Here is a 55,562-nt window from a genome sequence, read left to right as displayed (position 1 = left end):
GCGATCAGCAGGTCGACCTTGCCGGCCTGCAGGAACTGCACCCGGGTCGAGGCATGCACCGGCACGGTCTCGAGTTCCACGCCGAGGCGTCTGGCGATGTCGCGCGCCAGGTCCGTCTGGAAGCCGCCTACCTTGCCGGTGGCGGTGTCGAGCAGGCCGAACGGCGGCTCGGGTGCATCGACCCCGACGGAGAGTTTGCCGCGTTGCTTGATCTTGTCCAGCGTGGCGTCGGCATGGGCGGTGCTGGCCATTGCACCGAGGAGGGCGAGCAACAAAGCGGTCTTTGAGATGAGAGTGAGTTTCATGAAGAAGAAGTCTTAGGTCCGTGCGGATAAGGACGCCCCTGCCCGTTCGCACTGAGCTTGTCGAAGTGCCTGGTTGTCGTCGCCAAGGGCTTCGACAGGCTCAGCCCGAACGGAGGTCTTGCGTGTCTCGAAGCCTGGAAGCCTGGAAGCCTCAATACGGCGCGGCCTTGTACTTGGCCTGCAGCTCAGGCAGCAGCGGCTGCGGCGGCTCGATGCCCAGGCGTTTCTCGGTGGCGATCAGCCAGCCCGTGCGATGCCAGTCCTGGATCACCTTGTCGACGGCGGCGATCGTGTCCTGCTCGCCCTTGCGTGTCCACACCACGGATGGTGCGGCCAGCAGTTCGGTGGGAATCGGCGCGGCGTAGGCCGTCCATTCGGCGTTGTTGCGCAGCGTCGGGTGGATCAGCGTCGAGTCGTGCACGGCCGCCACGCAGTTGCCGCCGCGCAGCGCGAGCAGCGAGTCGGAGGACGACTTGTAGCCATGCACTACCGCGCCGTAGTCGCTGGCCAGCGGCTTGGCGAAGCTGCTGCCCTGCGACACGCAGACCGGTTTGCCGCGCAGGTCTTCCCACTTGGTGATGCCGCTGGTCTTGAGCACGGCCGCGGTGCCGCCCACGCGGTAGAACGGTGTGGGGGCATAGCCCAGGATCTCGGCGCGGTCGGGGTTCAACTCCATCGAGGCGATCAGCAGGTCGACCTTGCCGCCCTGCAGGAACTGCACGCGGTTCGGCGTCTGCACCTGCACCAGGTCCGCCTCGACGCCCAGCCCCTTGGCCAGCGCACGTGCGAGCTCGGGGTTCCAGCCGATGAGCTGCTGGGTGGCCGGATCGATCGAGCCGAACGGCCCGCCGTTGACCAGCACGCCGATGCTGACCTTGCCGCGCTGCTTGATCTTGTCCAGGGTGGCGTCGGCATGGGCCAGACCGGCGGACCATGCGAGCACGCCGGCTGCAAGTGAAATGGCGGTGATTGTGTTGGAAGAACGTCGCGAAAGGTGGCGCATGGAATCAGACCCGTTTGGCAAAAGCAGAAGGGTCGATCTTTGGCCAGGCCGGCTACCCAGGCAACGAAGTTTTCCAGATATCGATATGCGGCCGGCCCGCTTGGCCAGCCCAGGCGGCGCGGTTGCCCGTCAGTGCGCTTCGGCAGGCTCGGCCAGGATCACTTGGTTGCGCCCGGCCTGCTTGGCCCGGTACATGGCTGTGTCGGCCTGTGCCAGCAGCCGATCGAGCGCCGGGCCGTGGGTGTCCGAGGCCGCGACGCCGAGGCTGGCCGTCACGCGCACCGGCGCTTCGGTGCCGCAGTCGAAAGGTGTGGCGCCGATCAGCTCGCGCAGGCGCTCGGCCAGGCGCATGCCCTGTGCGCTGTCGCAATGGCTCAGCAGGACGACGAACTCCTCGCCGCCGAAGCGCGCCGCGAGATCGCCCAGCCGCAGCGCGGACCGCACGGCATTCGCCACCGCGATCAGGGCCTGGTCGCCGCAGGCGTGGCCCAGGGTGTCGTTGAGCTGCTTGAAGTTGTCGACATCGAGCATGACCAGCACCACGTCGAAGCCCAGCCGCTTGGCCTGGGCGAGCACGCCCTCGGCGGCGGCCAGGAACGCGCGGCGGTTCGGCAGGTGGGTGAGGAAGTCGGTGTTCGACTGTTCGCGCAATTGGGCGATCAGGCCGTCGCGTTCGCGCTCCAGCGCCTCGCGCTGCCGGGTCTGGACCTGCAGCGCGCGGGCCGCACCGATCACCGCCGCCATTTCCTCATGGGTCGACTGCAACGGCAGCGGCGCTTCGGTTCGGCTGTCGGCCAGCGCACGCAGGGCGTTGGTGGTCTGCACCAAGGGGCGCAGGATGCGCCGGTGCACCACCAGCAGCGCGAAGCCCAGCACCGCCAGCAAGGCGCCCGATGCGGTCAGCACGAGGACCAGCACCCGCATGGCGCGCCGGTGTTCGGTCTGGGCGTCCTCCCTGGCCTGCGCGAGCAGCACGTCGCGCAAACCGAGGATGGTGTTCATCTCGGGCACATACAAAGCAGCGAAGCCGGCGGGATCGAGGCCGTAGCGCCCATCGCCTTCGCCGGCGGCGATCACGCGCTCCAGCAATTGCGTCATGTTCTGGAAATAGCGCAATTCCACCGTCTGCCAGGCGTGTTGCACCGCCTGCGGCTGGCCGGATGCGCCCAGGCGGATGCCCATCAGGAAGCGCAGTTCGTCGATGCGGCCGCGGGTCTGCTCGATCAGGCGGCGCTCCAGGGGCGAGAACGGCTGCTGCCGTGCGAGCGCGGCGGTGAAATGCGAGCCCAGCAGCCCGGTGTTTTCGCGCAGTTCGCTGCACAGCCGCGCGAGCTGCACCGTATCGCCCAGCGCGGGATAGGCCTGCTGCGCCTCGGCGGCGGCCAGGCTGGTGACGGCGGACAGCCGGGGTACCACGGCCACCATGCCATAAACGGCGTCGCGAATGGCCTGCGGCGCGCGTTCGTCCCTGGTCCGTGCGACGATGCGGTCCACCTCGGCGCGTGCGCTGGCCAGTGCCGTGCCGGCGGCAGCCACGCGCGCTGCCGCGTCGCGTCTGGCGGGCGGGCCGGCATCCACGGGCAGCGCCGCCTGCAGATTCGCCAGCGCCTGGTCGGTGCGGGCCCGCGCCGCCGAGAGCGCCTGCCGCAACGCCGGGTCGTCTGCAGGCCCCCCGAGCGCGCCATTGGCGGGCCCGCGCTCGCGCGAGATCATCTCGGCGGCCACCAAGGCCAGCCGCAATTGGTCCACGGCCTGCAGACTGGCGTTCGAGGCGCCGAGCGACGACCACTCGGTGCCGACCACCCGTCCCACCAGCGCCAGGGTGGCCACCACCAACAAGGCGGCCAGGCAACCGAGCAGGCGGCTCAGCGACATGTTTCACCAGGCTGACTGGCTGGGGGTTCTTTCGAGTGCGGTTGACGGTTTCTGGTCTGGCGGATCATGGTGACGACGGCATGCACCCATTTGGCGATGCCGTCGATTGTCGGCCCTTTCCAGGGGCGCGCCGGACGTCGTTAGAGGTCAATATTGCCCACGGCATCCCGCCAGCCATTGACATTCCCCTATTGCGCGACAACCCCGCCCGTTCGCACTGAGCTTGTTGAAGTGCCTGCTTGCCGCCGCCGATGACTCCGACTGGCTCAGCCCGAACGGAGGTTTCGCACGTCTGGGGTTGGAAGCCTCAAACGGCGCGGTCATCCGGCGCCGGCAGCCGGAAACCGGCCAGTTCGTCCGGCGCGCACTGCGCGATCAGCCCGGTCTCCCAGGCCAGGTAGCGCCGTGCCGCATCGAGGTTGCCGTCGTGACGGTCGTGCACGAAGAACAGGTAGTCGATGGCATCGGCATCGCTCGGCAGGTCCGGTGTCGCCACCACGGGCAGGCCGGCGGCCAGCCACGTCGAGGGTGACACCCAGCGCACGTCGCGCCAGCCGGCTTCATGCAGGTCGATGGCGGCCAGGCGGGCGACGGCCGCCGTGGGTGCGATCAGCAGCACCGGCTGGGCCGGCTTGCCGGCCGCCTGCGCATCGGCCACGAGGCGCGGGCGCACGGACCACACTGCGCCTTGCGCATGCTGGCGCCGGTAGGCCATGGACGGCTGCAGGTCGAGCAGCAGCGGCGCCTGTCGCGCGACCCAGGCAGCGAGGGCGTCGCGATTGACCTCGGGCACGGCCGCGGCAACCGGGTGGCTTGGTGCTTCGGACAGGCGCAGCGCTGCACCGATGCCGCCTTCGACCACCGCCGTCTCGAAGCCGAGCCGGTGCAGCCAGGCCGCGACCACGGGGGCCCGCACGGCCTCGTCGTCGAGCAGCAACACCCGGCTCTGGCGCACGCCGATGGTCTGGTCGGTGGCCTGCAGCAGCTGTCCGCCTGGCGCGTGACGTGCACCGGCCAGGCTACCGGCCGCGAACTCCTCGGCGCTGCGGATGTCGAGCACATAGGTGGTGCGATCCGGCGCGTCGACCCAGGCCTGCGCCTGGGCCGCGGACAACGTGGGCACGCCGGCCTCGGCCGCCACGCGGGCTGCGGCGGCGCGGTCCTGTGCGGCGGCGCCGACCGGGCCCGTGTCGCGCCGGGTGCTGCCATGTTCCAGCTGCAGCCCCGCGAGCGCCCAGCCCTGGGTGCCGTTCTCCAGGGCCAGCACCGGGTTGGGAACGCCGAGGCTGCGCAGGATCTGCGCGCCGATGATGCTGCGCGTGCGGCCCGCGCAGTGGATCACGATCTCGGTCGTCGCGTCGGGCACCAGGGCGCGCCAGCGCAACGCAAGTTCGCCGTTGGGCACCGAAGTGGCGCCGGGAATCGCCATCTTGTGGTGTTCCTCGAAGGTGCGGCCGTCGAGCAGCACCAGCGGGGCGCCGGCCTGCTGCCGCGCAAGGAGGTCCTGCGCCGAGATGTGCGGCGTGGCAAAGGCATGCTCGACCAGTTCGCCGAAGGTCTTGCTCGGCAGGTTCACGCCCTGGAACAGGGTGTAGCCAGCCGCCGCCCAGCCGGGCGCACCGCCGGCCAGCACGAAAACCTGGCTGTAGCCCAGGGCGGCCAGCGTTGCCGCAGCCCGTTCGGCCACGCCGTTGCCGGCGTCGAGCAGCACGGTGCGGGTGGCAGTGCGGGGCACCAGCGCGGCGATGTCGATCTCGAGCCGGCTGTAGGGCAGCGGCACGGCGAAGAAAGGATGGCCCTCGCCGAACTGGCCGGCCTCGCGCACGTCGAGCAGGGCGATTTCGGCACCGTCGCTCAGCCATTCCCGGACGGTGGTGGCTGGGATGGTGGCGGCAAGGTGGGAGGGATGGCGGTCCATGGAGGGTCGATTCTCACGCGTGTTGAAGTTGGGAGGCCCGTGCCAGAAAGCTGCCGATGCCGTCGATGTAAGCCTGCCGGTTCGCAGCACCCTTCCAGTGCGGCAATACCTCGGCATGCGGTGCCAGCGCCGCAATTTCTTCGGCGATCTCCACCGGATGGTGCACGTCGTCGCCGGGCAGGACCAGCAGCGGCGTGCCGGTGCGGCGCACGAAGTCGCGGCTCACGCAGTACACGAAGTCGCTCTGGCCGAACAGATGGTGGAACAGGGCTTGCAAGCGAGCTTCGGACAAGCCGGGCTGGCGTTGTCGCAGGCCGCGTGCCCAGACCTCGAACGACTCCAGGCGCAGCGGCGCGTTGGCCGCGGTAAGGCCGATCGGCTGCTGCAGTACGGCCGAGGCCACGCGTTCGGGTGCGAGTTCGATGAGCTTCAACGCGAACGAAGTGCCGATGCAGGCACCGAGCACGTGGAAGCGGTCGATGCCGAGGTGATCCAGCACGCCCAGGTGGTCGGCGGCATAGGTGTGCCAGCCGTCGTCCGGGCCGATGTCGGCGGTGGAGCGGCCGGCGTTGCGCTGGTCGATCGCGATCACGCGGTAGTCCTGCGCGAACACGGTGGTCGGATCGGGCCAGGGCCGTGGCAGGCCTTCATGGGTGTGGCGCCACAGGCCCACATGCGAGCGAAGACCTCCTGGCGCGAGCAACAGCAGCGGGAAGCCGTTGGCTGGTCCGTAGACCTCGTAATGGATGCGGGCGTGGCGAAGTTCGGCGATGGGCATGGTTGGTCAGATGGTCGATGCGTTGGGGGTGCCCGGGTCAATCCACCCGGGCGCCGATGCTTTTGAGCAGCGGCGGGAAGCGCGCCACGTCACTCTCCAATTGCGCGACGAAGGCCTGGGTGCTGCTGCCCACGGGGTCGAACCCTTGCTTGACCAGCATGTCGCGAAACGACGGCGTGGCCAGTGCCTCCGCCGTGGCCTTCTGCCATCGGGCGACGATGGCCGGCGGCGTGCCGGCCGGTGCCAGCAGGCCGAACCAGCCAGTGTCGATGGGAACAGGCAGGCCCGCCTCGGCGATGGTCGGCACCTGCGGCGCGGTGGCGCTGCGGCGCTCCTCAACCACGGCAAGTGCGCGCAGCTTGCCGGACAGCAGATGGGCGCTGGCCGCCGGCAGGGCCACGATGGCGGCGTCCGTCTCGCCACCGAGCAGGCCGATGACCGCCGGCCCCGCGCCCTTGTACGGGATGTGCTGCATGTCGCCACCGGCGGCAGCCTGCATCTTCACCAGCGCGATGTGGTTGCCATTCCCATGGCCCGAGGTGCCGACCGAGATGCCGCGTGTCCTCGCCTGTCGCAGCAGCGCGGCCAAGTCGGGCAGTTGCTGGTCGTTGCGCACCACGATCACGGTCGGCGAGGTGGCCACGATGGTGACCGGCGCGAAGCTGCGCAGCGCGTCGTAGCGCACCTGGCCCGCATACAGCGTGGTGTTGGCGACGAGCGAGTTGCCGGTGAGCAGCAGGGTGTTGCCGTCGGGCTTTTCGCCAGCCACGAATTCGGTGGCGATGTTGCCGCCGGCCCCGGCGCGGTTCTCGACGATGAAGCTCACGCCGAGCCGCGTCCCGAGTTGCTGCGCCAGCCCGCGGCCGAGCACGTCCATTGCGCCGCCGGGCGACAGCGGCAGGACGAGCCGTACCGGGCGGCTGTCGGCGGCAAGTGCGTTGCGGTTGACGAGGGCGGCAAATGCCACGGCAGTGCCGAGGCCCAGCACCTGGCGGCGGCTTGGCAGCAGCGTCATGCCGCCGCCACCAGCCGGATACCCACGTCGCCCTCCCGTTGCAATTGCGCCACCAGGCCGATTTCCCAATCGAGGTACTGCTTGAAGCCGGCGTCGCGCAAGGCGAGATCGCTGTGGGCATAAGGGCTGTACCAATGGTCGTCGTCGCCGGTCAACACGCCCTCGGCGCCGCTGGCCGTGGGCAGCCCGGCGGCGGCCCAGGCGTCCGTGCCTCCGACAATGGTGCGCACGTCGCGTCCGCCGCGGTGGGCGAGTTCGGCGGCCACGGTGGCGGCCAGCACACCATCCGGCGAGGTGATCAGCACGGTCTGGCCCGCGGGCAGGTCGGCGGTGAATTCACGCAGCCGGTCGGGCACGGCGAAACGTGCGCCGGCGATGTGGCGGCGCTCGAAGGCGGCGCGACGGTCCACGTCGAAGACCACGGCGCGGCCGGCGTCGATCAGGCTGGCCGCCTGGATCGGCGCGATCGCCGCGGCCGGCGTGCGCGTCTGCAGCACACGCACGGGCTCGGGGCCGGTGACGAGGGTGGGCGGCACGCTGGTGGTCGCGGGTGAAAAAACGAACACCTCGTGCTGGCCGAGCTGGGCGAGCCAGGCGCCGGTGGTCAGCGCCCGCACGCCGTCCCAGTCGGCCAGCACGATGCGCGCGCGGCGCGTGGCCGCGTATTCGTCGGTGGCCTGCACCAGCTGGCCGCCTGGCGCCCAGCGCCAGCCTTCCAGGTGGCCGGCCTCGTATTCCTCGCGCGTGCGCACGTCGAAGCGGAACAGGCTGCGCTCCCCGGCTTCGGATTCGAAGCGCGCGAGCGTGGCGGCGTCGATGCGTTGCACGCCGGCGCGCGCGGCCACGGACGCGGCACGGGCGCGTGCGGCGTCGCGGGTTGCCGCTGTCGGCTCGGGCCATGTGGCGTTGCGGCCGTAAGCCAGTTCGCGGCCGGCCAGCAGCCAGGCCATGGTGCCGTCCTTCAGCGAGGCCACTTTGTTCGGAATGCCCGCGTCGATCAGCGTCTGCGCGCCGACGATGCTGCGCGTGCGGCCGGCGCAGTTGACGACCACGAAGGTCTCGGGGTCCGGCGCGATCTCGCCGATGCGGTAGACCAGCTCGGCGCCGGGCAGGCTGTGCGCGAAGGGCAGGCTGAAGGCCTTGAACTCCTCCGGCGTGCGGCTGTCGACCACCACGATGTTGTCGCCGCGCGCGATGCGTTGCTGCAGTTCCTCGGTGTCGATCCAGGGCGTGTGTTTCTCGTGCTCGATGACTTCGCCGAAGGCCTTGCTCGGCACGTTGCTGCCGCTGAAGATTTCGTAACCCGCGGCGGCCCAGGCGTCGGTGCCGCCGGCCAGCACCGAGACGTTGTGCCAGCCGAGCTTCACCAGCTTGGCGGCGGCCTGGTGCACCAGGGCTTCATCGGCATCGACGAGGACGACGCGGGTGCTGCGGCGCGGCACCAGGCGGTCGATCAGCAACTCGAGTCGCCACAGCGGCGCCGAGGCCACGAGCAGGATGTGGCGGTGCGTGAAGACGCCGGTTTCGCGCACGTCGAGCACGGCGATCTCCTCGCCATCGGCCAGCGCGGCCTTCAGTGCCTGCGGCGTGGTCAGCGGGTGTTTGATCAGCGCCGGTGGCGAGAAGGTGCGGTAAGTGCCGCCAGCCTTGCTCTCGAACACCACGCGTTCGAGCAGGCGGTCGAGCGCCAGGCCGTAGAAATGCAGGTGCAGGCCGGCCTGGCCGTCCACGAGCTCGATGGTGTGCACGTCGTCGGGGCCGAGCGTGATCGCCGCGCCGGGCGCCACGTCCACGGTGCGCAGGTGCGCCAGGCGGTCGCGTGCCGGGTCGTCGGTCTTGTGTCGGGCATACACGTCGTTGCGTTCGTTGCCGCTGATGCCCGCGATGATGGCCCAGGTGGTGTGGTCGTGCGGCGGCTGGGCCTTGCCCGCCAGGCCGGCCGACACGTACAGCGCGTAGTGGCCGTGCACGTCTTCGGCCAGGCGGTAGACCTGGGCGGGATGGTCGGCGTCGACCGGGAAATGCGCTGGCGGGAACAGGTCGGTGCGCAGGCCCAGGTGCACGAGCGCATCGGCCACGGCGCGCAATTGTTCGGCGCTGGCATGGCGCGGATCCGGCAGCAGTCGGTGGGCGGTGTTGAGGAAAGCGCCGACGGCGCCGGCGCGGCGGCTGGCGACATCGCTGCCGCTGAAATCGAGGGGAACGACGGTCTGGGTCATGTTGGGCGGTCCGAATGGGGTGCGAAGCTGCAAAGGGCTGCCTAGCCTAGGGCGGCGCCGCGCCGATCGCAACGAAGCAAAACGAGGATGCTTATGCGCTTCGGCACAAAACGCATATCGATAGGCGCTTTCCTTCGTTCACGCGGGGTGCATGCCTGCCTAGAGTCGACCGATCCTTTGATCGCTTCTATTGCCTCCCATGCACAAACGTTTCTTCCTCCGCGCCATCGCCGCCACACTGGCGGCCATCGGCCTGCACATCCCCTTGGCCCAGGCCGGCGAGGCCGACAACTTCCCGAGCAAGACCGTGCGCATCGTCGTGCCGGTGGCCGCCGGCGGCAGTGCCGACAAACTCACCCGCACGCTGGCCGATAAGTTGAGCCAGCTCTGGGGCCAGGCCGTGGTGGTGGAGAACGTGGCCGGCGCGAGCGGCACCATCGGCGCGGCCAAGGTGGCCAAGGCGCCGGCCGACGGCTACACGCTGCTGCAGCAGGGCGAAGGCCTGACGCTCAACGCCATCCTGTTCCCCGAGCTGCCGTACGACAGCCGAGCCTTCGCGCCCGTGATCAAGGCCGTGGTGAATCCGCAGATCCTGGTCGTGAACCCAGGCACCGGCATCCGCACCTTTGCCGAATACCTCGCGCGCGCCAAGGCAAAGCCCGACAGCATCAGCCTGGGCCTGCCGGGGAACGGCGGCATCGCCCATGTGGCGCACGAGATCATCACGCAGGAGACGGGCGCCAAGGTCAACTACATCCCTTACGCCGGCGGCGGCCCGGCCACGCTCGATGTGCTCGGCGGTCATACCAATGCCACGCTGATCACGCTGGCGGCGGTGACGGAATACGTGCGCTCGGGCAAACTCGTGGCGCTGGCCGTGACCACGCCCTACCGCTCGCCCGCGCTGCCCGACGTGCCGACCATGGCCGAAGCCGGCCTGCCCGGCTTCTCGGTGGAAAGCTGGCAGGGCTACTTCACGCCGGCCGGCACGCCGCAGCCCATCGTCGACAAGATCAACCGCGACATCCAGACCGTGCTGAAGGCGCCCGACGTGCGCGCCAAGCTCGAGGACATGGGCTTCAAGGTGGCGGGTGGCCCGCCGGCCGAGCTGGCGGCGAGCCTGCAGACGGAACGGCCCAAATACGCGCTCGCGATCAAGACAGCCGGGATTTCACTGCGCTGAATCCGGCGCCGCTTCCACCGGCCGGCAGGCGCGCACGGCCGTGAGGTAGTGCTCGATGTGCGCCGTGAGCACGCCGGCCACGATCTTCACGATGGCCGGCAGCGGCTTGCTCGCGTCGATGGCGATGCTCACCGTCTGCGGCTCGGCGCCCTTGTCGCGCACGGGCAGGAAACGCAGCGAGCCATCGATGATCTCCGGCGCGGCGTCGAGTTCCGAGGTGAAGGCCAGGTAGCGCCCGCTCTTGGCCAGGCTCTTCACCAGCTGCAATGAGTTCGTCTCCACGCGGTTCTGCGTGCCGGTGAACAGCCAGCTGTAGCGCGACTCCAGGTAGCGCCGGATCGGCAGCGTCTTGCTCTGCAGCGCGATGGCGTGGTTGCTCGCTTCCTGCAGGCTGGTGGTCGTGGCCCGCGCCAGCGGATGGCTCGGCGCGACGATGCAGCCGAAGGGCAGCTCGGCGGTCCACAGCGTGTGCAACTGGCGCTGCGGCGTGAGGTTGAACACGGCGGCGAGTTGGATCGTGCCATCGAGCAACGCCGCTACGGCGTCGTCGGTGCTACCGGTGTCGATGGACAGCGAGATGCGTGGATGGTCCACCGCCACCGTTTCCACCAACCGCGGCAGGATGGTGCTCACATGGCTGTCCATGGCCATCACGCGCACATGGCCCTGGTGGATGCCCTGCATCTGGCGGATGTCGGCGGCGGCGCGGCGTTCGTCGTCGCGCCAGCGGTGGGCCAGCGTGACGATGGTGTCGCCCGACGGCGTGAGCCGCATGCCGCGCGGCATGCGCTCGAACAGCGGCACGCCGAGCTCGGCCTCCAGTTCCAGGATCTGCCGGTTGATGGCCGAGGCGGCCACGTGCAGCTCGCGCGCGGCCTTCTGGATCGAGCCGGAACGTGCGACCTGATCGACATAACGCAACACGACAGGAAGGAGAGAACCACGCATCGTTGTTCCTTGCGTACTGATTTTGCGTATGCATTGTTGCCTAAATGGTGCTAGACGGCAATGGTTGCGGCTCCTACGATTCGGCCCATGCAGCACCGTTTCATCCAGCGATGACCGGTGCCTTCCCCCGAAAAAGGACACCGGCCCATGGCAATCTCTTCCTCCGAAACGCTGGCGTTGCCGCCCTTGCAGGCGCGCCGCGGCCTGCAGGCGCCGCCCTGGCTGCCGGGCATGTGGCTGATGGCGCCCACCGTACTGTTCCTGCTGGTGTGTTTCCTCTACCCGGTGCTGCATGTCATGACGCTCAGCGTCACCGCGCAGACGGTGGACGGCGCCAACGTGGACGGCTGGACACTCGCCAACTACACGCGGCTGTTCTCGGTCGACCTGTACCTGCGCATCCTGCTGCGCACGCTACGCATCGCCGCCCTGGCCTGTGTCTGCTGTGTGGTGCTGGCCTATCCGCTGGCGCTGGGCATCGCGCGCGGCACGCCGCTGATGGCGCGGCTGGTGACGGTGGCGGTGGTGGCGCCGCTGCTGGTCAACGTGGTGGTTCGGGCCTACGGCTGGTCGGCCATCCTGAGCCGCAACGGCGCGCTCAACCAGGTCATCAAGGGTCTTGGCATCGCCGACAACCCCGGCCAGTTGCTCTACACCGAATGGGCGGTGCTGATCGCCTGCGTGCACGTCTACCTGCCGTTCATGGTGATGCCGCTGGCCCAGGCCATCAGCCGCATCGACCGCTCGGTGGAAGAGGCGGCGCGCATCGCCGGCGCCACGCGGCTGCAGACTTTCTGGCGCGTGGTGTTCCCGTTGAGCCTGCCCGGGCTGTCGGTCGGCGTGTCGCTGGTGTTCTCGCTGAGCGCCGCCGCCTATGTGATGCCGCAGATCCTCGGCGGCAATTTTTCGCCGCTGCTGGGCACGCTGATCGAGCAGCAGATCGTCTCGCTCAGCGACTGGCCCTTCGCCGCGGCCATCGCCTGCCTGCTCATCGTGGTGGTGCTGGCTTCCAACATCGTCTTTCTTCGATTCTTCAACCGGCGTTTCGCACGCTGGACGGCAGGTGCACGATGAACCACACGATCAATCCCTGGCTGCGCGGCGTGATCGTGCTGATCCTGCTGGCCAGCATGATGCCCCTGGTCGTGCCGATGATGATGGCCGTGTCGGACACGCCCAACATCGTGTTCCCGCCTCGTGGCTTCACGCTGAAGTGGTTCTCCAAGGTGCTGCACACCGAGGAGGCGCAGGCGAGTTTCCTGTTCTCGCTGAAGCTCGCGGGCGTGGTCACGCTGGTCTCGCTGGCGCTGGGCATTCCGGCCGCCGCCGGCCTGGTGCGTTTCAGGGTGCCGGGCAAGGGCGCGATCGTCGGCCTGGTGCTGTCGCCGCTGGTGGTGCCACTGATCGTCACCGGCGTGGCGTTGCTGCAGGTGTTCTCGATGCTCGGCTCGCATGCCACCTTCCTGCAACTCGTCATCGGCCATACGGTGGTCTGCCTGCCGTACGTGGTGCGGTCGGTCACGTCCAGCTTCATGCTGGTCAACGCCAGCCTGGAAGACGCGGCCTCGGTGCTCGGCGCCTCGCCGGCCGTGGTCGCACGCAAAGTGATCTGGCCGCAGGTGCGCCCCGGCGTGCTGGCCGGCGGGGTGTTCGCCTTCATCGTGTCCTTCGACGACTACCCGATCTCGATGTGGCTGGCCGATGGCAACCACTTTCCGATTCCGCTTTACCTCGACAGCCAGATCCAGTTGTCATTCGACCCTTCGATCGCGGCCATCTCGACGCTGATGATCTTTTTCGCATTGCTGCTGGTGCTGGTCATCGAGAAGGTCTTCGGCATCAGCATCGCCCGGCTTGCCACCTGACTCCCACTTTTTTCATTCTTACCCAGGAACCACCATGAACGCTCCCCAAGCCTCACGCCGCAACTTCAACAAACTCGTGCTCGGCGCCGCCGCTGGCGTGGCCGCGCCAATGGGTTTCGTGCGCAACGCATGGGCACAGAACAAGCAGATCAACGTCGGCATCTGGGGCGGCGCCCAGGGCGAGTTCGTCAAGACCAAGATCATCCCGAAGTTCGAGTCCGACTTCGGCTGCAAGGTGGTGGCCGAGGAAGGCTTCACGCTGGCCAACGTGCAGAAGATGCGCGCCACCAAGGCCAATCCGAAGTTCTCGGTGATGTTCATCGACGACGTGGCCATTCCGATCTGCCGCGCCGAAGACCTGATCGCCCAGCTGCCCAAAGCCAACATGCCCGCCATGAGCAAGCTGTATCCGCGCTTCGGCTACGACGGCTTCGGCACCGCCGTGGGCATCTCGGTGGCCAGCCTGTTCCACAACACCAGCGTGAAGCCGCCAGCCAGCTATGCCGAACTGTGGGATCCGAAGTACGCCGGCAAGATCAAGCTCGTCACGCCGAAGAACACGCCCTCGGTGTTCTTCATGATCGTGGCTGCCGCCGTGAAGACCGGCAAGCCGTTCCAGCAGGCGCAGTACGAGATCGACAACGCCTTCGACAAGATCGCCGCCCTGAAGCCCAACGTGCAGAACATCTTCGACAACGGCCCGCAGGCCGCCAATGAGATCGCCCAGGGCCAGGCCGACATCGGCTTCATGGACCTGTCCAAGTACATCTACCCGGCCACGGCCAGGGGCGTGCCGGTCACCATGTCCTTCCCCAAGGAAGGCAGCTTCGCCGGCGTGAACTGCCAGGTGCTGGTGAAGAACGGCCCGAACCAGGACGTGGCCGTGGCCTTCATGAACCGCATGCTGGAGCCGGCGGTGCAGAAGGCGCTGTCGGAATTTGCGTTCACCGCGCCGTCGGTCTCAGGCATCGAGTTCTCGGCCGAAACGCTGAAGTACCTGGCCTACCCGGTGGAAGAAATGGACAAGCGCGGCCTGTTCATTCCCGACTGGACGCACATCAATGCCAACCGTTCGCGCTGGACGGAAAAGATGAACCAGATCTTCTCGGTCTGATGCGCCGAACCCGACGAGGACCGCCCCATGACTGAAGCAAACTCAACGCTGGCCACACCTCTGGCCGTCAGCGGCGCCAGCGTGCGGCTGGACAAGGTCAGCCGCATCTACGGCGACGGCCCGCCGGCGGTCGATGCCATCGACCTGGAAGTGCATGGCGGCGAGATCCTCGCACTGCTCGGGCCTTCGGGCTGCGGCAAGACCACGACGCTGCGCATGATCGCCGGCCTGGTCACGCCGTCGATGGGCGAGATCCGCATCGACGGCCAACTGGTCAACGACGTGCCGGTGCACAAGCGCAACCTGGGCATGCTGTTCCAGAACTATGCGCTGTTCCCGCACCTGAGCGTGCGCGACAACGTGGCCTTCGGCCTGCAGATGCGCGACGTGCCCAAGACCGAAGCGCTGGCGCGCAGCATGGAGGCCCTGCGCCTGGTGCGGCTCGACGCCTATGCCGACCGGCTGCCGGCCGCGTTGTCGGGCGGCCAGCAGCAGCGCGTGGCGCTGGCGCGCGCCATCGTCTACCGGCCGCGCCTGCTGCTGCTCGACGAGCCCTTCGGCGCGCTCGACAAGAAGCTGCGCGAGGCCATGCAGATGGAGTTGCGCCAGCTGTGCAACCAGCTCGGCTTGACCACGCTGCTGGTCACGCACGACCAGGAAGAAGCCTTGATCCTGGCCGACCGCATCGCCGTGATGCGTGGCGGGCGCATCGAGCAGATCGGTGCCTCGCGCGAGATCTACGACCAGCCGCGCAGCACGTTCGTGGCCGACTTCATCGGCACCTCGAACTTCGTGCAGGCCCGGGTGCATGCGCGCGCGGGCGACGAGACCTCGCTGCAGGTGGACGGCGGCGGCGTGTGGCAATCTTCGGTGGCGCACGATTTCAAGGAGGGCCAGACCGTGACCGTGGCCGTGCGGCCGGAGAACATCCGCCTCCTGCCGACCGCCGACGCACGGCCCGCGGGCAACGGCGTGAGCGGCCTGGTGACGCAATCGGTCTTCAAGGGGCAGAACCTCGCCGTGTGGATCAAGCTGCCCGACGGCAAGGACTTCGTCTGCACCATGCCGGTCGAGGAAATCGGCGTGGCCACGCCGCGCCCCGGCGAGACCTGGCACGCCGTGTGGCCGGCCAACCGCACGCTGATCGTGCAAAGCGCATGAGTGGTCCACAGACAATGACTACGCTGGCCGAACTCAACCAGTGTGACGAGGACGCCTTCGTCGCCAGCCTGGGCAGCGTGTTCGAACATTCGCCGTGGGTGGCGCGGGCCGTGGCTGGCCAGCGGCCTTTCGCCAGTGCGCAGGCATTGCATGACGCGATGCTCGGCGTCATCCGCGCGCAACCTGCGCAGCAACTGGCGGAGTTCCTGTCGGTGCATCCGGAACTCGCCGGCAGCCAGGCCCGCGCCGGCACCATGACGGCGGACTCGATCAGCGAGCAGGGCGCCTTGGCGCTCGACAACCTCGGCAACGCCGAGAACGGCCGGTGGGATGCACTCAATACCGCGTACCGCCGCAAGTTCGGTTTCCCGTTCATCCTGTGCGTGCGGCGCCACACCCGGGCCTCGGCGCTGCGCCGCTTCGAGGCCCGGCTGCACAACGAGCCGGCGGCGGAGATGCGCGCCGCGGTCGACGAGATCGCGCTCGTCTCGCGCCTGCGGCTGGCCGCCCGCATCGCCGACCACGGGATGCCGCAGCTCCACGGGCAGTTGACGATCCAGGTGCTCGACGGCACCCGCGACCGGCCGGCGGCCGAGATGCATGTCGAACTCGCCGAGGTCGGGCCGGACGGACGCCGCAGCCTGCTGCGCTCCACCACCACCGGCCACGACGGCGGCACGCGCGAGCCCCTGCTCGGCGGCCAGCCGCTGCGGATCGGGCAGTATGAGTTGTGTTTCCACGTCGGCGACTATTTCCGCGGGCGAGGCGAAGCCGGCGCGCCGGTGCTCGACGTGGTGCCGGTCGCGTTCACGCTGCAGGAGGCGGAGCGCCATTACCACGTGCCGCTCGAGGTGAGCCCGTCGGCGTACAGGGCGAAGGTGGTGGCCGCGGATTGAAATACTTTTGGGATGTCGCGTGTCTGCGTTATCTTCGGGCCCAAGACCCATCGACCGTGACTTGCACCGTGAAAATCCTCTACGACCACCAGATCTTCGAACAACAAAAATTCGGCGGCATCTCGCGCTACTTCTGCGAGCTCTTCAACGGCCTGGAGCGCGCCGGCGACGTGGCCGTGGACCTGAGCCTGGGCTATGCCACCAACGAATACCTGAAAGCCACGCGTTTCGGCACCGGCGCCAGGCCCGACCCGGGGGCGTACGAGACCTTCATGGGGGGGCGCGAGTTCAAGGGCAAATGGCACCTGTACGCCGCGCGCAACCGCCTGTTCAAGCCGATCGATGCGCGCGAGGCGAACAAGCAGGTGTCGATCGAGGTGCTGAAGCGGCAGGACTTCGACGTCTTCCATCCCACCTACTACGACGACTACTTTCTGCCCTACCTGGGTGGCAAGAAGTTCGTGCTGACCGTGTACGACATGATCCACGAGCTGTACCCCGAGTACTTCAACCTCGCGGACCGAACGGCCGAACGCAAGCGCATCCTCGCGCAGAAGGCGCACAAGATCATCGCCATCTCCGAGTGCACCAAGCGCGACCTGATCGATTTCTACGGCATACCCGAAGAAAAGGTCGAGGTCGTGTACCTGGCCAACTCGCTGGATACCCGCGCCGCCCCGGCCTCACGTGCGCTCAAGCTGCCCGAGCGTTACGTGCTGTTCGTCGGCGCCCGTGCGGGCTACAAGAACTTCTATTTCTTCGCCAACGCGATGCGCAGCCTGCTTGATGCCGACCCCTCGCTGCACATCGTCTGCACCGGCAGCGAGTTCACCAAGAACGAGCTGGCCTTCATCCGCATCCAGGGCCTGGCCGAGCGTGTGCACCACCATTCGGTGAGCGACGTCGAGCTGCAGAAGCTGTACCAGCAGGCATTGGTCTTCGTGTTTCCTTCGTTGTACGAAGGCTTCGGCCTGCCGATCCTCGAGGCTTTCAGCAATGCCTGCCCCACCGTGCTCGGCCGCGCCGGCTCGCTGCCCGAAATCGGCGGCGACGGCGCGCTGTACTTCGAGCCCAAGGATCCGAAGTCGCTGCACGCGGCAATGGCCGAAGCGCTGTACAACCCGGCGCGGCGCGCTGAATTGGTGGAGCGGGGCAAGGCGCGCTTGGTCCAGTATGCGTGGACGCGCACCTGCGAAGAGACCGAGGCGATCTACCGCGGCCTGCTGGCCTGAAGACGATGGCTACTTGCGGTCGAACGAGCCTTTGGTGATCTCGATCGCGCGCCGCAGCTTGTGCACGAGCTTCTTCTCGCGCGTGAAGATGAAGTGGTGGTCGCGCAATCCGCGCAGCGCCTTGATCTTCGGCCACTCGGGCGGCCAGAATTCCTTGTTGTTCAAGGGCGATCCCGGCCGGAACAGGCCTTCGGCCGGCGCGATGATGGTCTTGTCGGGATAAGCGTTGAGCCATGCGCCCCACCAGCTGTAGGTGGAGGGTGAGCAGATGAAGTCGCGGCACAGCGTCTGGAGGTAAAGGTCTTCGTGCGCCGCGTTGTCCTCGATGAAGACGAGCGGGCGGCCCAGGTCCTTCAGGATCGCCCGCGCGCCGGCGATGTCGTCGGAGAACACGATGACGTTCTGTTTGTGCGGCACGCGCTCCACGGCCTTGCGGTAGTAGTCGGGCGTGGCCACATAGAAGAAATTGGCGAAGGTGGTGACGAAGTCGCCCAGGCGCAGGTGCAGGCCGACGCTGTTGGCGAAATCCAGGCTGGCGTATTTCTGCGCCACCGCGGCCACCGGCTCGGGTTTGAATCGGAACCACTGCTTCACGCTGCGTTCGTCGAAGTACTTCGGCGTCTGGAAATAGCCCTGCATCTCGGTCTCGTCGACGATCTGCAACGCATGGGGATTGAATCCGGTGTTGGCATACGGTTCGACAAACCGGTGCTTCATCGGCTCGCAGGTGGTCGCGCGTTCAGAGGCATCGTTCAGCTCGAAGATCTCATCGCCTTGCCAGGGCGGGCAATAAAACGGCACGCCCAGCCGGCGCGCCGTGGTCCGCAGGAAAGCGTACTGGAACAGTTGGTTGCCCAGGCGGCCGAGCGTTCCGAGTTTGGAGAAAGCAATCATCTGTTCGTGTCGTGCAATGCCGTAGCGGCCTGGGAGGGCGGATGCCGGGGAGAAAGCCAAAGGCAAAGTATCCGCGATGCGCAAATGCATTGTCCAGAAATTTGCCGCAGGGGCTTTCGGTGTCCATGTCCTACGGGTGCCGTCAGGCCCGGCCCACAGCCGGCCCGTGCGACAGGGCTTAGCGTGTTGTTGTCGACCACTGCATGCGAAGGAGACACCATGAACAGCCATTTTCCGCCGGCACCGCGCCTGGCGGGCTTCTTGTTGGCGTTGAGCAGCCTCACGGCTCAGGCCCAGCCGGTCCAGGATGCAGCGCCTCAGCCAGGCTTGCCCGCGCCGGTGACCGACGGCAGCTCGGGGGCGATCATCGACAAGGTCCCGCGAACGAATAGCATTGCCGACCCCATTCCGGTGCCGCCCGTGACGCGTTCACCCGTGCCGGTCGTGCCGCCGGTGGTGGTGGATCCCGCGGCCGGCGTGGTGCCAAATGCGCCAGGTGCCACCGGGCCGGTGCTGAGGCCGGAGATCGGTCGCTCAGGCATCGATGCACTGAAATCGGCGCCAGGCGCGGGAGGTGGGCGGAACCCGGCGAACCAGGCACCGGTTGCAGTTTCTCCGGCCGATGCGGCGCAACGGCAGCTGATGATCGAGCGCGAGGATCGCATGCGCGGTCTCAAGCCGCGGCAACCCTAGGCCAGGGGCCGGGTCGTGCGAGCATCGCTCGCGTCCGAATCAACGGCCGTGGAATTCCGAGCGGCCTGAGGCACGGCGGCGGTCGCCGTTGCTGAACGCTCCGCCGTGGCCGGGTAGCAGCGTATCGGGCGTGCGGCTATTGGCTTGGCGCCATGCAGCCAGCGCACGCGGTACGGCTGGCGCAGGATGGGGCAGGGAGCTCGTCGCCTGCGGATGGATGGGGCGATGGCCGGGGCGCTGCGGACTTGGATGTTCGAGCGGCGCATCGCCGTCTTTGCGGGTGTAGCCGCGCTGCTTCGGACGCTGGAACTGCTTGGTCTGGATCATGGCGTAACGCTCTGTTCGGGTTGAAAGATGGACCCGGACAACAGCGCCGGAGCCTTCTCACGAATCTAACGGCGGTACAGCGGACCGTGTGTCAGCCGAAACCGAACGCGATGTAGGAGCCGTCCGCCTTGCGCTGGCGCGCCGTCATGCCGCGCGGTTCCCTGCTCGTGCGGAGCCGAGGTTACAGCGTCATGATTCTGGTTTAAAAAGCCATGCTGCGCTGCAACATGGACCAGGCCAGCGCGAGAAGAGGGAGGGCCGGATGAGATTGGGCGTCATCGGCATCGCTGCCGGATTCTGGGTGTTGAACACCGGTGTGCCGCTGGGCGTCGTACTCGTGGTGATAGGAGCCGTCTACTGGGCCTGGCGGGTCCGGTGAGCCACATCCGCATTCGCCGTGATGTGGCGCGGCAGCGCGTGCTACCACCCGCTTTCAGGCCTCACGGTCTTCCACCCAGTAGGTATCCGGCCCGTCGGCTGTGTTGGCCGCGCTGGCCTGTGTCTCGAGGCGATGCCGCGCTTCCGGCGTGTCCGCTTCCCAATCGGTCCCCTGCACCGGCGCGCTGCCAGCCACGACGGTGATGGCCTGCGCCCAGGCCAGGCGAATTTGCTTCATGGCATTGACCTCATTCGATGACGGCTGATTCCTTCGACAGGCATCGGCACCGGCGGCCGCCCGGTTAGGCGGCCGTCTGCATCTTACTGCGGCCCGCTAGCCCTGCGGGTGAGGCCGTCCGGGCAGCTGTCGAATCTGTCCGACACTCGCCGGCGTTCGCTCGCTTTAAGCTGGTGGCCACAAACATCGGGAGGCGAGAGATGCGCAATGTCGTGATGTCCGTTCAGGTCCCTGCGAAGGTGTACGAAAGGTGGGCGCGTCGGCGCGGTTTCTCCGCGGCGGCGTTGGAGGAGGTCATTGTCAGGTTCCTGGAAAACTACCAGTTCCCGGTGCGCAGCGCGGGCGTGCTGGAGCCTACAGGGGGCAGCCGCTACGCCGCCAGGCACCGGCCACTGCACGCCGAGGTCGAGTGGAATCGCCGCTGGTACGACTGGAAGGGCGAAGTGGAGGTGCATGGCGTGGACGACGCCGCGGCGTGACGGATTCTTTGGGGCGGACGCATCCGGAGCCATGGAGGCTGCGGCGAATTCTTGCGACCGCGCATGGTGTGTAGCGTTTGTAAACCTCTGATACAGTTCCTTAGGCGCCAGCGCCCGCTGGGTAGTTGGACCATCTCCGGCAGGAACGTACAAGGAAAAAACTGATGACCAGACTGCTGCTGGCCGTGCTAGTGGTGTTCAGCTTGACTGGTTGCGAACGTGCATCCGAACTGTGGATGTCTTCCACCGAAAAAGTCACCCTTGCGTTTCCGCTGCCAGATGAATTGAAGCTAGCCGCCGATCGATTGCTGGCCGACGGAGATGCGCCTAGCGGTGGCCGTAACGCACAGTTGGTCGCGGGATGGCAGCGTCAACTGGAGCTGAGGGCGTTGAATTGCGCTCCAGTCGTTCCAGTGCGGTGGTGGCACAGTGTCGCCGCAGTGCGCCAGCAGCCCTATGACTCGGCCTGCATCCTCAAACAGGACGCTGCCCTGATTGACTGGGTCGGTGTGCGACGCGTCGGACAGGCGCTCCAACAGCCAGCTCTGGTGCCTTTGGCCTCCCTCGGTGCGCGTCGCCCGTTGACCGATGTGACGGCGCTGTCGGAACTTCATGCTGCTTCTGCTGCCAACGTGGCCGTGGTGCAGGACACTCGCAGCCGCTTCAGCTCGGTGAACCTCACCACCGGGAAGTTACTTCATGCCATCAGCATACCTGACGCCGCGTCGACTGGCGCCCAGCTTTCACCCAACGGACGTCTTTTCGCATTGCCCGTGGCCAATCGGCGTGGCATGCAGGTGTTTGACGTCGCCACCGGTAACTTGCTGTGGAAAACCGACCGTTACAACGGCGTGTTGGCGTGGCTCTCTACGGTGGACGCTGCGGTCGTTGGGCAAGGCGACGGCCGCGGTGGGTTGGCGTTGCTCGATCTGCAGAATGGGCGTGAGTATGCGTATTACGACGCCAGCCGTCGCATGACATGGGCCGTGCCGGCGGCCGACGCGGCCGATCAGCTTTGGCTGGTAGGTTCGAATAGCGTTACCCAGGTGACGCACCGTCGCACCTCCACAGGCGAGCTTGATAGCAACGGACTGGCGACCTGGCCGTTGCGGCGACAAGCGACATCTCTCCGGCCGTTATTGATGCAGTCAGGCCGCCGGATGCTTTATGTGACGAACCGAGACCTTGCCTGGATCGACCTGCAAAGCGGCGATCAAGGTGCGTATGAGTTCTCGTTGATGAACGGCCGTGGCTATAGCAAGTTGGACGAAGACCGGTTGTTGGTTGATACGGGCGGAATGAACTCGACTACCCAGGTGCTTGACGTTGTGGCACAGACCCTTGCGCCCGTGGAAAGCAATGAAGGTACAGACGGTCTGCTCCTGCCCATGTCGACGCGGACTGGCTTTATGCGGCGAGGCTTCGACTTGTCATATGTCAGTGACCAAGTAGGCCCAACCGGCCCGGCACTACCTGCCCAGCGAGCGATCGCAGACGCGCAGCTGCAGCAGCAGTTGGCTCGACTCGATGCTCGCACGGCGGCGGAAGCCGCGGCGCGCGCTGCAGTTGAGGCTGCGGACAAAGCGGCAACGGCGAGCGGCGCTCCCTTGACGATGCGAATCCCATCGGGCGCCCCTCCTTCCCCGATGCCCCTGTTGAGCCGGGTGCCAGCGCAGGCCCAGGTTGCCATCGTGGGCGTGTATGAAGGTTCCAATCATCGCGTACCGGGGGGCGCACCGGTGCGTATTTTCGTGCCACCTTCCTCCATACCGCTGGTGCTGGTCCTGAGCAGCTATGAGTCGGTTCAATGGTTGGTGCAGAACAGCGGCAGGCCAATCTCTGCGGTTCTGCTTTCAGGCTATTCGCCTTCCACGGTGCTGGGAGCTGGTGACGCGCCAGTGCTGCGCATAGGCTCCGCCTACGCCTACCAACTCAATGGCGCCAATTACGCGCAACTCAAGCAGGATGTGGCTCGGTACGTGCCCAATCGGGTGGACTCGTTCCAGGGTCTGTACCAAGGTAAAGAGTTCTCCATTCCCAACCGTTGATTGGTCCCCTCGACAGGAATCGAACCTGTATCTAGCACTTAGGAGGCACTCGTTCTATCCATTGAACTACGAAGGGGAAGCGGGATTGTAGGGCCGTCGCGGGGGCTTTTCGGCGGCTAGTCGTAGCGCAGGGTGAAGATCAGGTCGACGGCGCTTTCCTTGCCGCTCTGGCCGCGCAGCGTGAAGCGCTGCGACAGGTCGTAGAACACGAACAGCGTACCCATCGCACCTGAGAGGCTGGCCTCGTAAGCGACGTAGAAGTTGCGCGAGAGACGCTTGCCCAGCGTCAGCGCGCCGCCCTTGCTGGTGCTGGTGCCGTCGCTCGTGGCGCTGCCGCCGAGCGAGAGTTCGTCCAGGCCGAAGCGGCTGGCGATGCCGCCACCGCTCTTGCTGCCGCCGATCAGCGCCACGGCGGCCTGCTGCAGCATGGCGGCTTCGGCACCACCGGCGGCCGACGAACGGCCGAGCACCAGCCACGCGAGTTTTTCGCTGTCGGCCAGGTCCGGCGACGCGTAGAGCCGCACGTTGGGCGCGAGCGCCGTGCCGGTGATCTGCACGCCCACCCGCTGGGTCAGGTTGGGGCGGATGGCCAGCACGTCGAGCGAGGGGTTGTCGTAGGCGCCGGTGAAGCGCAGCACGCCCTGTTCGATGGTCAGCCACTGGCCGTAGGCGCGGTATTCGCCGTTGACGGTGTTGATGGTGCCGAGCAGGCGCGGCGTCTTGCCGTCGCCGGTGAGTTGCAGCTTGCCGGCGAGCCTGGTGTCGATGCCCAGACCGGTGAGGCGGAAGTCGTTGCCCAGGTCGAGCTGCACGTTGAGCTGCACGGCAATGGGCTTGGCCGCCGGTGCGGCGGGGCTGGCCGGCTGGTTGGCGGCGACCGGCCGGCGCACGAACACGTCGTCGCCGAGCTGCGGCGCGCTTTCCTCGGGCAGCATGATGCGCGCCTGGTCCACCTTGAGCTGGCCCTCGAGTTTGAGTTCGGTGTTGGCCAGGCGGGCCTTCAGGTCGCCCGAGACGGTGACGCGCCGGTCCGGCTGCGTGGTCACACGCAACTGCTGGGCCACGGCGTCGATGGTCATGCCGGGTTTGCCGTCCTGCCAGCCGACCTCGCCTTGCGCTGTGACGCTGCCGCCACCCGCCCCCTTGAGCGTGAACGACTCGATGCGCATGCGGTTGCCCTGCAGCCGCGCCAGCAGCGTGCCGTCGGACAGCGAAATGCCGTTGACCACCGAACGCAGCGCCAGGCCGCTGGCCTGCAGCGTGCCGTTGAGTTGCGGCGCGGCACGCGTGCCGGCCAGCGTGGCATCGGCCTGCAAGGTGCCGGCCACGCGCCAGCCGGGTGGTGCGAGCACCGACCAGGTGGCGATGCGCGGAAGGCTGGCCTTGAGCGTGCCGGCCAGCGGCGCATCCGCGGGCCACGACCACTGGCCAGCCTGCTGGCTCAGCCGCGTGCTGATCTGCGCGTCCGCCTGGCCGGCCTGGGCGCTGTCCCAGCGCAGCGTGGCGACCATGGCCGGGCCGTCACTGCTGAGGCTCAGCCGGGCTTCGCGCACGCCAGCGCTGATGCGGCCGGTGCTGGTGGGCTTCGCGTCTGCGCCGGGTGTGGTGACTGCGTCGTCGCCGAGCAGCGTGATGTCGCCGCTGCGGCGCTGCAGGTTGGCGCGCACGCGCAACTGATCGGCCAGGGCCACGTCCCAGTCGCCGTCGAAAATCAGGTCGCTACCCACGCCCGCATCCACCAGCCGCGTGCCGGACAGGGCTTCGGCCCAGGCCAGCGGCAGGCCTTCGAGCCGGCCTGCGCTCTGCAAACGGCCTGGGCCGCCGCGCACCGGCTGCCACACGAGCTGCACCTGTTGATGCGCCTGCGCACCCGTGCCGGCCACGCTGTCGGGCGCGGTCAAGGCGGCCTGGGCGGCGCCCACTTCCCAGCGGCTCGGCGTCCATGCCACGGCGACGGGATTTTTCGTCGCCAGTTGCCAGGCGCCGGGCCGACGCAAAGGCTCTTCCAGGTTCAGGTTCAACGCGGCCAGGTTGCCTTGCCAGCCTTGGGCGGTCTTGCCGCCGTTGGCATCCAGGCGGACGGCTAGTTTCTGCTGGCTGTTGGCGGCATGGCCATCGAGCTGCAGCCGTGCCGCGCTGAGCTTGCCGGCGAGCGTGGCCTGGGTGTTCGTGAGCTTGATGGCCTGCTCCGGCGGCTGCTGCGGCAGGCGCACTTCGAGCGCGGCGACCTGCAGCCTGGCGTCGAGTGCCGGGTCACGCCAGCCGCCGTTCCAGCGGCCTTGCAGGCCGGCCTTGCCGCTCAGGGCCACGCCCTGCAGCGCGGCCGGCATGCCGGGCAGTTGCTGCAGCCAGCGCAGCGCGGGCCCGGCGTCGGCGAGTGTCAGGTCCAGCGTGCCCGCACCGGCCTGTGCGGCCATCGCGCCGTCGGCTTGCAGTTGCAGGCCCGGCGCCATCATCGACAGTTTGCCGCTGCCCGATTCGCGTGCGATGTCGACCTGGCCGCTGGCATCGAGTTCGGCGTTCTGGGCGATGACCTGCAGCCGGTCGAGCTGCAGCACCTGCCTGGCCCAGCGGCCGCGCGCGCTGGCCTGGTCGAGCCGCAGGCCCGCCACGTCGGCCGAGCCATTCGGCGCGGCCTTGAGGTCGGCACCGAAATCGATGCCCGGCACGTCGTTCACCACCCGGCTGCGGGCCGTGACCTCGCCGTTGAGCCGGGCCGCGGCCATCTTGCCATGCAGCGCGGCGGGGTTGATCTCGCGCAGCTGCAGCGTGGTGTCCCAGGCCGAGCCGGCGCTGTCGAACCTGCCCGAGCCCGCGATCTGGCCCTGCGCCTTGCCGCGCGTGTCGGCCAGGCCGATGAACAAATCGTGCAGCCGGGCCACGCCGGCCTGCCAGTCGCCCCGGCCGCGGATGTGCGACAGCGGCAGGCGTTGCTGGTCCCAGGGGCCGGGCAACTGGTTGTTGATGTCGGCGCTGAAGGTCCAGGCGTTGGCGGTCTGGCCCGGTTCGGCCTGCAGGTCGCCGCTGAGCCGGGTGTGCGGCGCCTCGGGCCAGAACGTGGCCAGGTCGAGTTGGGTGAATTCGGCATCGGCCTGCGGCACCGGCTGGGCCGACCAGGCCTCGATGCGCGCCGACACGTTGGCCTTGGGCAACGAGGCCGCATTGCCGGCGTGACCGCCCACGGCTTCCGAGGTGAGCTGTGCGCTCAAGGCGAGTTGCGTCAGCGGCCCGTGCACCTCGGCGCGGGCCTTCAGCCCGATGCGCTGGTCGCGGCCGGGCACGTTGGTCTGCAGGGTGGCGCGCAGCTGGGCGTCCAGCGTCAGCGGCGCCTGGTCGGTGAGCACGGCCTCGCCCTGGTAGTGGCCCTCGGCCACATCGAGGTTCAACAGCTTGAGCTGGTGGCGCGCGCCGTCGTACTGGTAGCTCGCATGAAGTTGGTCGGCGGTGAAGGCGGGCGGGCCCGCCCATTCGAGGTGATCGACGCGAAGATCGTTGACTTCCACATGCACCGGCAGGCCTAGGAATTCGGGCGGTGCCGCAGGCGTGGCCTTGGGCTGCGGCGGGCGCTGGTCGCTGATGCGCAGCGTGGCGGCGTGCACTTCGTCCAGCTTGAGCCAGCGGTCGAACAGGGCCAGCGCCTGCCAGCGTAGCGTGAGATCGGTGGCTTCGACGGACAGGCCGTCCTGCTGCCATTGCAGCCGCGCGATCTTGCCGCCGCCGCGCAGCGAGCCGCTCACGCCTTCGGCCTGGATCGGCTGGCGCTGGGCCGCGAAGCGCAGCACGGTGGCCAGCGAGGTGTCGCTGCCGGTCCACCACCAGAGGCCTGCGCCGCCTGCGAGCAGCAGCACGCTGAGCAGGCCCAGCGTACCGAGCAGCCAGTGGCGCAGCTTGAGCCTCTTCAAAACGTGAACCCCACGGCCAGATGCAGGCGGAAGGCCTTGGCCTGGATGCCGTAGGCCAGGTCGGCCTGGAACGGGCCGATCGGGCTCTTCCAGCGCGCACCCACGCCCACGCCGGTCTGCGCATCGAGTTTGCCGACCTGGTCGGACACCGCGCCGGTGTCGACGAACACCGCGCTTTCCCAGTCGGTGGGCCGGCCGTCCTTGTAGATCGGGCGCTGCCATTCGACGCTGCCCACGGCCAGGTAGCGCCCGGCCTGCACGATGCCTGTGCTGGTGGCCACGCCGATGCTGCGGTAGGTGTAGCCGCGCACGGTGCTGTCGCCGCCGGTCAGGAACAACTGCGTGGCCGGGATCGGCGCGTCGGCCTTGGCCGCCACCGCGCCGGCCTGGCCGCGTATCGACAAACGGCCGCTGCGTTCGCCCAAGGCATCGAGCGGCACATAGGCCTGGCTGCGCAGCAGCGTGCGAAAGAACGGCTGGCGATCGGTGCCGAGCGTGAGGCCGGGGCCGAGTTCCACGCCCAGGCCCCAGCCGCGCGTGGGGAACAGCACGTTGTCGAAGTTGCGCTGCGTCCACGCCCAAGCCAGGCTGATGGCATTGCCCGAGCCCGAGTCCACCGTGGCGTCGCCGCCGCGCACCTCGGCCCGGTCGTATTGCAGATAGACGCTGCGGTCCAGCCGTTCGCTGGTCTGCAGCCGGCCGAAGCGAAGCTGCTGGCTGGTGGTGGTGAGCGGGTCGTCGGTCTCGCGCTGCAGCTTGCCGCCCACCACCCAGCGCCAGTAGCTGCTATCGGGCTGCGACATGAGCTCGGTGCCGAGGTACTGGTTCTTCTGGTCCACGCTGAGCTTGGACACGGCGCGCCAGCCGATCAGCGGCACCAGGTTGTGGGTGTGTTCGACCGAGAAGCGTGCGCCACTGTCGGTGGTGGCGCCGACACCGAGCACCAGCTTCTGCAGCTTGGCCTCGCGCAACTGCGTCTGCACCGGCGCGGCTTTGGGATCGGATTCGGGTGCCACGAGCAGGAAGGCCGAGTCGAAGAAGCCGCTGTCGGACAGGCGCTGCTGCGCGCGCAGCAGTTCGTCGCGGTCGTATTCGGCACCGGGCTTGAGGCGCGCGAAACGCTCCACCAGCGCAGGGCTGTAGTGCGACAGGCCGGTGATCTCGAGCGGGCCGAGCAGGTAGACCGGCCCGGAGTCCAGCGTGACGCCGAGCGCGGCCTCGCGTTTTTCGGGGTCGATGTCGGCCCGGCTGCCGCTGATGCGGCCGGCCAGGTAACGCTTGGCCGTCAGCTGGCGCACGGCACTGGTCTTGGCATCGCTCCAGTCGGCCTGGGTGAAGCGGCGGCCGGCGTTCAGGCTCCAGTCCTTGCGCAGGGCGTTGCGCTGGGCGACCACATCGGGCGCCGCGCTGTCGGCCATGGCGCCGGTCACATCCAGTTGCACACTGGCCACCTGGGTGGGCAGCCCCGGCGACACGGTCATGCGGATCTGCGGAATGCGCGCGGCCACCGGCGTGGCCGAAGACGCCGGCGCGGCGGCGGGCGTGGCCGTGGTTTCACTGTCGCGTTCGATGCGGATATCGGGCGAGAAATAGCCGAGGGTCGCAATCAATTCGCGGGCGTTGGCCTCGGCCATCACCAGCAGGCGCGCGAGCTCGGCCTCGTTGAGGTCGGGCACGGCGCGGTAGCGCTGTAACTCCAGGTGCTTTTCGAGCAGCTCGCGGATGTCGTCGGGCGCATCGACCTTCAGGTCGAAGGCGGGCGGCGCTTCGGCCTCGGCGCGCTGCCGGCGCTCGGACCGGTCCGGGTCGGTCTGGCGCGAGGCGCAGGCGGTCAGCGCCAGGCTGGCCACGAGACCACAGGCGAGGAAGAGGCGGGAGGGCCTGGGGTATGGGGCCTCGGGGCCCGGAGGGTTCAACCAGGCCGGCGCCACGGCCAGCCTGCGCATCAAGCGACGGAGCATCGGCCTATTTTGACAGCAGGCGCATGGCCTCCTCGAGACCCTTCAGTGTCAAAGGGTACATCCGGTGGTTCATCAACTGCTGGACAACGCTGATGCTCTGGCGGTACTGCCACACGCCCTGGGGTTCGGGGTTGATCCAGGCGAACTTGGGGAACGCGTTGGTCAGGCGCTGCAGCCATTCGGCGCCGGCTTCCTCGTTGTTGTATTCCACGCTGCCGCCGGGCTGCAGGATCTCGTACGGGCTCATGGTCGCATCGCCCACGAAGATGAGCTTGTAGTCCTTGTTGTACTTGCGGATGATGTCCCAGGTGGCGAATTTCTCGCTGAAGCGGCGCCGATTGTTCTTCCACATGAAGTCGTAGACGCAGTTGTGGAAGTAGTAGAACTCGAGGTGCTTGAACTCGGTCTTGGTGGCCGAGAACAGCTCCTCGACGCGGGTGATGTGCTCGTCCATGGTGCCGCCCACGTCCATCAGCAGCAGCACCTTCACGTTGTTGTGGCGCTCGGGCACCATCTTGATGTCGAGGTAGCCGGCGTTGGCCGCGGTGGCGCGGATGGTGTCGGGCAGGTCCAGTTCCTCGGCCATGCCCTCGCGTGCGAACTTGCGCAGCCGGCGCAGCGCCACCTTGATGTTGCGCGTGCCGAGTTCCTGCGTATCGTCGTAGTCCTTGTAGGCGCGCTGGTCCCACACCTTGACGGCGCTCTTGTTGCGGCCCTTGTCCTGCCCGATGCGGATGCCCTGCGGGTTGAAGCCGTTGGCGCCGAACGGCGAGGTGCCGCCGGTGCCGATCCACTTGCTGCCGCCTTCGTGCCGCTCCTTTTGCTCTTCGAAGCGCTTCTTGAGCGTCTCCATGAGTTCGTCCCAGCCCATCTTCTCGATCTTGGCCTTCTCCTCGGGGCTGAGCTCGAGCTCCAGGTTCTTGCGCAGCCATTCGAGCGGCACTTCCTTGGTGAAGTCGGCCACCATCTCCACACCCTTGAAGTAGGCCGCGAAGGCGCGGTCGAACTTGTCGTAGTGCTTCTCGTCCTTCACCAGGGCGGTGCGGCTCAGGTAGTAGAAGTCGTCGATGCCGTAGCCCCCGTCCGCGCTGGCCGGCCCGACCACGCCCTGCTTCAGCGCGTCGAGCAGCATCAGGTATTCCTTGACCGAGACCGGCAGCTTGGCGGAGCGCAGGGTGTAGAAGAAGTCGATGAGCATGGCACTATCCCAGGGCGTATCTCGGAGCCGTCAGTCGCGCGGCTTGCTCAGCAGGTATTGCAGCTGGGCCTTGATCTCCGGCCATTCGCCCGAGCGCAGGCTGTACATCACGGTGTCGCGGATGGTGCCGTCGCGGCGCAACGCATGGCCACGGATCACGCCGTCCTTCTTGGCACCAAGACGCTCGATGGCGCGTTGCGAGGCATGGTTGAAATTGTCGGTGCGCCAGCCCACGACATGGCAGCCCAGCGTCTCGAAGGCATGCGTCAGCAGCAGCAACTTGCAGGTGGTGTTGACATGGGTGCGCTGGCAGCTTTGGGCGTACCAGGTGTAGCCGATTTCCACGCGTTTCACGGCGGGCAGGACGTCGTGGTAGCTGGAGGTGCCCAGTACCTTGCCGGTGGCGGCCTCGGTCACGGCAAAAGCAAAACGGTCGGTGGTGCGCAGCGCGGTCTCGATGTAGGCACGGGTGTCCTGCGGCTCGGGCACCGAGGTCACGCGAATCTTCCATAACTCGCCATCGGCGGCGGCGGCGCGCAGGCCGGGTTCGTGTTCCAGGGAAAGCGGGACCAGGGCCAGATCGCCGGCCTTGAGCGTGACGGGGTCTACAAATGCCATCTGTGCAGTGCTCCTCAACGGTTGTGGCGTTGCATGAACACCAGCTTTTCGAACAGCGTCACGTCCTGCTCGTTCTTCAAGAGCGCACCCACCAGCGGCGGCACGGCGACCTTGTCGTCCTTGCTGTGCAGGGCTTCGGCGGAAATGTCTTCGGCCACCAGCAGCTTCAGCCAGTCGAGCAGTTCGCTGGTCGATGGCTTCTTCTTCAACCCGGGCAGGTTGCGCACGTCGTAGAAGGTCTTCATCGCCGCGGTCAGCAACTCTTTCTTGAGGCCGGGGAAATGCACGTCGACGATCTGCTGCATCGTCGTCGCATCGGGGAACTTGATGTAGTGGAAGAAGCACCGGCGCAGGAACGCGTCGGGCAGTTCCTTCTCGTTGTTGGAAGTGATGAACACCAGCGGCCGGTGCTTGGCGCGGATCAGCTCGCGGGTCTCGTAGCAATAGAACTCCATGCGGTCGATCTCGCGCAGCAGGTCGTTCGGGAATTCGATGTCGGCCTTGTCGATTTCGTCGATCAGCAGCGCCACCGGCGTCTCCGACGTGAAGGCCTGCCACAGCACGCCCTTGACGATGTAGTTGTGGATGTCCTTCACGCGCTCGCCGCCGTCCACGTCGGCCAACTGCGAATCGCGCAGGCGGCTCACCGCGTCGTATTCGTACAAACCCTGCTGTGCCTTGGTGGTCGACTTGATGTGCCATTGCAACAGCGGCAGGCCGAGGGCCTGGGCCACTTCCTCGGCCAGCATGGTCTTGCCGGTGCCGGGTTCGCCTTTCACCAGCAGCGGCCGCTGCAGGGTGGCGGCGGCGTTCACCGCGAGCATCAGATCTTGGGTTGCAACGTAATTGTCGGAGCCTTGGAACTTCATGGGTAGGGTGCGCTGATGGGTCTGGAACAGGTCTTGGCGGGACGAAAGAGCTTGTCGGCCGCTGGAGTCGGCCGCATATAATCAGGGGTTGATCAGAGGCCCGTTTTTTCTCTAGATTGTGCTCGCAAAATGAACAAGATGTTGACCACGGTGTTTGCGTTGGCTGTCGCTTCAGTGACGGCCGTTTCCACTGCCCAGGAGATCAAGGGCGACGCCAAGGCGGGCCAGGCCAAGATTGACATGTGCATCGGCTGCCATGGCATCAAGGGCTACCAAGCCAGTTTTCCCGAAGTGCACAAGGTGCCGATGATCTCCGGCCAGAGCGCCAAGTACATCGTCTCGGCATTGGGTGCCTACAAGGCCGGCGACCGCCGTCACCCGACCATGCGCGGCATCGCCGAGTCGCTGAGCGACCAGGACATGGCCGACGTCGCCGCCTACTACAGCGCCAGCGGCGTGGTCGAAGGCGCCACCGTCGCGGCCGAACCGACCGTCAAGCCGAGCGCACAGGTCCAGGCCCTGCTGACCAAGGGCAATTGCGTGTCCTGCCATGGCGCCAATTTCGACAAGCCGATCGATCCGAGCTATCCCAAGATCGCCGGCCAGCATGCCGACTATCTCTTCGTCGCGCTCAAGGCCTACAAGACGGCGCATCCGCTGGTCGGCCGTTCCAACGCCATCATGGGTGGCGTCGCCAAGCAGTTCTCGAACGCCGAACTGAAGGAACTCGCGGGCTACGTGCATTCGCTCGACACGGACCTGAAGACGGTGCCCGAGTCGCGCTTCCGGTAATTCGCTTCGCGCCGGATCAAACAAAGCCCGCCAGAGCCCGCAATCGCGGGCTTTGTCCTTTGTGTCCCTGCGGGCGGCGGGGCCGTGCAATCCCTTCAGTCGTGCGTGGCGCGGCGCTGCACCGCATCCACATAGGCATCGCCATCCGGCGGCCGGCCGGCGCGCTGGCTTTCCCAAAGGGTCTGGCCCAGGCATTCCATGGCTTCGTGGTGGGCCGCATGCAGCGAGTCGCGCCGGTGTGTGAGCAACTCCACCGCCTGGCGGATGCCGCGCGGCTGGTCGATCGAACACTGCTCGCTCAGCGACAGATGCATGGAAAGATGCAGGAACGGGTTTTCCCGCGTCGGGTCGGCATCGGCCATGCGGGCCAGCGCGGCGTCCACGTCCTGCAGTTCCGCGTGGTATTCAGGGTGTTCGGCCAGCCACTGGCTAGCTATGATTTCGATAGCTTCCATGGCTTGCCCGTTCTGCGACTTCTCGTAAACGGAGCAGAAGAAACGGCGGACATCGGCTTGGGACGGATTGAACATGGCGGGGAGGTTAGCACGCGGTGCTTTTCCCTTGCTGGCGGAGTTTTTCCCCTCCCTACCAGTGGCCCGTCCATTTGCGTTCGAAGTCCATGCGGGCAAAGTATTCCGCGATGAAGTCGATAAAGGTCCGCACCTTGGCCGACATGTGGCGGCGGCTCGGGTAGGCGAGGTTGATCGTCAGGTGCGGCAGGTCCCAGTCGTCGAGCACCGGCACCAGCCGGCCGGCCACGATGTCGTCGAACAGGATGTAGGTCGGCTGCACCAGAATGCCCAGGCCATCGAGCGCCGCGGCGCGCAGCACCTGGCCGTCGTTGGATTCCAGCAGACCTTTCACATGCACCGTCGAGACCTGGCCGTCGCGCGTGAAGCGCATGTCGTTCGGGTTGTTCGCATAGGTGTAGATCAGCATCTTGTGGCGCTGCAGGTCGGCGAGCTGCTGCGGCCGGCCGTATTGCGCGAGGTAACGCGGCGAGGCGGCGAGGATGCGGCGGGTCTCGCCCAGCCTTCGGATGGTGATGTTCGAATCGGGCTCCACCTCGCGCGTGCGGATGGCCACGTCGATGTTGTTCTCGATCAGGTCGAAGTACCGGTTCGCGGCCTCCACGTGCACCGTCACCTCGGGGTAGCGGCCGGTGTATTCGCGCAGCAGCGGCGCGATGTGGTGCATCGAGAACGACAGCGAGGCCGTGATGCGCAGCGTGCCGCTGGGGGCCGAAGCCGTGGCGTTGACGGTGGATTCGGCGTCCTTCAGGTCGGCGAGGATGCACTTGGCGCGGCCGAAGAAGGCCTGGCCGGTGTCGGTGAGGTAGAGCCGGCGCGTGTTGCGCTCGACCAGCCGCGCGCCCAGCCGCTGCTCGAGCGCGGCCAGATGCCGGCTCGCGGCCGCGTTCGACAGGTCCAGCACGGCCGCGGCGCGGCTCAGGCTGCCGGTCTCGGCCACCTGCACGAACAGTTCGATCTCGGTCCAGCGGTCCAAACTTGTCTCCTTCCGTTGACCGCATTGTGCGGCGAGACGCGGTCTATTCTTCGCCGATTCTTCCGCCTGGTGGAAAAGTCATTTGTCGCACCGGCCTTTGCAGTCGGCGCGTTGTCTTCTACATTGGCGCCGCAGTCCACGAAACAGCCAAGGCAGGAGACAAGTTGCGCAACCTCAACCAGGACAACATCACCCAGGCCGTCATCGCGCGGTTCGGCGACACGCCCGATCCTCGCCTCAAGGAGATCATGACCAGCCTGGTGCAGCACCTGCATGCGTTTGCGCGCGAGGTGCGCCTCACCGAGGCCGAATGGCTGGAGGGCATCGCGTTCCTCACCGCCACCGGTCAGAAATGCGACGACAAGCGCCAGGAGTTCATCCTGCTGAGCGACGTGCTCGGCCTGTCGATGCTGACAGTGGCCATGAACAACGACAAGCCGCGCGGCTGCACCGAGGCCACCGTGTTCGGCCCGTTCTTCGTCGAGGGCGCACCGCACTATGCGCACGGCGACGACGTGGCCAATGGCGCCGTCGGCGAGCCCTGCGAAGTCTTCGCCCATGTGCGCGGCGTCAAGGGCGAGCCGATCGCCGGCGCGCGCGTCGACGTGTGGCAGGCCGACGCCGAAGGCCATTACGACGTGCAGCACCCCGGCCTTGCGCATGCGCAGGGGCGTGGCGTGCTGACCACCGGGGCCGACGGCGGCTTCCATTTCAGGACCATCGTGGCCGAGGCCTACCCGATCCCCACCGATGGCCCGGTGGGCACGCTCCTGGCCGCGACGAAGCGGCACCCGTGGCGTCCCGCGCACCTGCACTTCAAGATCGAGGCCGAAGGCTACGAGCCGCTGATTACCCATGTGTTCCGCTCGGGCGACCAGTACCTGGATTCGGACGCCGTGTTCGGCGTGCGCCAGTCGCTCGTGGCCGACTGGGTGCCCCAGCCGGGCGGCGGCCACCGGCTCGACTACGACTTCGTGCTCAACCCGCTGGCCGGTCCCAAGGCATGATCAAGCACATCGTGATGTGGCGCCTGCGCGGCAACAGCCTGGCCGAGCGCCGCGAGAACAGCGACTTGCTGCGGCGCGAATTCGAGTCGCTGCGCGACCGCATCCCGGGCCTGCTGCAACTCGAGATCGGCATCGACCACAGCCACATCGACTACGCCTGCGACGTGGTGCTGTATTCCGAATTCGCCACCCAGGCCGCGCTCGACGCCTATGCCACGCATCCCGAACACCTGCGGGTGAAACAGGCCCTGGGCGACCTGCGCATCAGCCGCCACCAAGTGGACTACGCCGTATGAAGAACCATCTCCCCATGCCCGAGCTCTCGTTGCACCACCTGACGATGCTCCAGGCCGATCCGCTGTCGCTGATCGACGCGGCCGCCGCCGGTGGCTTCGACTACTGCGGCATACGCATCGTGCCGCCCGCGCCCACCGACGTGCTGCCGGACGTGGTCGGCAATCCGGCGCTGGTGCGAGAAATCGACCAGCGCCTGCGCAGCCGCAACGTGCGCCTGCTCGACATCGAGGCCATCTGGCTCCGGCCGGAGACCGACGTGGCCGCGCTGGTGCCGGCATTGGAAGTCGGCCATCGGCTCGGTGCACGCCAGGTGCTGGTGGTGGGCTTCGACGACGACCTCGGCCGCTTGCTCGACAACTTCTGCAAGCTGTGCCAGGCCGCGGCCCGGCTGCAGATGAGCGTGGCGCTGGAGTTCATCACCTACTGCACCATCGGCACGCTGGCACAGGCGCACTGGCTGGTGCAGCGCAGCGAACAGCCCAATGCACGGCTGCTGATCGATGCGCTGCAGTTCTTTCGCTCCGGCGCGAAGAGCGAGGACCTCGCCGCCATCGATCCGATGCTGCTGCCCTACATGCAGCTGTGCGATGGCCCGCTGGTCGGCCCGGTGAGCGTGGACGAGCGGCGCGTCGAGGCCCGCACCGCGCGGCTGCTGCCGGGCGAGGGGCAACTGCCGCTGGCCGGCCTGCTGGCCGCGTTGCCCAAGGGCATTCCCATCAGCGTCGAGGCGCCCACGCTGCGCCTGGCGCATCTTCCCTTCGACGAACAGGCGCGCATCGTCGGCGACGCCACGCGCAAGTTCTTCGCCGATCTGAATTCAACCATTTGAAACTGGAGACACCATGACCCTTGATGCCGAACTGAACCATGAACGCGACGTGCAGACCATCCGCCAACTGCTGGAGAACTGGGTGGTCTGGCGCGACGCCGGCGACTGGAAGCGCTTTCGCACCGTGTGGCACGACGATGGGGTCATGATGGCCACCTGGTTCCAGGGCGTGGCCGACGAGTTCATCCGCGTGACGCGCGAGGGCTGGGACAAGGGCGTGAGCATCCTGCACTTTCTCGGTGGCACCTCGGTCGATCTGGCGGGCGACCGCGCCATCGCCCAGACGAAGATGACGATTTCGCAGCGTGCGCTGGTGCACGACGTGTGGGTCGACGTGGTCTGCACCGGCCGCTTCTACGACTTCCTGGAGAAACGCGACGGCCGCTGGGGCATGGTGCTGCGCCAGCCGATCTACGAGAAGGACCGCATGGACCCGGTGTCGCCCAGCGCGCGCCTGGAGCTGGACGCCGCCACGCTGGCCCAGTACCCCGAGGGCTACCGCCACCTGGCCTACCTGCAGAGCCAGATTGGCTACCAGATCAAGAAGGACATGCCGGCGCTGAAGGGGCCGGAGGTCGAGGCGCTGTACGCCAGGGGCGCCCGCTGGCTCGCAGGCCAGCCGCTGTAGTTTTACCGGGTTTTTTCGCGTCAGTTCAACCACCATAAGGAGAGAGACAAATGAAGAAGAGCATTCCCCTCGTTGCCGGCCTGATCGCGCTGGCGCTGCAAGGGCCGGCCCACGCGCAGCAGACCATCAAGATCGCCAACCTGCTCGAGCTCACCGGCCCGATCGCCTCAGCGGGCACCAACTACCGCAACGGCCTGGAACTGGCGATCAAGGAGATCAACGCCAGCGGCGGCATCCTCGGGCGCAAGATCGAGACCGAGATGCTCGACACGCAGAGCAATCCAGGCGTGGCCAAGGCGATGGCCTCCAAGGCGGTGGACATGGACGTGTTCGCCGCGGTCGGCCCCACGTTCTCCGGCGCCATGGTGGTCAGTGCCAACGAAACCCGTCGCGCGGAGATTCCCAATTTCACCGGCGCCGCAGCCGCATCGATCACCAACCAGGGCAACCCCTACGTGATCCGCACCAACGCCACGCAGGCGACCGCCATGCCCAAGGTGGCGCGCTACATGGCCGAGACGCTGAAGGCCAAGACGGTGGACATCATCTACATCAACAGCGACTTCGGCAAAGGCGGGCGCGACGAGTTCATCAAGGCCGCCAAGGCGCTGGGCATGACCATCGGTGCCGACGTGTCCACCGACCAGGCGCAGGTCGACTTCTCCAGCGCCGTGGTCAAGGTCAAGCAGGCCACCGGCGACGTGCTGTTCGCCTACACCAACGAGGAGGAGTCGGCGCGGTTGCTGCGCGAACTGCGCAAGCAGGGCTACAGCAAGCCGGTGATGGGCGACACCACGCTGGTCAGCCAGAAGACCATCGAACTCGCGGGCGACGCGGCCAACGGCGCGCTCGGCGTGGTGCCGCTCACGGCCGACGCCCCGACGGATGCCATGCGCGCCTTCGACAAGAAGTACTTCGAGGCCTACAAGATCCGCTCCGACCACAACGGCATCCAGGGCTACACCGTGCCCTACATCATCAAGGCGGTGAGCGAGAAGATCGGCAAGGTCGACCGCAAGGAATTCGCCGCGAAGATCAAGAACATGCCGCTGTACGTGAAGGAGTACCCCGGCCTCCTGATGGACGTGAAGTTCAATACCGCCGGCGACCCGGACCGCGTGAGCTACCTGGTCGAAGTCAAGAACGGCAAGCAGCAGGTCCTCGAGACCTTGCCCGCCACCAACGCTTTCTGAGATCCATGCCCCACATCACCATCGACTACACCGCCAACCTGGCCGACGAAGTGGCCGCGAGCCAGCTCGTGGAGACGCTGCACCAGGCGGCCATCGGCACCGGTATCTTTCCGCTGTGGGGCATCCGCACCCTGGCCCAGCCTGTGCGCGACTACCGCGTGGCCGGCGGCCAGGCCGACAACGGCTTCATCAAGGTCGTGGTGCGCATCGCGCCTGGCCGGGATCTGGCCACGCGCAAGCGCGTCACGCAGACGCTGTTCGACGCGGCGGTGGCGCGGCTCGCGCCCCTCTACGAACGCCGGCCGCTGGGCTTCCAGCTGGAATTGACCGAGTTCGATGCCGAACTCTGCCTGCAGAAGATCCATCTCGATCCGCCGAAGGAAGTACCCGCGCCATGATCCACGGCAGCACCCGCCTCATCACCATCGTGGGCTCCCCTGTGGCCCAGGTGAAGATGCCCAGCATCATCAACTTCTACTTCGAAGAGCACGGCCTGGACGTGGCCTTGGTGCCGCTCGACGTGCCACCGGCCGGCATTCCCGACTTCATTGCGCTGCTGAAACAGGGCCGCAATCTCATCGGCAGCATCGTCACCGTGCCGCACAAGCAGGCCATGGCCGCGGGTGCGGACCATGTCACCGACCGCGCGCGCTTGATCGGCGCGGTCAACGTGGTGCGGCGCACGGCCGATGGCCAGCTGCATGGCGACCATGTGGACGGCTTCGGCTTCCTCAATGCCGCCCGGGCCCACGGTTTCCACCCGCGCGGCCGCTCCGCGCTGGTGGTCGGCGTGGGCGGTGCGGGCGGCGCGATCGCCTGTGCCTTGTGCGAAACCGGCATCGCCAACCTGGTGCTGCTCGACATGAACACGGAGCGCGTGCAAAGCCTGGGCACCAAGCTGCGCGCCCATTTTCCGCAGGTGCAGATCGGCTTCGCCTGCGACGACCTGGCCGGCGTGGACTTCATCGCGCAGGCCACGCCCATGGGCATGCAGGCCGGTGATCCGCTGCCGCTGCCGCAGGCGCTGCTGGACACGCTCACGCCCCGCACGCTGGTGGGTGACGCCGTCACGCTGCCGGTGATCACTCCGCTGCTGGCCTTCGCGCAGTCGCGCGGCTGCAGGGTGCAGACCGGCGCGGAGATGTCGCGCTCGTCGATGGAATTCCTCGGCGGCTTTCTCGGCGTGATGCCCGCGGTGGACCCGCTGGCCATGGTGTCCGCGCCATTGCCCGGTCCGCGGGCGCAGACCGGAGGCACCTCGCCATGAGCCCCGTGGAAACCGGCTTCGGCGGCAGCACCTTCTCGTTCATGTGGAGCGAGACGGCGCTGTCCGCCATGCGCAGGATGCGGACCCTCGGCCTGAATGATTTCGACGCCCTCATGGTGCCGGGCCACCTGTGGCACGACGAACTCGATGCCAGCGCGCGCCGCGCACTCGCCGCTGCGCTCAAGGCCGACGGCATCCGCATCGAATCGCTGAACCTGCCTGCGCTCGACCACAACCTCGCCAGTGTGGTGCCCGAGGCACGCGCCTATGCGGTGGCCTTGTTCACCGAGGCGCTGCGGCTCGGCGCCGACCTCGGCGGCCAGGCCGTGGTGGCGGTACCCGGCCGCGTTTCGGGCCTGTTCGCGCCGCCGCAGCCACTCAGCGAAGACTACCTGGCCCATAGCCTCGAAGCCTTGCTCAAGGTGGCCGAACCCCTGGGCCAGAAGATCTACATCGAATCGCATCCGCAGACGCCGATTCCCACCGTGGACAGGATCGAGCGCTTCCTGCAGCGCATCCCGCATCCGCTGCTGCAGGTGGCCTACGACGTGTCGAACGCCGAATACGTGGGGGAAGACCAGGCCGACGCATTGCGCCGCCTGGCCGGGCGGCTGGGCCAGGTGCATCTGTCCGACGGCACCCGCACCAGCTGGCGCCACGACCGCGTGGGCCTGGGCACGGTGGACTTCGCGGCCGTGCAGCGCACGCTCCAGGAGATCGGCTTCGCCGGGGTGCAGGTGCTGGAGATCATCGGCAGCACGCCGATGCCCGACATCGCGGCCTCGCTGGCGGCGCTCGAGAGGCCCTCGCGGCGGGCACGGCCTTGATCGCGCCGGTAGCCGTTGCACCACACACGCATACAGAAACCGGTGTTTCAACGCGAAGGAGACGACATGGCAGACGCGATCCCGTTCCCGGCGTATCCGACGCGCCGGCAGTGGCTGGCCAGCGCCGCGGCCACCACCGCCCTGATGCCGCTGGCGCTGCGGGCCCAGGCGCCGGCCTGGCCGAGCAAGCCGCTGCGCATCGTCGTCGGCTTCCCGGCCGGCACCTCGCCGGACCTGCTGGCCCGCGCCATTGCCGACCCGATGGCCAGGCTGCTCGGCCAGCCGGTCATCGTTGAAAACCGCGTCGGCGCCAGCGGCGTGCTGGGCGCCGACGTGCTGGCCAAGGCCACGGACGAGCACAGCTTCGGCGTGGTCGGCAATGCGGCGCTGACCAGTGCGCCGCTGCTCAATCCCCGCCTGCCTTACCGGGTGCAGGACCTGGCGCCGATCACCGTCATCGGCAGTTCGCCGCTGCTGATCGTCGCCTCCAGCAGGATCGCGTTCGACTCGCCGGCCGATTTCTTCAAGCAGGCGCGCGCGGCCGGCGACCGCTGGAGCTACGGCTCGCTCGGCGTCGGCTCGGGCTCGCACCTGATCACCGAACTGCTCAAGGCCAATGCCGGCCTGCAGGCGGTGCATGTGCCCTTCAACGGCGCGCCGGCGGTGATCAACGCGATGATCGGCGGCGACATCCACCTGGCCGTGCTGCCCATCGGCACGGCGCTGGCCCAGGTGCAGGCAGGCCGCATCCGTGGCGTGGCCGTGACCTCGGCCAGCCGCAGCATCCTGGCGCCCGAGATGCCGCCGCTGCCCGACGCCGGCGTGGCCGCGCTGAACGTGGAAATCTGGAACGCCGTGATGGCGCCGGCCAGCCTGCCGAAAGCGCGGCGCGACGTCCTCGCCAAGGCGGCGGTGGCGGTGATCCGTTCCGACGACCTGCGGCACAAGCTGTTCCAGCAGGGTTGGCGCGCGGAGGGCACGACGCCGGAGGCCCTGACCCAGCGCATCCGCGAGGATACGGCGCTGTACCGGGAAATCATCGCCGCCCGCCACATCACGGTCGACGGCTGAAGATGCAGTTCCGCCCGAGACGGCACGCCTGGGCCGACGACCTGGCCATCATGTCCTACAGCGGCGGCCAGGGGCCAGCGTTGGTGCTGCTGCACGGCTACCCTGAAACCCACCTGGGCTGGCTGCCGGCGGCGCAACGTCTCGCGGCGCACTTCAGCGTGGTGATGATCGACCTGCGCGGCTATGGCGACAGCATCGGCCCCGCACCCGATGCCGCACACGCCGGCTACAGCAAGCGCGCCATGGCCAGTGACGTGGCACGCGTCATGCGCGAACTCGGGCACACGCGCTACGCCGTGGCCGGCCATGACCGCGGCGGCCGCGTGGCGCACCGGCTGGCGCTGGACCATCCGGCCGAGGTGCGCGCGCTGGTGTCGCTGACCGTCATTCCCACGGCGGAGATGTGGCGGAACATGAACCGCGTGGCCGGCCTGCGGGCGTTCCACTGGTTCATGCTGGCCCAGCCCGCGCCGCTGCCCGAAACCTGGCTCGCCGCCGACCCGGACCTGTTCCTCGACGACGCGCTCACCCGCATGACGCATGGCAAGCCGGTGATCGATCCGGTCGCGCTCGCCGAATACCGGCGCTGCTTCCGCCTGCCGAGCGTGCGCTTGGCGATGATCGAGGATTACCGCGCCGCCGCAGGCTACGACCTGGCGTTGGACGAGGCCGACCAGGCCGCCGGGCGGCGCGTGACTTGTCCGCTGCTTGTGATCTGGCAGACCGGGCGCTACGCACAGGGTGAGACGCCGGTGCAGATCTGGCGGCGCTGGGCCGACGGCCCGGTGTCGGGCGAGACGCTGGAGACCGGTCACCTGATGATGGAAGAACGGCCGCAGGAAGTCGCCGAGACCATCACCCGTTTCTTGAAGGAGGCTTCGGCATGAACATTCCCACCGAGCGTTATGACGTGGTGGTGGCCGGTGGCGGCGCCGCCGGCGTGGCCGCGGCCGTGGGCGCGGCGCGGATGGGCGCGCGCACGCTGCTGGTGGAGCGCTACGGCTTCCTGGGTGGCGCGGCCACCAACGCGCAAGTGCTGTCGTACTGCGGCTTCTTTACCGGCGGACAGGCCGACGCCGCGCCCGTGCGCACCATCGGCGGCGTGGGCTGGGAGCTGATGCAGAGCCTGGCCCGCATGGGCTTCGGCATCGACCCGGTGCGCTCCAAGAGCGGCAACCAGATCATCATGATCGACGCCGAGGCGCTGAAGGTGGCGCTCGACCGGCTGGTGCTGTCGCAGCCGATCGCGCTGCAGTTCCACACCCGGCTGGTGGCCGCGCACCGCGCAGGCGACCGCGTGCAGGCCGTCACGGTGGCCGACCACCGCGGCCTGCACGACATCGAAGCCGCCGCTTTCGTCGATGCCACCGGCGAGGCCAGCCTCAGCGTGTTCGCCGGCGTGCCGATGCGCCAGCCGGGTGGCCCGGGCGCGCACCTGCAGCCGGCTTCGCTGCCGGTGCGCATTGACGGCGTGCCGGCGGACGTGGTGTTCGACCGCGCCCTGATGACACGGCTGGTGGCCGACTACAACGCCACGGCCGAACTCCCCATCCCGCGCGCCGATGGCGGCGTGGTGATGCGGCTGCCGGTGTCGAACGACATCTGGTGGATGACCGTGGACCTCGACACCGACGGCATCAGCGGTGCCGATCTGGCGCGTGCCGAGACGCGCGCGCGCGAGCAATCCTGGCGCTTCCTCGAAGTGCTGCGCAAACACCCCGGCTTCGAACGTGCGCACCTGGCCGCCACCGGCCCGCAACTCGGCATCCGCGAAAGCCGGCGGCCCTTCTCCGCGCGGGACGTGAACGGCGACGACGGCCTGCACGGCCGACGCAGCGGCGAAGGCATCGCCCGTGCGAGCTGGCCGATGGAGGTGCATCTGGCGCCTGGCCGCCAGCGCTTCGTGCCGATCGGCGGCGAGGGCTTCTTCGATGTGCCGTATGCCGCGATCCAGGCCCAGGGCGTGGCCAACCTGCGGCTGGGCGGGCGCGTCATCGGCGCCGATGCCGAGGCCTATGGCTCGGTGCGGGTGATGGGCACGGCCTTCGCCACCGGCCAGGCTGCCGGTGTGTCGGCGGCGCTCCTGGCCGACGACGGCGCACAGGGCGTTGTCAGCACCGCTCGCGTGCGGCGCAAACTGCTGGGGCAGGGGGCGATCGTCTGAACCGGTAGGCGCCCAGCGCCGTTTTCCCCAGACTTCTAGAATGCCCTGGCTCGGCGCAGGCCGATCCCGATTCATCTTTTCGAAAGCACCCATGACCATCGACCCAGCGTCCCTCGACCAACTGTTCCTGAACGCGCGCACCGCCAACGGCTTCATCGACAAACCCGTGCCGCTCGCGCTGCTGCAGCAGGCCTACGACCTGGCCAGAATGGCGCCGACCTCGATGAACACGCAGCCGACGCGCTACGTCTTCCTGCAGAGCGCCGAATCGCGCGCGCGGCTGCTGCCGGCGCTGTCGCCCGGCAATGTGGAGAAGACCCGCCTCGCGCCGGTGACCGTGATCGTCGCCACCGACACGCAGTTCTACGAACACATGCCGCAGGTCTGGCACGGCGAAGGCGCACGCGAGATGTTCGCTGGCAACACGGCCATGGCCACGGCCACCGCCACGCGCAACGGCACGCTGGGCGGTGCCTACTTCATCCTCGCCGCGCGTGCCGTGGGGCTGGACTGCGGACCGATGAGCGGCTTCGACATCGCCAAGGTGAACGCCGAGTTCTTTCCCGACGGCCGCCTGCAGGCCAACTTCCTGATCAACCTCGGCTTCGCAGACCACAGCCAGGAATTCAAGCGCAACCCACGGCTGTCGTTCGAGCAGGCCTGTACGGTCTTGTGACGCGCGGGTGAACTTCCCCCTGATCACCGACTGGCATTTCTATGTCGTCGCCGTACCCGCCGTGCTGCTGCTCGGCATGAGCAAGAGCGGCTTCGGCGCGGGCTTCGGCTCTCTGGCCGTGCCATTGATGGCGATGGCCGTCACGGTGCCGCAGGCCGCGGCGATCCTGATGCCGGTGCTGCTGGTGATGGACGTGCTGGGGCTGGCCGCGTTCCGGCGCGACTTCGACTACAAGCTGCTGAAGTTTCTCATTCCGTGGGGCCTGGCCGGCACGGTGGTGGGCACGCTGTTGTTCAAGGTGCTCGAGCCGCGCATGGTGGCCGGGATCGTCGGTGGCTTCACGCTGCTGTTCCTGGCGCAGCGCCTGGTGTTCCCCCCGCGGCCCGACAGTCCGCCGCCGCCCAAATGGGTGGGTGCGCTGTGCACGGCCATGTCGGGCTTCACCAGCTTCATCGCCCACGCGGGCGGCCCGCCGGTGAACGCCTATGTGATCCCGCTGCGCCTCTCACCGATCCACTTCGCGGCCACCATGGCGGCGTTCTTCTTCTTCGTCAACCTGTCGAAATGGATACCCTACGCCTGGCTCGGGCTGCTGGACCTGCGCAACTTCGCCACCTCGGTGGTGCTGTTGCCGCTGGCGCCGGTCGGAGTGTGGATCGGCGTGCACATCGCGCGGCGCATCGCGCAGAAGACGTTCTACCGGCTGCTGTACCTGGGCATGCTGCTCACCGGCTGCAAGCTGTTGTGGGACAGCCTGGTGTGACGCGACCGGGCTGCTAGGCCCTCAGGTGAAACGCCAGCACCAGCACGCTGGCCGCCGTGAGCCACGAGCCCGCGATGCGGATGCCGATCTGCACCCAGCGCCGTTCGGGGCAGATGGCGGTGTAGTAGGCGAGGTTGGCCACCGCCACGGTGGTGCCGATCCAGGTACCGAGCAGGATCAGCGTCAGTGCGCCGGGCGCGGGTTGGCCATCCACGCCCGAGTCCAGTCCCACGGCCAGGGCGGCCGCCGTGGCCATGAGGGTGCTCAACCAACGGTGTGGTCTGGCGGCAGTGGCGATCAGCAAGCCGAAGGCCAATGACAGCGCCACCAGCATGGCGGGTGGCGTCATGAAGGCGGGGAGCCGCGTGGTGGCGAACAGGGCTGCGGCACTGCATAGCGAGAAGGCCAGCAGCGGCGCCTTCAAACGCAACGGTGGCGTCTGTCCGAGCCAGATGCCCAGGCCGAGCAGCACCAGCAGCTGTGGCAGGTTGATGAACGGATGGAATAGCCCGGCATAGAACGAATTCATGCCTTCCACCGCGCCGTGGGCGTCCGCACGGCCGGGGCGCAGCGCGAGCACCGCCGCCGCGATGGCAAGGTGCAGCGGCGACCGTGTGCTCACAGGTAACCGAGCAGGAAGGCGAAGCCGGTGGCCGCGATCACGCCGCCGGCACCGCGTACGGCCACGCGGCCCCACTCCCAGCGGATCAACAGGCCGATGGCGATACCGCCCAGGTGCAGCAGGCCGGTGGCGATGACGAAACCCACCGCGTAGGTGACGGCATTCGCCGCATGCGGCAGTTCGGCGCCATGGGCATAACCGTGAAAGATGGCGAAGACGGCGACCAGCACCCCCGCCACCCACAGCGGCGGCCGGGCGGCGAAGACGATCATGCCGCCGAGCACGATGCCCGACAGCGCGATGCCGGTTTCCACGAAAGGCATGGGTACGCCGAGCACCCCGAGCGCACCGCCGAAGGCCATGACCATCGGGAAGATGACGGGCAACACCCACATGGCAGGCGCCCCGAGAAAAGCACCCCAGATGCCGACGGCCACCATGGCGGCGATGTGGTCCCAGCCGCTGATCGGATGGACGAAGCCGCTGATGAAGCCGCCTACCGCACCCGCTTCGGAATGGGCCTGGGCCAGGCTGGGCATCACCAGCGCGGTGGCGATCATCAGAAGCCGCTGGAGGTTTCTGCCGTGGGTCGTGTCGGAGGTTGGCATGGGCGTACTTTCTGCAGAAAGTTGAGGGGCGTGGTTGCCCTCTGTACGCAAGGCGGCAGATTCCGGATTCAAGCCGCTCCGGCATTTGCCGCGCCAATGCAAAAAGGGAAGCCGAAGCTTCCCTTTTTGACCAATCTGGAGCGGGAGAAGAGTCTCGAACTCTCGACCTCAACCTTGGCAAGGTTGCGCTCTACCAACTGAGCTACTCCCGCAGATTCCGCATCAGCCGTCGACTGCTGCGGAGGCCGAACTATACAGCAGGATCGGGCCGATCCGGCCCGTCGACGCAAATTTTTTGGCGCGGCCGGGGCCGGTCTGCCATCGCACCATGCGTGGATTGCATCAATCCTTCCGAATATTGCAATTCACTTTGCATTGCGGCGAGCCGACACTGCCTCTCCAAGCCAGATGCCCCGTCGGCACGGCACGTGATGGAGACAAGTATGACTGAAGTGACCGAAGACCTCCGATCCTGGATCGGCCGCAGCGAAACGCTGCACGACGCCGTGAACCCGACCCCGGTGATCGCCCTGACCGCCACCCTGGACCACCCAGCCATCGACGCCGCGCCCGGCACCCTGTTGCCGCCGCTCTGGCACTGGCTGTATTTCCTGCCGATGCACCGCCAGTCCGAGATCGGCGCCGACGGCCATGCGAAGCGCGGCGGATTCCTGCCGCCGGTGCCGCTGCCACGGCGCATGTGGGCCGGCAGCCAGTTCGAGTTCCGCTCGCCGATCCGCGTCGGAGACCGCGTCGCCCGTACGTCCACCATCGATGACGTCACGACCAAGGAAGGCCGTACCGGCAAGCTGGTGTTCGTCAAGGTGCGGCATGAGTTGCGCTGCAATGGCGCGGCCGAGCCGGCCCTGGTCGAGTTCCACGACATCGTCTACCGCGAGGCCCAGAATCCGTCCGACGTGCCGCCGCCGCCCGTGGCCGCGCCGGCCGAGGCTGCCTGGCGCCGGCGGATCGTGCCCGACGACGTGCTGCTGTTCCGCTACTCGGCGCTCACCTTCAACGGCCACCGCATCCACTACGACCGCCAGTACGTCACCCAGGTCGAGGGCTATCCCGGCCTGATCGTGCACGGCCCGCTGATCGCCACCTTGCTGCTCGACCTGCTGCGCCGCCAGGTGCCCGGCGCCGACGTGGCCAGCTTCCGCTTCAAGGCCGTGCGGCCGACCTTCGACCTGAATGCCTTCCATGTGCAGGGCCAGCCCGATGCCGATGGCAAGACCGTGCGCCTGTGGGCGTCCGACCATGAAGGCTGGCTGACGATGGACGCCACAGCCACGCTGCGCTGATCCGGAGAACACGAACATGCAACCCCTTAAAGGCCTCACCGTCGTCACCCTCGAACACGCCATCGCGGCGCCGTTCGCCACCCGCCAGCTCGCCGACCTCGGCGCCCGCGTCATCAAGATCGAACGCCCGGGCTCGGGCGACTTCGCCCGCGGCTACGACCAGCGCGTGCGCGGCCTGGCTTCGCATTTCGTCTGGACCAACCGTTCCAAGGAAAGCCTCACCCTCGACGTGAAGCACCCGGAGGCCGCCAAGCTGCTGCAGCGCCTGGTGCTGGAAAAGGCCGACGTGGTGGTCCAGAACCTCGCACCCGGCGCGGCCGCCCGGCTCGGCATGGGCTACGACAAGCTGTCGGCGGTCAAGCCCGGCCTGATCGTCTGCGACATCTCGGGCTACGGCGACGACCTGGCCAGGCCCGGCCCCTACCGCGACAAGAAGGCCTACGACCTGCTGATCCAGAGCGAGGCCGGCTTCGTCTCGGTGACCGGCACGGCCGAAGAGCCGTGCAAGGCCGGCCCTTCGATCGCCGACATCGCCGCCGGCATGTATGCCTACAGCAACATCCTGGCGGCCCTGATGCAGCGCAGCCAGACCGGCCGTGGCCAGCGCATCGACATCTCCATGCTGGAGTCGCTGGCCGAATGGACCAGTTATCCGCTGTACTACGCCTTCGACGGTGCACCGCCGCCGCCGCGCACCGGCGCCAGCCACGCCACCATCTACCCGTATGGGCCGTTTCCGGTGGGCCCCGCGGAGCAGGGCGCCAATGTGATGCTCGGCCTGCAGAACGAGCGCGAATGGGTGAGCTTCTGCGACAAGGTGCTGCAGCAGCCCGCGCTGGCCACCGACCCGCGCTTCACCGCCAACTTCAAGCGCGTGGCCGAACGCGTGGCGCTGCGCCAGATCATCGTCGACACCTTCAGTCCGCTGACGGTGGCCGAGGTCGAGGCGCGGCTGGAACTGGCGCAGATCGCCAACGCCCGCGTCAACACCATGGCCGACGTCTGGGCCCATCCGCAACTCAAGGCACGCGGACGCTGGACGGAGGTGGGCTCGCCCCAGGGCATGTTGCCGGCGATGCTGCCGCCCGGCACCTGGAACGAAGGCCCGCGCATGGACCCGGTGCCGGCCCTGGGCGAGCACACCGACGCTATCCTGGCCGAGCTGGGCTACGGTGCCGCCGAGATCGCCCTGCTGCGCGAAGCCAAGGCCATCTGAGGCGCCGCCATGAGTGAACTCCTCCCTGTGGCACGCACTTACCTGTTCGTGCCGGGCATGCGCCCGGAGCGCTTCGGCAAGGCCCTGGCCAGCGGCGCCGACGCCGTGGTGCTGGACCTCGAGGATGCGGTGGCACCTGAAGACAAGGCCGCTGCGCGCAGCCACATCGCCGGCTGGCTGCGGGATGCCGCGCCACAAGACCGCGCGCGCGCCGTGGTGCGCATCAACGACGCCGCGTCCGCCTGGTTCGCCGACGATCTAGCCGCGCTGAGCGGCACCGGGGTGACACAGATCCTGCTGCCCAAGGCCGAGCAGGCGGCGCAGGTCGCGGCCGTGTTACAGGCCTTGCCGGGCGTGCAGGTGCTGGCCCTGATAGAAAGCGCGCGCGGCGTGGCCGAGGTGGAGCAGGTGGCCGGCGCTGCAGGCGTGACCCGCCTGGTCTTCGGCACGCTGGACTATGCGCTGGACCTCGATCTGGACATCCGCCATGACGCGGTCGGCCTCGGTTATGCCGCCGCGCGCATCGCCATCGCCTCGCGCCTGGCCGGCCTGGCCGCGCCGGTGGCTGGCGTCACGCCGCAGTTCGACGACGAGACCCGGCTGCTGGCCGACCTGTCGCTGGCGCGTTGCAACGGTTTCGGCGCCAAGCTGTGCATCCATCCGGGCCAGGTGGCACCGATCCACCGCGCCCTGCAGCCCAGCGAGGCTGAGCTGACCTGGGCACGGCGCGTGCTGGCCGCCGATGCCGCCACGCCGGGCGCGGCCCGGCTCGACGGCCGCATGGTCGATCTGCCGGTGGTGCGCCTGGCCCGGCGAACCTTGCTGTCGGCCGGCCGCTGAACCGGGCAACCGAACGCATTCCTCCTCCAACAATTCACCACAGAGAAAGAGAGACAAACATGGCCTCTACCATCATCGATTCGCGCATCTTCGGCGACATGTTCAGCGACGCGCGCATGCGCGACGTCTGGTCCGACGAGAACCGCACCGCCAAATACCTGGACATTGAACGTGCGCTGGCCAAGGTGCAGGGCCAACTCGGCATCATTCCGCAGGAGGCGGCCGACGAGATCGTGAAGAACTGCGAGCTGTCGCAGATCGACTGGGTCAAGCTCAAGGCCAAGACCGAACAGATCGGCTACCCGATCATCGCGGTCGTCAACCAGATCAACGCCAACTGCCGCGACAAGCTCGGCGAGTATTGTCACTGGGGCGCGACCACCCAGGACATCACCGACACGGCCGCCGTGCTGCAGATGCGCGAGGGCCTGGCACTGGTCGAGCAGGATCTGAATGACATCGGCAACGCACTGGCATCGTTGGCCCAGAAGTACCGCGACACCCCGGTCATCGGCCGTTCCAACCTGCAGCAGGCCACGCCGATCACCTTCGGCTACAAGATGGCCAGCATCCTGGCCGGCATCGACCGCCACCGCGAACGTCTGCAGCAGCTGAAGCCGCGTGTGCTGATGGGCGAGTTCGGCGGTGCGTCGGGCACCCTGTCGTCGCTCGAGAAGGGCGCGATGGAGACCCAGGCCGGTCTGATGAAGGAGCTCGGCCTGGCCCAGCCGCTGATCTCTTGGCATACCGTGCGGGACACGATTGCGGAGGTTGGCGCCTTCCTCGGCCTGGTCGGCGGTTCGCTCGGCAAGATCGCGATGGACGTCAAGCTCATGATGCAGACCGAGGTGGCCGAGGTGTTCGAGCCCTACGCGCCCGGCCGGGGATCGTCGTCGACCATGCCGCAAAAGCGCAACCCGATCTCCTGTCTCTATATTCACGCCAACATCTCGGTGGCGCGCCAGCACGCTGCCGCGCTGATGGACGCGATGGTGGCAGACCACGAACGCTCGACCGGCCCGTGGGAGATCGAATGGGTGTCGCTGCCCGAGATCTTCTGCCTGATGTCCGGCGCGCTGAAACAGACCAAGTTCGTGCTCCAGGGGCTGGAGGTCGACGCGGGTCGCATGCGGTCCAACATCGACATCACGAATGGCCTGGTCATGTCCGAGGCCGTGATGATGGGCCTCGGCCCCTACATCGGGCGCGAATATGCGCACGACCTGGTGTACGACCTGTGCCGCGAGGCGATCGCGAAGAACCGGCCACTGATCGAGATCCTGGCCGCCCATCCGGAGATCACCAAGCATGTGAGCCGCGCGCAGCTCGAAGCCATGTGCGAACCGGCGAACCACCTCGGCCAGGCCGGCGTGATGGTCGACCGGGTGCTCGCCGCACGGCGCTGAGTCGTTTTCCGGGTGGCGCGCCGCCGCCTCGCTTCTGAACCTGCAAGCCTGCACCAGGCCGGCAAAGACCGGCTTCTTTTCTTCGCCCCAGGAGACACACCGTGAACGTTCCAAAGCTATTCAAGCACCTCTACGTGCAGGTCCTGATCGGCCTGATCCTCGGCATCACGGTGGGCCACTACTGGCCCGAGTTCGGTGCGGCGCTGAAGCCGCTCGGCGACGGCTTCGTCAAACTGGTCAAGATGATGATCGCGCCGGTGGTGTTCTGCACCATTGTCAGCGGCATCACCTCGCTCGGCGACTCCAAGGAAATCGGCAAGACGCTGCTCAAGGCGATGGGCCTGTTCTACGCGCTGACCATCCTGGCGCTGATCACCGGGCTGGCCGCCGTGTTCCTGCTGCAGCCCGGCGCCGGCATGCACATCGACCCGAAACACCTCGACGCCTCGGTGGCGACACGCTTCGCCAACCAGGTGCACCTCGACGGCTTCACCGACTTCGTGATGCACATCATCCCGAATGCCTTCTTCGGCGCCTTCGCCGAAGGCGAGGTGCTGCCCGTGCTGCTGCTGGCCGTGCTCTGCGGCTTCGGCCTGACGAAGATCGGCGCGGCCGCCAGGCCGGTGCTCGACGGCATCGACGGCTTCTCGCACATGCTGTTCGCGGCCTTCGGCATAATCATGCGTCTGGCGCCGATCGGTGCCTTCGGCGCCATGGCCTTCACCGTGGGGCGTTATGGCATCAAATCGATCGGCTCGCTTGGCCTGCTGATCACCACCTTCTACGTGGCCTGCATCTTCTTCGTCGCCGTGGTGCTCGGCATCCTCGCGCGCCTGCACGGCTTCAGCCTGTGGAAGCTCTTGCGCTACATCAAGGAGGAATTGCTGGTGGTGCTCGGCACCTCGTCGAGCGAACCCGTGCTGCCGCGCCTGCTGCAGAAGCTGGAACGCCTGGGCTGCAAGAAGGGCGTGGTCGGCCTGGTGCTGCCCACCGGTTATTCGTTCAACCTCGACGGCACGGCCATCTACCTGACCCTGGCCTCGATGTTCATCGCCCAGGCCTGCGACATCCACCTGAGCTGGGGCCAGATCGGCGCGATGCTCGGCGTGATGCTGCTGACCTCCAAGGGCGCGGCCGGCGTCACCGGCAGCGGCTTCGTCGCCCTGGTGGCCACGCTGACCGTGATGCCTGACCTGCCGGTGGCCGGCGTGGCGCTGATCGTCGGCATCGATCGCTTCATGTCGGAGGCCCGCGCGCTGACCAGCACCATCAGCAATGCCGTGGCCTGCGTCGTGGTGTCGATGTGGGAGAACGCCTGCGACCGCGAGGTGCTGCAGCGCGAGCTGGCCGATGGGTATGCGCAGGCCGAGCGGGAACTGGAAGAGGTCGGGCTGGCCCAACCGGTGCATCTGCCGCAGCGTGGGGTGCCTGGGCAGGTGTGAGATGCAAGGGGTCTACCGGCAGGCAACGCTTTCTGTCGGGTGGTATTCAGACAGAGCCGCCCTGACTCAAGCCTTCACTTCGACAACCTGTTCAAAGCCGCCGAAGATCATGCGCTTGCCGTCGAAGGGCATTGGCGGATTGCCCGGCGTGGACGGGTCCATCCGCGGGTCCTCCATCATCTTCTTCATCCCGGCGTCGCGCGTGGCCTTGTCCGGCCATTCGACCCACGAGAAGGCGACCGTCTCCTCGGCCGTGGCCTGGACGGCGCGGCGAAAATCGGTGACCTTGCCGTCGGGCACGTCGTCGCCCCAGGTCTCGATGACGCGGAGCGCGCCCAGTTCGATGAACATGGCGTCGAAATGGCGTGCGTGGTCGATGAACTTCTGCTTGTTGGCGGTGGGCACCGCAATCACGAAACCGTCGATGTAGGACATGTCTTCACTCCTGTTGGGTTGATCGGTCGGCGCGATGGATGAGGGCGCCGCCTATCCGTTCGACGAACGGCGGGGCTTCGATTCGACATGGTGCCCTCAAAAAAAAGGGACGTGCGGTGTGGGTGCGGGGGCTGCACCAACCGCTCCCCGTGAATCTGGACCCCCCTTTCGTGCTGAGCCTGTCGAAGCAGGCCTGGCAAGGCAACAAGTCTTCGCAGCCCAGCCCTCCCGGACGGAGCCCCGCTCACCTCGTTTCCACTCCCGCACCTCGCCCTGCGCCCTTTCCGCGCTTGCCCTTCATCTCGGCGAAGAATTCATAAAGCTGCTGCGCCGCCGGCGACAGCGACCGGCCCTTGCGACGGATCAGCCCGACCTTGCGGGTGATCACCGGGTCCACCAGCGGCACGCTCACCAGCAGCGGATGGTCGGGACCCGGCATGGCCATTGACGGCACCGCCGCCACACCGAGGCCGGCTTCCACCAGGCCGAGCATGGTCGTCACATGCTGGGCTTCGTAGATGTTCTGCGGCAGCCCGGGCAGGCCGGACAGGGCCTGGTCCAGCAGCAGCCGGTTGCCCGAGGCCTTGCTCACCGCGATGTAGTCGTAGGCGGCCAGCTCGGTCCAGGCCACGCGGCGCTTCCTGGCCAGCGGATGGTCGCGTCGGCAGGCGGCGACGAAGCGCTCTTCCAGCAACTGCTTGAACTCGATGTCGGGCTCCTGGCTGCCGATGAAGTTGAGGCCGAAATCCGCCTCGCTGCGCGACACCGCCGACAATACTTCGTTGGCGCTGGCATCGAACACCTTGACGCGCACCTTCGGATACTGCTCGTGGTAGCGCGAGATCACCTGCGAGAGAAAGTAGTAGACGGTGGACGGCACGCAGGCGATCGTCACCTCGCCCATGCGCGTGCCGGCCACGCCGCGGATGCCGAGCAGGGTGTTGTCCAGGTCGTCCAGCAACTGCTGTACCTTGCGGTCGAAGTCGCGGCCCACGGCGGTGAGGTCGACCCGGCGCGTGGTGCGGTCGAGCAGCTTCACGCCGAGCGCTTCTTCCAGCTTCTCGATGCGCCGGCTGAAGGCCGGCTGCGAGACGTGCAGGGCATCGGCAGCCTTGCGAAAGCTGCTGAGCTCGGCCACCGCTCGGAAGGCCTGCAGATCGTTGAGGTTGAAGTTGATGGCCATGCTACGGCGCGCCTCGATTTGGTTGATCCATATTGTGCATCAATGCTTCCTAAACATGCAATTTACAGGGGGTGATGCATGGGCGAACATCAGTTCCACGGTCAAGCCCATGCCAAGCCGGATACCACCGCCCCATCCAACGGAGACAACAAATGCAGATTCAGAAACGCCGCGCGCTCGGCGCGATTTCCACCACGCTCGCCATCGCCATCACCGCCGCATTCGCGGGGGGCGCCACCTTCGCCGCCTACCCCGAGAAAACCATCAACATCGTCGTGCCCACGGCCGCCGGTGGCGCCAACGACGCGATGGCCCGCACGATCGGCCAAGCCATGTCGGTCATCCTCAAGCAGCCGATCATCGTGGACAACAAGGCGGGCGGCAATGGCGCCATCGCTAGCGAATTCGTCGCGCGCGCCGCGCCGGATGGCTACACCCTGATGCTCGGCTACATCGCCACCCATGCGATGAACCCGGCGCTGCAGAAGCTGCGCTACGACCCGGTCAAGGATTTCGAGCCGGTGGGCATGGTGGGCTACTCCGCCACGCTGATGGTGGCCAACCCCAAGGTGCCCGCCAGCAATGCCAAGGAATTGGTGGCCCTGCTCAAGGCCGCGCCCGACAAGACCGGCTATGCCTCGGCCGGCAACGGCACGGCGCCGCACTTCGCCGCCGAGATGTTCAAGCTCTCCACCGGCACCAGCATGCTGCACGTGCCGTACAAGGGGTCGGCACCGGCCGTCACCGACACCATCGGCGGCCAGACACAGGTCATGTTCCCCAGCCTTTTCACGGCCATGCCCTATGTGAAGGCTGGCAAGCTCAAGGCGCTGGGCGTGGCGGGCGAAAAACGCTCGCCGTTGATGCCCGACGTGCCCACGCTCAAGGAGCAGGGCATCGACAACGTCGATGTGTCGCAGTGGTACGCCATCTTCGCGCCCGCCAAGACGCCCAAGCCGGTGCTGGAGCAGCTCAACAAAGTGCTGAACCAGGTGCTGGCCGATCCGGCCGTGGTCAAGCGCCTGGAAGACCATGGTGCCGAAGTCCAGACCATGGGGCTGGAGCAGATGCGCAGCTTCGTGCAGGCGGAACAGGTCAAGTGGAAGAAGGTGGTGCAGGCCGCCAAGCTCACCGCGGACTGATCAGGTTGATCGTGCCGGTCGGCCGATCCATCGGCCCAGGCATTCACCGGCACATCGAATAGCCGCCGGTCTCCAGGTGGAAGTGGTCGCGGTGCACGGCGTTGTAGGCCGGGCCGAGCACGCCGGTGAAGAATCTGCAGGCGCCGTCGTGCGCCTCGCCCAGCATCCGGGCTTCGGCGTCGGTGCCGGCATCCTTCCAGTCCTGCAGCACCGTGATCCGCCGGCCGTTCTGCAGCGTGAAGCCGGCGATGTCCAGGGCATCCGCCGTGGCATGCCGGCTGCGGGAACGCGGCCTGTCGCCGGCGCCGGGCGCACTGCCTTCGCCGGTGTTGATGTTGCGGCAGGCATAACTGCCGAAGTGTTGCAGGCCGGTGATGCGCTGGCCGAAATGTCGTTGCGCCGCGGGCTGCAGCGCATGCTTCTCCCACATGAAGAAAGACAGCGCCATCGGGCAGCTCAGCGTCAGCGGTGCGCCGATGCGCAGGCCCGCGTCGCGCAGCCGCACGGCATGGGTGAAGCCGCAGCCCACGCCGGTGCTGCGGTCGGGCACCGGCTCGTAGGCCATGCCGGTGCGGGCCAGGGCGGCGAGGCAGCGCTCAGGATCGGCGCGGCTGCGGCTCAGCTTGTAGCCGGTGAGGAAGTTCGGCTCGGCCATCACGTTCAGCGGCGCCCAGGGGTTGAAACGCTCCGGCACGACCAGCGCGCCGGTGTAGAGGGCATGGCCCAGCGCAGTGGCGGCGGCGAGGATGAGCAAGGCCAGCCCGCGGCGTACGGCGACGCGCACGGTTCAGCACGGCATCCAAGACGCACGCTGGAAACCACGGGGCGTGACGGCTTTGATGTCGGGCGAGTGCATGGCTTCATGCTACCCGGTATGCCGGGAACCCGCGCGGCCCCATCCTAGAGATACCGCGGAACTGGCGCCGCGGCGCGGTTCCCGTCCTAGTCCAGCACCGCCACCATGCGTGGTTCCGGCGCCGCCAGCCCGCCTTGAGCCACGACGGCGCGCCAGCGGGCCAGATCGGCCTGGACCCGGGTCGCCAGCGCATCGGCGCTGCCGGGTTCGACGCTGGCGCCATTGCTCTCGAAATGGGCGATCACCGCCGGGTCGGCCAGCACCTGGTTCAGGGCCCGGTTCAGCTTTTCGAGCACGTCCGCAGGAGTGTGGGCCGGCGCGAACAGGCCGTACCACTGCGTCACCTCCACGCCCGCGACACCGGCTTCGGC

At 67.5% G+C, this 55,562-nt stretch carries 54 protein-coding genes and 2 tRNA genes (2 of these 56 only partly in view); 30 read left to right on the top strand and 26 right to left on the bottom strand.

The features are described from left to right. The 7 genes from RD110_RS23805 to RD110_RS23775 all read right to left on the bottom strand — a co-directional run. Positions 1–305: the 5' end (the start) of a transporter substrate-binding domain-containing protein gene (locus tag RD110_RS23805; protein ID WP_076202665.1), read on the bottom strand. It extends 559 nt beyond the left edge of the window; 305 of the gene's 864 nt are visible here — the first part of the coding sequence; it begins with the start codon at positions 303–305; its stop codon lies beyond the left edge, outside the window. A gap of 151 nt (positions 306–456) precedes the next feature. After that, positions 457–1,308 carry a transporter substrate-binding domain-containing protein gene (locus RD110_RS23800; RefSeq protein WP_076202662.1) on the bottom strand — a complete coding sequence of 284 codons (852 nt, stop codon included), beginning with the start codon at positions 1,306–1,308 and terminating at the stop codon, positions 457–459. Positions 1,309–1,437: 129 nt separating this feature from the next. Next, complete coding sequence (locus tag RD110_RS23795; RefSeq protein WP_076202659.1) at positions 1,438–3,183, bottom strand: GGDEF domain-containing protein; 1,746 nt, start codon at positions 3,181–3,183, stop codon at positions 1,438–1,440. 307 nt (positions 3,184–3,490) lie between these two features. Beyond that, positions 3,491–5,101 carry a rhodanese-like domain-containing protein gene (locus RD110_RS23790; protein ID WP_076202657.1) on the bottom strand — a complete coding sequence of 537 codons (1,611 nt, stop codon included), beginning with the start codon at positions 5,099–5,101 and terminating at the stop codon, positions 3,491–3,493. 13 nt (positions 5,102–5,114) lie between these two features. Beyond that, positions 5,115–5,879, bottom strand: coding sequence for an alpha/beta fold hydrolase (locus tag RD110_RS23785; protein WP_076202654.1), 765 nt, complete (start codon positions 5,877–5,879; stop codon positions 5,115–5,117). 37 nt (positions 5,880–5,916) lie between these two features. Then, positions 5,917–6,894 (bottom strand): Bug family tripartite tricarboxylate transporter substrate binding protein, encoded by a 978-nt coding sequence (locus tag RD110_RS23780; protein ID WP_076202652.1) that lies wholly within the window; start codon positions 6,892–6,894, stop codon positions 5,917–5,919. After that, on the bottom strand, positions 6,891–9,113 hold the full coding sequence (locus tag RD110_RS23775) for a rhodanese-like domain-containing protein (protein ID WP_076202649.1): 2,223 nt from the start codon (positions 9,111–9,113) through the stop codon (positions 6,891–6,893). The genes RD110_RS23780 and RD110_RS23775 overlap by 4 nt, the downstream gene beginning before the upstream one ends. 199 nt (positions 9,114–9,312) lie before the next feature. On the opposite strand from RD110_RS23775, the gene RD110_RS23770 reads away from it, so the two are divergent. Then, on the top strand, positions 9,313–10,296 hold the full coding sequence (locus RD110_RS23770; protein WP_076202647.1) for a tripartite tricarboxylate transporter substrate binding protein: 984 nt from the start codon (positions 9,313–9,315) through the stop codon (positions 10,294–10,296). On the opposite strand, the gene RD110_RS28180 is transcribed toward RD110_RS23770, so the two are convergent. Continuing rightward, entirely contained in the window at positions 10,285–11,244 is a 960-nt protein-coding gene (locus RD110_RS28180) for a LysR family transcriptional regulator (protein ID WP_076202644.1), read from the bottom strand. The genes RD110_RS23770 and RD110_RS28180 overlap by 12 nt on opposite strands. Before the next feature lie 147 nt (positions 11,245–11,391). Between RD110_RS28180 and RD110_RS23760 the strand changes: the two genes are divergently transcribed. From RD110_RS23760 to RD110_RS23735, 6 genes are all read left to right on the top strand, one after another. Beyond that, positions 11,392–12,318: an ABC transporter permease gene (locus RD110_RS23760; protein WP_083686536.1), complete on the top strand. Its 927-nt coding sequence runs from the start codon at positions 11,392–11,394 to the stop codon at positions 12,316–12,318. Further along, positions 12,315–13,109, top strand: coding sequence for an ABC transporter permease (locus tag RD110_RS23755; RefSeq protein WP_076202639.1), 795 nt, complete (start codon positions 12,315–12,317; stop codon positions 13,107–13,109). Before RD110_RS23760 ends, RD110_RS23755 begins: the two co-directional genes overlap by 4 nt. A 34-nt stretch (positions 13,110–13,143) precedes the next feature. Beyond that, positions 13,144–14,223: an ABC transporter substrate-binding protein gene (locus RD110_RS23750; protein WP_076202636.1), complete on the top strand. Its 1,080-nt coding sequence runs from the start codon at positions 13,144–13,146 to the stop codon at positions 14,221–14,223. Between the two features lie 27 nt (positions 14,224–14,250). Next, on the top strand, positions 14,251–15,384 hold the full coding sequence (locus tag RD110_RS23745) for an ABC transporter ATP-binding protein (protein ID WP_076202634.1): 1,134 nt from the start codon (positions 14,251–14,253) through the stop codon (positions 15,382–15,384). Positions 15,385–15,398: 14 nt separating this feature from the next. Next, complete coding sequence (gene uraD, locus RD110_RS23740; RefSeq protein WP_076202631.1) at positions 15,399–16,280, top strand: 2-oxo-4-hydroxy-4-carboxy-5-ureidoimidazoline decarboxylase; 882 nt, start codon at positions 15,399–15,401, stop codon at positions 16,278–16,280. Positions 16,281–16,348: 68 nt separating this feature from the next. Beyond that, positions 16,349–17,512 (top strand): glycosyltransferase family 4 protein, encoded by a 1,164-nt coding sequence (locus RD110_RS23735; protein WP_076202628.1) that lies wholly within the window; start codon positions 16,349–16,351, stop codon positions 17,510–17,512. Between the two features lie 9 nt (positions 17,513–17,521). Here the strand turns inward: RD110_RS23735 and RD110_RS23730 are convergent, their stop codons facing one another. Beyond that, positions 17,522–18,406 carry an alpha-1,2-fucosyltransferase gene (locus RD110_RS23730; RefSeq protein ID WP_076202626.1) on the bottom strand — a complete coding sequence of 295 codons (885 nt, stop codon included), beginning with the start codon at positions 18,404–18,406 and terminating at the stop codon, positions 17,522–17,524. Positions 18,407–18,625: 219 nt separating this feature from the next. Between RD110_RS23730 and RD110_RS23725 the strand changes: the two genes are divergently transcribed. Further along, positions 18,626–19,099: a hypothetical protein gene (locus RD110_RS23725; protein ID WP_076202623.1), complete on the top strand. Its 474-nt coding sequence runs from the start codon at positions 18,626–18,628 to the stop codon at positions 19,097–19,099. A 39-nt stretch (positions 19,100–19,138) separates the two neighbouring features. On the opposite strand, the gene RD110_RS23720 is transcribed toward RD110_RS23725, so the two are convergent. Further along, positions 19,139–19,426: a hypothetical protein gene (locus RD110_RS23720; RefSeq protein WP_076202620.1), complete on the bottom strand. Its 288-nt coding sequence runs from the start codon at positions 19,424–19,426 to the stop codon at positions 19,139–19,141. A 433-nt stretch (positions 19,427–19,859) separates the two neighbouring features. After that, positions 19,860–20,042 carry a hypothetical protein gene (locus tag RD110_RS23715; protein WP_076202617.1) on the bottom strand — a complete coding sequence of 61 codons (183 nt, stop codon included), beginning with the start codon at positions 20,040–20,042 and terminating at the stop codon, positions 19,860–19,862. 200 nt (positions 20,043–20,242) lie between these two features. Here RD110_RS23715 and RD110_RS23710 point away from each other — a divergent pair, with 200 nt between their 5' ends. Then, positions 20,243–20,521 carry a hypothetical protein gene (locus tag RD110_RS23710; protein WP_076202614.1) on the top strand — a complete coding sequence of 93 codons (279 nt, stop codon included), beginning with the start codon at positions 20,243–20,245 and terminating at the stop codon, positions 20,519–20,521. A gap of 164 nt (positions 20,522–20,685) precedes the next feature. Next, entirely contained in the window at positions 20,686–22,569 is a 1,884-nt protein-coding gene (locus tag RD110_RS23705; protein WP_076202611.1) for an outer membrane protein assembly factor BamB family protein, read from the top strand. A 1-nt stretch (position 22,570) separates the two neighbouring features. Here the strand turns inward: RD110_RS23705 and RD110_RS23700 are convergent. The 6 genes from RD110_RS23700 to RD110_RS23675 form a co-directional block, all read right to left on the bottom strand. Next, positions 22,571–22,645: transfer RNA gene (locus RD110_RS23700), tRNA-Arg, on the bottom strand. A gap of 40 nt (positions 22,646–22,685) precedes the next feature. After that, positions 22,686–26,471 (bottom strand): translocation/assembly module TamB domain-containing protein, encoded by a 3,786-nt coding sequence (locus RD110_RS23695; protein WP_076202608.1) that lies wholly within the window; start codon positions 26,469–26,471, stop codon positions 22,686–22,688. After that, complete coding sequence (locus RD110_RS23690) at positions 26,468–28,432, bottom strand: autotransporter assembly complex protein TamA (RefSeq protein ID WP_239467110.1); 1,965 nt, start codon at positions 28,430–28,432, stop codon at positions 26,468–26,470. Before RD110_RS23690 ends, RD110_RS23695 begins: the two co-directional genes overlap by 4 nt. Positions 28,433–28,436: 4 nt before the next feature. Continuing rightward, positions 28,437–29,630, bottom strand: coding sequence for a vWA domain-containing protein (locus tag RD110_RS23685; RefSeq protein WP_076202602.1), 1,194 nt, complete (start codon positions 29,628–29,630; stop codon positions 28,437–28,439). Between the two features lie 30 nt (positions 29,631–29,660). Next, positions 29,661–30,248, bottom strand: a complete 588-nt coding sequence (locus tag RD110_RS23680) for a GNAT family N-acetyltransferase (protein WP_076202599.1) — start codon at positions 30,246–30,248, stop codon at positions 29,661–29,663. A 14-nt stretch (positions 30,249–30,262) separates the two neighbouring features. After that, on the bottom strand, positions 30,263–31,117 hold the full coding sequence (locus RD110_RS23675) for an AAA family ATPase (protein WP_076202581.1): 855 nt from the start codon (positions 31,115–31,117) through the stop codon (positions 30,263–30,265). A 129-nt stretch (positions 31,118–31,246) separates the two neighbouring features. Here RD110_RS23675 and RD110_RS23670 point away from each other — a divergent pair, with 129 nt between their 5' ends. Beyond that, complete coding sequence (locus RD110_RS23670; RefSeq protein WP_076202578.1) at positions 31,247–31,909, top strand: c-type cytochrome; 663 nt, start codon at positions 31,247–31,249, stop codon at positions 31,907–31,909. Positions 31,910–32,004: 95 nt separating this feature from the next. On the opposite strand, the gene RD110_RS23665 is transcribed toward RD110_RS23670, so the two are convergent. Next, positions 32,005–32,439 (bottom strand): DUF1841 family protein, encoded by a 435-nt coding sequence (locus tag RD110_RS23665; RefSeq protein WP_076202575.1) that lies wholly within the window; start codon positions 32,437–32,439, stop codon positions 32,005–32,007. Between the two features lie 55 nt (positions 32,440–32,494). Next, complete coding sequence (locus tag RD110_RS23660; protein WP_076202572.1) at positions 32,495–33,415, bottom strand: LysR family transcriptional regulator; 921 nt, start codon at positions 33,413–33,415, stop codon at positions 32,495–32,497. Positions 33,416–33,579: 164 nt separating this feature from the next. Between RD110_RS23660 and RD110_RS23655 the strand changes: the two genes are divergently transcribed. From RD110_RS23655 to RD110_RS23595, 13 genes are all read left to right on the top strand, one after another. After that, positions 33,580–34,422 (top strand): intradiol ring-cleavage dioxygenase, encoded by an 843-nt coding sequence (locus RD110_RS23655; protein WP_076202569.1) that lies wholly within the window; start codon positions 33,580–33,582, stop codon positions 34,420–34,422. Further along, positions 34,419–34,718, top strand: coding sequence for a Dabb family protein (locus RD110_RS23650; protein ID WP_076202566.1), 300 nt, complete (start codon positions 34,419–34,421; stop codon positions 34,716–34,718). The genes RD110_RS23655 and RD110_RS23650 overlap by 4 nt, the downstream gene beginning before the upstream one ends. Continuing rightward, positions 34,715–35,548, top strand: a complete 834-nt coding sequence (locus RD110_RS23645) for a sugar phosphate isomerase/epimerase family protein (RefSeq protein ID WP_239467109.1) — start codon at positions 34,715–34,717, stop codon at positions 35,546–35,548. The genes RD110_RS23650 and RD110_RS23645 overlap by 4 nt, the downstream gene beginning before the upstream one ends. Positions 35,549–35,561: 13 nt before the next feature. Then, positions 35,562–36,176 (top strand): nuclear transport factor 2 family protein, encoded by a 615-nt coding sequence (locus RD110_RS23640; protein ID WP_076202563.1) that lies wholly within the window; start codon positions 35,562–35,564, stop codon positions 36,174–36,176. A 50-nt stretch (positions 36,177–36,226) separates the two neighbouring features. Beyond that, positions 36,227–37,369 (top strand): ABC transporter substrate-binding protein, encoded by a 1,143-nt coding sequence (locus tag RD110_RS23635; protein ID WP_076202561.1) that lies wholly within the window; start codon positions 36,227–36,229, stop codon positions 37,367–37,369. Between the two features lie 5 nt (positions 37,370–37,374). Beyond that, the gene (locus tag RD110_RS23630) at positions 37,375–37,767 is read left to right on the top strand and encodes a 5-carboxymethyl-2-hydroxymuconate Delta-isomerase (protein WP_076202558.1); all 393 of its coding nucleotides are present in this window, start codon (positions 37,375–37,377) and stop codon (positions 37,765–37,767) included. After that, the gene (locus RD110_RS23625) at positions 37,764–38,636 is read left to right on the top strand and encodes a shikimate dehydrogenase family protein (RefSeq protein ID WP_076202555.1); all 873 of its coding nucleotides are present in this window, start codon (positions 37,764–37,766) and stop codon (positions 38,634–38,636) included. The genes RD110_RS23630 and RD110_RS23625 overlap by 4 nt, the downstream gene beginning before the upstream one ends. Beyond that, positions 38,633–39,463 (top strand): sugar phosphate isomerase/epimerase family protein, encoded by an 831-nt coding sequence (locus tag RD110_RS23620; RefSeq protein ID WP_076202552.1) that lies wholly within the window; start codon positions 38,633–38,635, stop codon positions 39,461–39,463. The genes RD110_RS23625 and RD110_RS23620 overlap by 4 nt, the downstream gene beginning before the upstream one ends. Positions 39,464–39,529: 66 nt before the next feature. After that, the gene (locus RD110_RS23615; RefSeq protein ID WP_076202549.1) at positions 39,530–40,534 is read left to right on the top strand and encodes a Bug family tripartite tricarboxylate transporter substrate binding protein; all 1,005 of its coding nucleotides are present in this window, start codon (positions 39,530–39,532) and stop codon (positions 40,532–40,534) included. 2 nt (positions 40,535–40,536) lie between these two features. Continuing rightward, on the top strand, positions 40,537–41,421 hold the full coding sequence (locus RD110_RS23610) for an alpha/beta fold hydrolase (protein WP_076202546.1): 885 nt from the start codon (positions 40,537–40,539) through the stop codon (positions 41,419–41,421). Further along, on the top strand, positions 41,418–42,698 hold the full coding sequence (locus RD110_RS23605) for an FAD-dependent oxidoreductase (protein ID WP_076202543.1): 1,281 nt from the start codon (positions 41,418–41,420) through the stop codon (positions 42,696–42,698). The genes RD110_RS23610 and RD110_RS23605 overlap by 4 nt, the downstream gene beginning before the upstream one ends. Before the next feature lie 91 nt (positions 42,699–42,789). Then, positions 42,790–43,374 (top strand): malonic semialdehyde reductase, encoded by a 585-nt coding sequence (locus RD110_RS23600; RefSeq protein WP_076202540.1) that lies wholly within the window; start codon positions 42,790–42,792, stop codon positions 43,372–43,374. Positions 43,375–43,381: 7 nt separating this feature from the next. Then, a complete protein-coding gene (locus RD110_RS23595; protein ID WP_076202537.1) occupies positions 43,382–44,137 on the top strand; it encodes a sulfite exporter TauE/SafE family protein in 756 nt (251 codons plus the stop codon). Between the two features lie 13 nt (positions 44,138–44,150). Here RD110_RS23595 and RD110_RS23590 read toward each other — a convergent pair whose 3' ends face one another. From RD110_RS23590 to RD110_RS23580, 3 genes are all read right to left on the bottom strand, one after another. Beyond that, positions 44,151–44,759, bottom strand: coding sequence for a HupE/UreJ family protein (locus tag RD110_RS23590; RefSeq protein ID WP_076202534.1), 609 nt, complete (start codon positions 44,757–44,759; stop codon positions 44,151–44,153). Continuing rightward, positions 44,756–45,367 (bottom strand): HupE/UreJ family protein, encoded by a 612-nt coding sequence (locus RD110_RS23585; RefSeq protein ID WP_076202531.1) that lies wholly within the window; start codon positions 45,365–45,367, stop codon positions 44,756–44,758. Before RD110_RS23585 ends, RD110_RS23590 begins: the two co-directional genes overlap by 4 nt. Before the next feature lie 136 nt (positions 45,368–45,503). Then, positions 45,504–45,579: transfer RNA gene (locus RD110_RS23580), tRNA-Gly, on the bottom strand. A gap of 231 nt (positions 45,580–45,810) precedes the next feature. On the opposite strand from RD110_RS23580, the gene RD110_RS23575 reads away from it, so the two are divergent. From RD110_RS23575 to dctA, 5 genes are all read left to right on the top strand, one after another. After that, complete coding sequence (locus RD110_RS23575) at positions 45,811–46,671, top strand: HTD2 family dehydratase (protein ID WP_076202528.1); 861 nt, start codon at positions 45,811–45,813, stop codon at positions 46,669–46,671. A 16-nt stretch (positions 46,672–46,687) separates the two neighbouring features. Further along, positions 46,688–47,887: a CaiB/BaiF CoA transferase family protein gene (locus RD110_RS23570; RefSeq protein ID WP_076202525.1), complete on the top strand. Its 1,200-nt coding sequence runs from the start codon at positions 46,688–46,690 to the stop codon at positions 47,885–47,887. A gap of 9 nt (positions 47,888–47,896) precedes the next feature. Continuing rightward, complete coding sequence (locus RD110_RS23565; protein WP_076202522.1) at positions 47,897–48,727, top strand: HpcH/HpaI aldolase/citrate lyase family protein; 831 nt, start codon at positions 47,897–47,899, stop codon at positions 48,725–48,727. Positions 48,728–48,786: 59 nt separating this feature from the next. Further along, a complete protein-coding gene (locus RD110_RS23560; RefSeq protein ID WP_076202519.1) occupies positions 48,787–50,133 on the top strand; it encodes a class-II fumarase/aspartase family protein in 1,347 nt (448 codons plus the stop codon). A 101-nt stretch (positions 50,134–50,234) separates the two neighbouring features. Further along, entirely contained in the window at positions 50,235–51,575 is a 1,341-nt protein-coding gene (gene dctA / locus RD110_RS23555; protein ID WP_076202516.1) for a C4-dicarboxylate transporter DctA, read from the top strand. A gap of 66 nt (positions 51,576–51,641) precedes the next feature. On the opposite strand, the gene RD110_RS23550 is transcribed toward dctA, so the two are convergent. Next, positions 51,642–52,010, bottom strand: a complete 369-nt coding sequence (locus tag RD110_RS23550; protein ID WP_076202513.1) for a DUF1428 domain-containing protein — start codon at positions 52,008–52,010, stop codon at positions 51,642–51,644. A 244-nt stretch (positions 52,011–52,254) separates the two neighbouring features. Further along, positions 52,255–53,193: a LysR family transcriptional regulator gene (locus RD110_RS23545; RefSeq protein WP_076202510.1), complete on the bottom strand. Its 939-nt coding sequence runs from the start codon at positions 53,191–53,193 to the stop codon at positions 52,255–52,257. Between the two features lie 152 nt (positions 53,194–53,345). On the opposite strand from RD110_RS23545, the gene RD110_RS23540 reads away from it, so the two are divergent. Beyond that, the gene (locus RD110_RS23540) at positions 53,346–54,335 is read left to right on the top strand and encodes a Bug family tripartite tricarboxylate transporter substrate binding protein (protein WP_076202507.1); all 990 of its coding nucleotides are present in this window, start codon (positions 53,346–53,348) and stop codon (positions 54,333–54,335) included. Positions 54,336–54,378: 43 nt separating this feature from the next. On the opposite strand, the gene RD110_RS23535 is transcribed toward RD110_RS23540, so the two are convergent. Further along, positions 54,379–55,119, bottom strand: a complete 741-nt coding sequence (locus tag RD110_RS23535) for an extensin-like domain-containing protein (protein WP_076202504.1) — start codon at positions 55,117–55,119, stop codon at positions 54,379–54,381. 158 nt (positions 55,120–55,277) lie between these two features. Next, positions 55,278–55,562 carry the 3' end of a 4-oxalomesaconate tautomerase gene (locus RD110_RS23530; RefSeq protein ID WP_076202501.1) on the bottom strand. Its footprint extends 1,749 nt past the window's final position, so 285 of the gene's 2,034 nt are visible here — the last part of the coding sequence; the start codon falls outside the window, past its right edge; it ends in the stop codon at positions 55,278–55,280.

The sequence above is a fragment of the Rhodoferax koreense genome (assembly GCF_001955695.1).
Classification (GTDB): Bacteria; Pseudomonadota; Gammaproteobacteria; order Burkholderiales; family Burkholderiaceae_C; genus Rhodoferax_B; species Rhodoferax_B koreensis.
The sequence above is the reverse complement of the archived record's forward strand: the minus strand, read 5'-3'. Positions and strand labels throughout refer to the sequence as shown.

Bases quoted from the DNA above. Each gene is read 5' to 3' on its own strand.
- RD110_RS23675 (WP_076202581.1), bottom strand. From the start codon at position 31,117: ATGAAGTTCCAAGGCTCCGACAATTACGTTGCAACCCAAGATCTGATG.
- RD110_RS23775 (WP_076202649.1), bottom strand. From the start codon at position 9,113: ATGACCCAGACCGTCGTTCCCCTCGATTTCAGCGGCAGCGATGTCGCC.
- RD110_RS23715 (WP_076202617.1), bottom strand. From the start codon at position 20,042: ATGAAGCAAATTCGCCTGGCCTGGGCGCAGGCCATCACCGTCGTGGCT.
- RD110_RS23795 (WP_076202659.1), bottom strand. From the start codon at position 3,183: ATGTCGCTGAGCCGCCTGCTCGGTTGCCTGGCCGCCTTGTTGGTGGTG.
- RD110_RS23750 (WP_076202636.1), top strand. From the start codon at position 13,144: ATGAACGCTCCCCAAGCCTCACGCCGCAACTTCAACAAACTCGTGCTC.
- RD110_RS23760 (WP_083686536.1), top strand. From the start codon at position 11,392: ATGGCAATCTCTTCCTCCGAAACGCTGGCGTTGCCGCCCTTGCAGGCG.
- RD110_RS23770 (WP_076202647.1), top strand. From the start codon at position 9,313: ATGCACAAACGTTTCTTCCTCCGCGCCATCGCCGCCACACTGGCGGCC.
- RD110_RS23565 (WP_076202522.1), top strand. From the start codon at position 47,897: ATGAGTGAACTCCTCCCTGTGGCACGCACTTACCTGTTCGTGCCGGGC.
- RD110_RS23690 (WP_239467110.1), bottom strand. From the start codon at position 28,432: ATGCTCCGTCGCTTGATGCGCAGGCTGGCCGTGGCGCCGGCCTGGTTG.
- RD110_RS23540 (WP_076202507.1), top strand. From the start codon at position 53,346: ATGCAGATTCAGAAACGCCGCGCGCTCGGCGCGATTTCCACCACGCTC.
- RD110_RS23800 (WP_076202662.1), bottom strand. From the start codon at position 1,308: ATGCGCCACCTTTCGCGACGTTCTTCCAACACAATCACCGCCATTTCA.
- RD110_RS23610 (WP_076202546.1), top strand. From the start codon at position 40,537: ATGCAGTTCCGCCCGAGACGGCACGCCTGGGCCGACGACCTGGCCATC.
- RD110_RS23665 (WP_076202575.1), bottom strand. From the start codon at position 32,439: ATGTTCAATCCGTCCCAAGCCGATGTCCGCCGTTTCTTCTGCTCCGTT.
- RD110_RS23720 (WP_076202620.1), bottom strand. From the start codon at position 19,426: ATGATCCAGACCAAGCAGTTCCAGCGTCCGAAGCAGCGCGGCTACACC.
- RD110_RS23550 (WP_076202513.1), bottom strand. From the start codon at position 52,010: ATGTCCTACATCGACGGTTTCGTGATTGCGGTGCCCACCGCCAACAAG.
- RD110_RS23710 (WP_076202614.1), top strand. From the start codon at position 20,243: ATGCGCAATGTCGTGATGTCCGTTCAGGTCCCTGCGAAGGTGTACGAA.
- RD110_RS23725 (WP_076202623.1), top strand. From the start codon at position 18,626: ATGAACAGCCATTTTCCGCCGGCACCGCGCCTGGCGGGCTTCTTGTTG.
- RD110_RS23670 (WP_076202578.1), top strand. From the start codon at position 31,247: ATGAACAAGATGTTGACCACGGTGTTTGCGTTGGCTGTCGCTTCAGTG.
- RD110_RS23630 (WP_076202558.1), top strand. From the start codon at position 37,375: ATGCCCCACATCACCATCGACTACACCGCCAACCTGGCCGACGAAGTG.
- RD110_RS23585 (WP_076202531.1), bottom strand. From the start codon at position 45,367: ATGCCAACCTCCGACACGACCCACGGCAGAAACCTCCAGCGGCTTCTG.
- RD110_RS28180 (WP_076202644.1), bottom strand. From the start codon at position 11,244: ATGCGTGGTTCTCTCCTTCCTGTCGTGTTGCGTTATGTCGATCAGGTC.
- RD110_RS23650 (WP_076202566.1), top strand. From the start codon at position 34,419: ATGATCAAGCACATCGTGATGTGGCGCCTGCGCGGCAACAGCCTGGCC.
- RD110_RS23545 (WP_076202510.1), bottom strand. From the start codon at position 53,193: ATGGCCATCAACTTCAACCTCAACGATCTGCAGGCCTTCCGAGCGGTG.
- RD110_RS23620 (WP_076202552.1), top strand. From the start codon at position 38,633: ATGAGCCCCGTGGAAACCGGCTTCGGCGGCAGCACCTTCTCGTTCATG.
- RD110_RS23640 (WP_076202563.1), top strand. From the start codon at position 35,562: ATGACCCTTGATGCCGAACTGAACCATGAACGCGACGTGCAGACCATC.
- RD110_RS23680 (WP_076202599.1), bottom strand. From the start codon at position 30,248: ATGGCATTTGTAGACCCCGTCACGCTCAAGGCCGGCGATCTGGCCCTG.
- RD110_RS23570 (WP_076202525.1), top strand. From the start codon at position 46,688: ATGCAACCCCTTAAAGGCCTCACCGTCGTCACCCTCGAACACGCCATC.
- RD110_RS23625 (WP_076202555.1), top strand. From the start codon at position 37,764: ATGATCCACGGCAGCACCCGCCTCATCACCATCGTGGGCTCCCCTGTG.
- RD110_RS23615 (WP_076202549.1), top strand. From the start codon at position 39,530: ATGGCAGACGCGATCCCGTTCCCGGCGTATCCGACGCGCCGGCAGTGG.
- RD110_RS23605 (WP_076202543.1), top strand. From the start codon at position 41,418: ATGAACATTCCCACCGAGCGTTATGACGTGGTGGTGGCCGGTGGCGGC.
- RD110_RS23560 (WP_076202519.1), top strand. From the start codon at position 48,787: ATGGCCTCTACCATCATCGATTCGCGCATCTTCGGCGACATGTTCAGC.
- RD110_RS23685 (WP_076202602.1), bottom strand. From the start codon at position 29,630: ATGCTCATCGACTTCTTCTACACCCTGCGCTCCGCCAAGCTGCCGGTC.
- RD110_RS23705 (WP_076202611.1), top strand. From the start codon at position 20,686: ATGACCAGACTGCTGCTGGCCGTGCTAGTGGTGTTCAGCTTGACTGGT.
- RD110_RS23785 (WP_076202654.1), bottom strand. From the start codon at position 5,879: ATGCCCATCGCCGAACTTCGCCACGCCCGCATCCATTACGAGGTCTAC.
- RD110_RS23575 (WP_076202528.1), top strand. From the start codon at position 45,811: ATGACTGAAGTGACCGAAGACCTCCGATCCTGGATCGGCCGCAGCGAA.
- RD110_RS23755 (WP_076202639.1), top strand. From the start codon at position 12,315: ATGAACCACACGATCAATCCCTGGCTGCGCGGCGTGATCGTGCTGATC.
- RD110_RS23790 (WP_076202657.1), bottom strand. From the start codon at position 5,101: ATGGACCGCCATCCCTCCCACCTTGCCGCCACCATCCCAGCCACCACC.
- RD110_RS23730 (WP_076202626.1), bottom strand. From the start codon at position 18,406: ATGATTGCTTTCTCCAAACTCGGAACGCTCGGCCGCCTGGGCAACCAA.
- uraD (WP_076202631.1), top strand. From the start codon at position 15,399: ATGACTACGCTGGCCGAACTCAACCAGTGTGACGAGGACGCCTTCGTC.
- RD110_RS23635 (WP_076202561.1), top strand. From the start codon at position 36,227: ATGAAGAAGAGCATTCCCCTCGTTGCCGGCCTGATCGCGCTGGCGCTG.
- RD110_RS23645 (WP_239467109.1), top strand. From the start codon at position 34,715: ATGAAGAACCATCTCCCCATGCCCGAGCTCTCGTTGCACCACCTGACG.
- RD110_RS23600 (WP_076202540.1), top strand. From the start codon at position 42,790: ATGACCATCGACCCAGCGTCCCTCGACCAACTGTTCCTGAACGCGCGC.
- RD110_RS23745 (WP_076202634.1), top strand. From the start codon at position 14,251: ATGACTGAAGCAAACTCAACGCTGGCCACACCTCTGGCCGTCAGCGGC.
- RD110_RS23780 (WP_076202652.1), bottom strand. From the start codon at position 6,894: ATGACGCTGCTGCCAAGCCGCCGCCAGGTGCTGGGCCTCGGCACTGCC.